The sequence below is a fragment of the Pseudomonas sp. NFACC02 genome (genome assembly GCF_900110765.1).
Lineage (GTDB): Bacteria > Pseudomonadota > Gammaproteobacteria > Pseudomonadales > Pseudomonadaceae > Aquipseudomonas.
Genome location: NZ_FOEO01000035.1, coordinates 1 through 57,422 on the forward strand (window position 1 = coordinate 1; position 57,422 = coordinate 57,422).

Genomic DNA, 57,422 nt, shown 5'->3' on the forward strand with positions numbered 1-57,422 from the left:
CAAGTGGGGCTGTTCGCCGACGGCGTGGCCGTGGCGCAGATCGGCCAGCACACCTTCGACATCTGCAAGGATTACGTCGATGAGGTGATCACGGTCAGCACCGACGAAATCTGCGCGGCGATCAAGGACATCTACGACGACACCCGCTCGATCACCGAGCCCGCAGGCGCGCTGGGCGTTGCCGGGATCAAGCGCTACACCGAGCAGTACGGTGTCAGCGGCCAGACCTTCGTCGCCATCGACTCCGGCGCCAACGTCAACTTCGACCGCCTGCGCCACGTCGCCGAGCGCGCTGAACTGGGCGAAGGACGCGAAGCGATCATTGCCGTGACCATCCCCGAGCAACCGGGCAGTTTCAAGGCGTTCTGCGAAGCCGTCGGCAAGCGCCAGATCACCGAATTCAACTACCGCTACCACACCGACCGCGAAGCACATATCTTCGTCGGTGTGCAGACGCACCCCGAGAACGACCCGCGCAAAGCCTTGATCGCCAGCCTGACCGCTCAAGGCTTCCCGGTGCTGGACCTGACCGACAACGAACTGGCCAAGCTGCACCTGCGGCACATGGTCGGCGGGCATTCGGAGCGGGTCAGCGATGAAGTGGTCTTGCGCTTCGAATTCCCCGAGCGGCCGGGGGCACTGTTCAACTTCCTCAACAAGCTGGGCGGCAAGTGGAACATCTCGATGTTCCACTACCGCAACCATGGGGCAGCGGACGGGCGTGTGGTCGCCGGGCTGGTGGTGCCGGAGGATGAAAGGCATCTGGTGCCGAAGGCGCTGGCGGAGATTGGTTACCCGTACTGGGACGAGACGAACAACCCGGCGTACAAGTTGTTTCTCGGCTGACACGAGTCCGCTTCCCGTGTAGGAGCGCGCTTGCCCGCGAATGCGGTGGGTCTGTGAACACATCCATGACTGACACACCGCATTCGCTGCCGTCGTAACCTCCGACGTCTCCCACAGGGACCGGGCAAGACCCAAGGCCCCTGGCAGTCGCAAGACTTGTGACTGCCGCAGAACTAGTGGTTGCCTCAAATGTATGGCTGGCGCAAAACCTGTGGGAGCTGCTGGAGGTTACGACAGTGGCGAATGCGGTGGGTCTGTGAATACATCCATGGCTGACACACCGCATTCGCGAGCAAGCTCACTCCTACAGGTTTAGCGTTCACACGCGACACGGGGTGAACTTACAGCACATTCGCGGGCAAGCGCGCTCCTACGCCTTCGGCAGAAGCGGATAACGCTGACGCAACTTCCCGGCCACGACTACGCTCAAAGCACGGCTTCTCGATAAGGATCAAACCGGCATGGAACACTTCGCTGCACTGAAAATTCTGCACACGGTCACCACCGCGTTGTTGTTCATTTGCGGGCTGGCGCTTACGGTCTGGATCGTTCGCGGGCGCAGGGCGGGGGATCTGACGGTGCAGAATCGCGCCATGCAGCGGCCGTGGGTGTTTGTCTGGCTGTTGATGGGGCTGTGTTTATTGACGTTACCCATCAGCGGATGGTGGCTGGTGCATTACGCGGGGTGGTCGTTGGGGCAGACCTGGCTGCTGGCCGCGAGCATTCTTTATACCTTCGGCGCCTTGAGCTGGGCCTGGCTTGCGGTGAGGGTCAATCGGCTGCGTCGGCCGGTGATCGTAGGCAATCCGAAGTTCACCCTCGCGCTGGCGATCTTCAGTGCGGTCTGCTTTATCGCCATTGCCGGCTTGATGGGGGCCAAGCCGGTCTAGGCGCTGCGAATCAATCTCGCAGAGAAATCACCGGCCAGTCGCGACGGGTGGCTTCTGCACGCAGTTTGTCGTCCGGATCGACCGCTACCGGGTGGGCGACTTGCTCCAGCAGGGGCAGGTCGTTCATCGAGTCGCTGTAAAAATAACTGTCTTCCAGGTCAAAGCCGTTTTCTTCGATCCAGCGATTCAGGCGAGTGACCTTGCCTTCGCGGAAGCAGGGCACGTCGGTGGTACGGCCGGTGTAGCGACCCTCGACGATCTCGCATTCGGTGGCCAGCAGCGTATCGATGCCCAGGCGGGCAACGACAGGGGCGGTCACGAAGCGGTTTGTCGCAGTGATCACCACCAGCTTGTCGCCTGCGGCGCGGTGTTTCTCGATCAGCGCCAGTGCTTTGGGCAGGATCAGAGGCTCGATGCAGTCGCGCATGAAGTCCCGGTGCCATTCTTCGAGCTGGGCCATCTCGGTGCGGCCGAGAATTTCCAGGCTGAAGTTCAAGTAATCGGTCAGGTTCAGGGTGCCGGCCAGGTAGTCCTGATAGAAAGCATCGTTACGCGCTTTATAGGCGGCACCGTCAAGGATGCCGCGTTCGCACAGGTAATCGCCCCAGGCGTGATCGCTGTCACCGCCGAGAAGGGTGTTGTCGAGGTCGAATAAAGCCAGGCGCATGCGGTTACTCGCTGAAATGGCTGAAAAAAGAGCACAAGAATACGAGGTTTCATCAAGAGATCGCATCTATTAATGCAGTTGTCACGATAAGCTGTCGACGCCTCGTTGCTGCCTTCACGATCTTTGTGGAACAATGCGGCGACATGCGTTTGCGAGGTTGTAGCCGTGATCGACCCCGATGGTTTCCGCCCTAATGTCGGGATAATTCTGACAAATGATGCTGGCCAGGTCTTATGGGCTCGCCGTATCAACCAAGATGCCTGGCAGTTTCCGCAAGGGGGAATCAACCCTCAGGAGACGCCGGAAGACGCGCTCTACCGTGAATTGAATGAAGAAGTCGGGCTGGAACGGCATGATGTTGAAATTCTTGCCTGCACCCGGGGTTGGTTGCGCTATCGTCTGCCGCAACGTTTGGTTCGTACGCACAGCCAGCCGCTGTGCATCGGCCAGAAGCAAAAATGGTTTCTCCTGCGCCTGATCTCCAACGAGCAGCGGGTGCGGATGGATTTGACCGGTAAACCGGAGTTCGATGGTTGGCGCTGGGTCAGCTATTGGTATCCGTTGGGCCAGGTGGTGACATTCAAGCGCGAGGTGTATCGACGCGCACTCAAAGAGCTTGCCCCGCGCCTGTTGGCGCGCGACTGACACGGAGTTCGACCCCGAGCCATGCTCAATACGCTGCGCAAGATCGTCCAGGAAGTTAACTCCGCCAAGGATCTCAAGGCGGCGTTGGGGATTATTGTGTTACGCGTCAAAGAGGCCATGAGCAGCCAGGTCTGCTCGGTCTATTTGCTCGACCCCGAAAGCAATCGTTTCGTGTTGATGGCCACAGAGGGCTTGAACAAGCGCTCTATCGGCAAGGTCAGCATGGCCCCCAACGAGGGGCTCGTCGGCCTGGTCGGTACGCGTGAAGAGCCGCTGAACCTGGAGAACGCCGCCGATCACCCGCGTTATCGCTACTTTGCCGAAACCGGCGAAGAGCGTTATGCCTCTTTCCTCGGTGCGCCGATCATTCACCATCGCCGCGTCGTCGGCGTTCTGGTCATTCAGCAAAAAGAGCGTCGTCAGTTCGACGAGGGCGAAGAAGCCTTCCTCGTGACCATGAGCGCCCAGCTCGCCGGCGTTATCGCCCACGCTGAAGCCACCGGCTCCATTCGCGGGTTAGGGCGCCAGGGCAAAGGCATTCAGGAAGCCAAGTTCGTCGGCGTGCCGGGGTCGCCCGGTGCGGCGGTCGGTACGGCGTTGGTCATGCTCCCGCCGGCCGATCTTGAAGTGGTGCCGGACAAGACCGTCACCGACATCGATGCCGAGCTTAAGCTCTTTCAGAACGCCCTTGAGGGCGTTCGTAGCGATATGCGTACCCTTTCGGCGAAGTTGGCTACACAGTTGCGTCCGGAAGAGCGCGCGTTGTTCGACGTCTACCTGATGATGCTCGACGATGCCTCGCTGGGCAGCGAAGTCACCAACGTCATCAAGACCGGGCAGTGGGCGCAGGGCGCGCTGCGTTCGGTGGTCAACGAGCACGTCAAACGTTTCGAGCTGATGGACGACGCCTACCTGCGCGAGCGTGCATCGGATGTCAAAGACTTGGGGCGTCGTCTGCTTGCCTACTTGCAAGAGGCGCGTCAGCAAGCGTTGGTCTACCCGGACAACACCATTCTGGTCAGTGAAGAGCTTTCGCCCGCGATGCTGGGCGAGGTGCCGGAAGGCAAGCTGGTCGGTCTGATTTCCGTGTTGGGTTCGGGTAACTCCCACGTCGCGATTCTGGCCCGGGCCATGGGCATTCCCACCGTCATGGGTGTGGTCGACCTGCCTTATTCGAAGGTCGATGGGATCGAGCTGATCGTCGACGGCTACCACGGCGAGGTCTACACCAACCCCAGTGAAGTGCTGCGCAAGCAGTACTCGGTGGTGGTCGAGGAAGAGCGTCAGCTGTCCCAGGGCCTCGACGCGTTGCGCGAGTTGCCGTGCGTCACGCTGGACGGTCACCGCATGCCATTGTGGGTCAACACCGGCCTGTTGGCCGACGTGGCGCGTGCCCAACAACGCGGCGCTGAAGGGGTCGGTCTGTACCGCACCGAAGTCCCGTTCATGATCAACCAGCGGTTCCCGAGCGAGAAGGAACAACTGGCGATTTACCGCGAACAACTGGCCGCATTTCATCCATTGCCCGTGACCATGCGTACGCTGGACATCGGCGGTGACAAGGCGCTGTCTTACTTCCCAATCAAGGAAGACAACCCGTTTCTGGGCTGGCGCGGCATTCGCGTCACCCTCGATCACCCGGAAATCTTCCTGGTACAAACCCGCGCCATGCTCAAGGCCAGCGAAGGCTTGAACAACCTGCGGATTCTGCTGCCGATGATTTCCGGCACGCACGAAACCGAAGAAGCGCTGCACCTGATTCACCGGGCCTGGGGCGAGGTGCGTGACGAAGGCACCGACGTGCCGATGCCGCCGGTGGGCGTGATGATCGAAGTCCCTGCCGCGGTCTATCAGACCCGCGAGCTGGCGCGTCAGGTGGATTTCCTGTCGGTTGGCTCCAACGACTTGACTCAATACCTGCTGGCGGTCGACCGGAATAACCCTCGTGTGGCCGATCTGTACGACTACTTGCACCCGGCGGTGCTGCAAGCGCTGCAAAATGTCGTGCGCGACGCGCATGCCGAGGGCAAGCCGGTCAGTATCTGCGGCGAAATGGCAGGTGATCCGGCGGCGGCCGTGCTGCTGATGGCGATGGGCTTCGACAGCCTGTCGATGAACGCCACCAACTTGCCGAAAGTGAAATGGATGCTGCGCCAGATTAACCTGAGCAAGGCCAGGGAGCTGTTGGCCCAGTTGATGAAAAACGACAATCCGCAAGTCATCAGCAGCTCGTTGCAACTGGCGCTGAGAAATCTCGGGCTGTCGCGGATGATCAATCCTTCGTCAGTAAAAGGGCATTGACCTCAAATCTCCAACTCAACCTCACCCAATCTCCCGCCATACGGCCCGAAACTGCGCTCGATCAACCGTCGGCTACCGTCCGCGTTGACGATCAAGACGGTGCTCGCCCGCGTTCCGTAGTTGGGGCTGGCGATGAACACGCTGGACAGCAGCCTTTCGGTCGCCGGGCCCACGCCGGTGCTGGGCAGTTCTGCCTCAGCGGCTGTTCGAGGATCGGCCAGAAACCGGAACAATGCTTCAGGCTGCGGGTCATCCAGATGTTCGGACAGCGCGGCTTTGGCTTTCGTCAGCTTCGGCCAAGGGGTGTCGAGTCCGGCATTGGAGACGCCATACACCCCGGCCTGCAGGCGACGTGGAGCGGGATCGGCGGCATTGAGAAAATGCAGCTCCTCACGATTACCCACCAGTAAATTGAAGCCTCCGTACTCGGCCGAACGCCCGGCGACCTCCCTCAGGTATTCGTCAATCGACAATGAGCCGCTCAAAAAGTGTGCAACCAGCTCGCCACGGGAGCGCCGTCCCAAGGGCTTTCCCGGATCGCGAATGTTGGTCAGCGCCGCGAAGCGTCCGTCCGAGCTGACGCCCAGCCAGGTGCCGCCGGCCTCCAGATCGCGTCCGGCGTAGACGTGTGGCGTCTCTTCCCATTGCGCAAGCGGCAGGGTCGGACGGGCGTAGAACTCATCGCGGTTGGCCGCCAGGATCAGCGGTTGTGAGTGGGCAGGGCGCCAGGCGAAGACAATCAGACACATAGGGGCCTCCTTTTTTCGCCACTCTACGCACAGATCCGGTGGACATCCATCGCGCGCTGCTAGAGCTCAATTGCCGCGTCCGGTAACATGCCGCACTGGTTTTCGGAGGCACCCATGGAATTTCTGCTCTATCTGGCCCTGGGCGCCTGCGCCGGCGTGCTGGCTGGTCTGTTCGGTGTGGGTGGTGGCATCATCATTGTCCCGGTGCTGGTGTTCAGCTTCACGCTGCAAGGTTTCGACGCGTCCATCCTGACGCATCTGGCCGTAGGCACCTCGCTGGCCACCATCGTCTTTACCTCGATCCAGTCGGTGCGCGCGCATCATCGCCTGGGGGCTGTGCAGTGGCGGGTGTTTGCCTGGATGACGGTGGGGATTCTTGTTGGTGCAGGGCTTGGCTCGCTGACCGCCAGCTACATTGCAGGGCCTAATTTGCAGAAAATCATCGGTGTATTCGCCATTCTGGTGGCGATCCAGATGGCGCTGGACTTCAAACCCAAGGCCAGTCGGGGCGTGCCCGGCAAACCGGGTCTGAGCGCAGCAGGCGTGGTGATCGGGTGGGCGTCGGCGATTTTCGGCATTGGCGGCGGTTCGCTCACGGTGCCCTTTCTCACCTGGCGCAGTCTGACCATGCAACAAGCCGTGGCGACGTCTTCGGCCTGTGGGTTTCCCATCGCGGTGGCCAGTGCCATAAGTTTCATGATTCTTGGGTGGCACGACCCGCTCTTGCCACCGCATAGTCTGGGTTTCGTGTACCTGCCCGCATTGATTGGCATTGCCGTGACCAGCATGTTCTTCGCCCGGTTCGGCGCGAGGCTGGCGCACAAGCTGTCACCCAGGGTGCTGAAACGACTGTTCGCGCTGTTGCTGGTAGTGGTCGGTACAAGTTTTCTGATTTGATCTGTCGCTCCCCGAGCGTCCCATTTTTAAGGAGTCGCAATGCTGCCTTACCCGCAGATTGACCCGGTAGCCGTGGCCATCGGTCCGCTGCAAATTCACTGGTACGGCCTGATGTATCTGGTCGGTATCGGCAGTGCCTGGTTTCTGGCGTCACGCCGTCTGAATCGGTTTGACCCGACGTGGACCAAGGAAAAACTCTCGGACATGATCTTCTGGGTCGCGATGGGCGTGATTGTCGGAGGACGGCTGGGCTACGTGCTGTTCTACGACCTACCGAACTACATCGCCAATCCGCTGCTGATCTTCGAGGTCTGGAAGGGCGGTATGGCGTTCCACGGTGGATTCATCGGTGTGATGATCGCGACCTATTGGTTCGGCAAGCGCAACGGCAAATCATTCTTCCAACTGATGGACTTCATTGCGCCGATGGTCCCGATCGGTCTGGGCGCCGGACGCATCGGTAACTTCATCAATGGCGAGTTGTGGGGCAAACCGACCGACCTGCCCTGGGCCATGGTCTTCCCGCCGTACAGCGATCCTGCACAACTGCCGCGTCATCCGTCGCAGCTTTATCAGTTCGCGCTGGAAGGTGTGGCATTGTTCGTCATTCTTTATTTCTTCTCGCGCAAGCCGCGCCCGACGATGGCCGTGTCCGGCATGTTCGCGCTGTTCTACGGGATCTTCCGTTTCGTCGTGGAATTCGTTCGTGTACCGGATGCCCAGTTGGGTTACCTGGCCTGGGGCTGGGTCACCATGGGGCAGATCCTCAGCTTGCCGATGATCATTGGCGGTCTGGTGCTGCTCTGGCTGGCATACCACCGCGCGCCAGCTGCCAACAAGGCAGCCGTTTGATTTGAATGGCCGGACCTGCAGGTCCGGCGGATTCACCGATACAGAGGGCCTTTGGGCATGAAGCAATACCTTGAACTGTTACAGGACGTCATCGACAACGGGACGCGTAAAGGCGACCGCACCGGCACTGGCACCACCGCTGTGTTCGGTCGTCAGATTCGCCACAACCTGGCCAATGGTTTCCCGCTGCTGACGACCAAGAAGCTGCACTTCAAGAGCATCGCCAACGAGCTCATCTGGATGCTCAGTGGCAACACCAACACCAAATGGCTCAATGAAAACGGCGTGACCATCTGGGACGAGTGGGCGACTGAAGAGGGCGATCTGGGCCCGGTCTACGGTGCGCAGTGGACTGGCTGGCCGACCAAGGACGGCGGCAAGATCAACCAGATCGACTACATGGTCGACTGCCTGAAAAACAACCCGAACAGCCGTCGTATCCTCTTCCATGGCTGGAACACCGAGTACCTGCCGGACGAAAAACTTTCGCCGCAGGAGAACGTCAAGGCCGGGCGTCAGGCGCTGGCGGTGTGTCACCTGCTGTACCAGGCGTTTGTCGCCGAAGGCAAGCTGTCCATGCAGTTGTACATCCGCAGCTCCGATGTATTCCTCGGCCTGCCGTACAACATTGCCGCACTGGCGCTGCTGACCCACATGCTGGCCCAGCAATGTGACCTGATCCCGCACGAGATCATTGTCAGCCTGGGGGACACCCATGCCTATTCGAACCACGAAGAGCAGATTGCGACCCAACTGACCCGCACGCCGAAAAAGCTGCCGCAGTTGAAAATCAACCGTCGCCCGGAAAGCATCTACGACTACCGTTTCGAAGATTTCGAAATCGTGGGCTACGACGCAGACCCCAGCATCAAGGCGCCTGTGGCTGTTTGAGCCGAATGCGCTCCGGCCCCTCGTAACCTCGGATTGCTCCTACAGGAATCACGTAATGCCGTTGGTGCTGCCCGGCACAAGCCTGTGGGAGCTACAAGAGGTTACGACGCTGGCGAATGCGGTCTATCACCCGCCAGAGGTGTGTTGACTGTACCGCCGTATTCGCGGCCCTCATAACCTCGGACTGCTCCCACAGGGATTGCGGCGTTTTGATGCTTTGCGGATAAAACCGCACAAACCTTCTATGTTCTAACCGGTACGAACTTTGATTTGTTGGATGTATATAGGGGCTTGGAAGTTGGTATTGTTGCAGTTATGTAATAACTGTTTTGCAAGGCGGTAAACAAAATTGACTTGATAGATATTTTCAATCTCTCAATCGAAACTTGTGAGTTTAAATCTCTTGAATGTTTGTTCTATAGTCGGGGTCTACCCATAAGTCTTTAGCCTGACACGCGTTTGGAAATAGCTATCCATGACCACGACGAACTTCAGCACTGACACCTTCTCCGACCACACCTCCGGTCTTTACCGGACCGCCGCACGAATACTTAACGAGGCCGGTATTCAGATTAATGGATCGGCACCGTGGGATATCCGCTTCAACGGACCAGGGGTAATCGAAAGGGCGTTTGCGCAAGGGAATCTTGGACTGGGCGAGGCCTATATGGACGGCCATTGGGACAGCGAGCATCTGGATGAGTTTTTCCATCGGTTGCTCAAGACCGGCATGACCGATGAAGTGAAACCCGTGCGCCTGGTGTTGTATGCACTGATGGCGAAGTTCATGAACCGTCAGAACATCAAACGCTCCAAAACGGTTGGCGAAGTGCATTATGACCTCGGCAACGAATTTTATTCGACCATGCTCGACTCGCGAATGACCTATACCTGTGGGTATTGGGAGAACGCGAGTAATCTGGAAGAAGCGCAGGCGGCCAAGCTGGACCTGATATGCCGCAAACTTCAGCTCAAGCCGGGCATGCGGGTATTGGACATCGGTTGTGGTTGGGGCAGCTTCATGAGTTATGCCGCCGAACACTACGGTGTTGAAGCGGTAGGTGTGAGCATTTCCAAAGAGCAGATTGCCTGGGCCAAGGAGCGCTACAAGGACCTGCCACTGGAGTTCCGCTTTCAGGACTATCGCGAACTGGACGAGCAGTTCGATGCCATTGCCAGCGTCGGCATGTTCGAGCACGTGGGCCGCAAGAACCACCGTGAATACATGGAACTGGCCCACCGCTGTTTGAAACCGGGTGGCTTGTTTCTGTTGCACACCATCGGCAAGAACCAGCGCAACTCTTATCCCGACCCATGGATCGACAAGTACATATTCCCCAACGGCGACCTGCCTTCAATAGGTCAGATGGGCGATGCCATGGACGGGTTGTTTGTCGTCGAGGATTTGCACAACTTTGGTGCCGATTACGACAAGACACTCATGGCCTGGCACGAGAACTTCATGAAAGCCTGGCCGCAGTTCGAGGCGCAATTGGGCGAGCGCTTCTTCCGCATGTGGCGCTATTACCTGCTGTCCTGCGCCGGCGCATTCCGTGCCCGGGACATCCAGCTCTGGCAGTGGGTCCTGTCCAAAGGCGGCGTGCCGCATGGATACCACCGCAACCAGATTTGAACCTCTCTGACTGTCGGAGCGCGCTTGCCCGCGATGAACGATGACGAGTTCTGCCTGAGGAACCGCGTTGTTCTTTTTCGCGGGCAAGCGCGCTCCTACATTGCGACGGCAGTGATCACTGCACGCTATCGATCAATAACTAACCGATTGAATTCCTCTATTTACCCAGTGCGGACTCACAATGAGCTAATGCGCCGGGTTTTCCTTATCGTTCTCTCCATCGAACAGACAAAGGTCGGCTTCAGCAGAGGTCGCCCGGACAGTGACCCCTGTGGAGACATGCGCATGAGCAACAAACTGACGACCGCATTCGGCGCCCCCGTCGTCGATAACCAGAACATTCAAACCGCAGGTCCCAATGGCCCCGCTTTGCTGCAGGATGTCTGGTTTCTGGAAAAGCTGGCTCACTTCGACCGCGAAGTGATCCCGGAGCGCCGCATGCACGCCAAAGGCTCGGGCGCGTTCGGCACGTTCACGGTGACCCACGACATCACCCGGTACACCCGTGCGAAACTCTTCTCCCAGGTCGGCAAGCAGACCGAAATGTTCGCCCGTTTCTCTACCGTTGCCGGTGAGCGTGGTGCGGCTGACGCCGAACGCGACATCCGCGGTTTCGCCCTGAAGTTCTACACCGAAGAAGGCAACTGGGACCTGGTCGGCAACAACACACCCGTGTTCTTCCTGCGCGATCCGCTGAAATTCCCGGACCTGAACCACGCCGTCAAACGCGATCCGCGTACCGGCATGCGCAGTGCCGAGAATAACTGGGACTTCTGGACTCAACTGCCTGAGTCGTTCCACCAGGTCACGGTGGTCATGAGCGAGCGCGGTATTCCACGCAGCTACCGTGAGATGCACGGCTTCGGCAGCCACACCTACAGTTTCCTGAACGCGCAGCATGAACGCTTCTGGGTGAAGTTCCACTTCGTTTCGCAGCAAGGCATCGCCAACCTCAGCGACGCCGAAGCGCAGGAACTCGTGGGTCGTGACCGCGAGTCACACCACCGGGACCTGTACGAGAACATTGAGAAGGGCAATTTCCCGCGCTGGAAACTGTTCGTGCAGATCATGCCGGAGAAGGAAGCAGGCGCGTACCACATCAACCCGTTTGACCTGACCAAGGTCTGGCCGAAGGCTGACTACCCGCTGATCGAAGTGGGTGTGTTCGAACTCAACCGCAACCCGGAAAACAACTTTGCCGATGTCGAACAGGCCGCGTTCGCGCCTTCCAGCGTGGTGCCCGGCATCAGCTTCTCGCCAGACAAGATGCTGCAAGGCCGGTTGTTCTCCTACGGTGATGCCCAGCGCTATCGCTTGACCGTCAACTTCCACCAGATCCCGGTGAACGCGCCACGGGCTGCGCTGCACGTGAACAGCTACCACCGCGACGGCGTGATGCGGATCGACGGCAACCGTGGCGGCATGACCTCCTACGAGCCCAATACCAAGGGCGCGTTCGTGGAACAACCTGATTTCAGGGAACCGCCGCTGTCCATCGAGGGCGCGGCCGGCCACTGGAACCACCGTGTGGATGACGACTACTTCTCGCAGGCGGGCAACCTGTTCCGCAACATGAGCCCGACGGAGAAACAGTCCTTGTTCGACAACACCGCACGTGCGCTGCGCGGTGTATCGGCTCCGATCATCCAGTTGCACATCAAACACTGCACCCTGGCGGATGCGGCGTACGGTGCGGGCGTGACCGAGGCGGTCGAGCGCATTCACCACGGTTGATCACCGTTAAAACAACGCCCCCGACCTGACACACAGGTTGGGGGCGTTTTTGTGTCCGCACGTTGACACGGTCAGTGTAGGAGCGCGCTTGCCCGCGATGGGGAGTATCAGTGACGAATATGTCGATTGTCAGACCCCTATCGCGGGCAAGCGCGCTCCTACAATGGATCGCATTGATCAATGCCCGTGACTGCGGCCCACATGGGAATGCTCAACCTCGGGTGTGACCACGCTGCCGCTCACTTCCAGCCGATCCAGAATCCCGCAATGATCCGGCGCACCTTCGCTGCAACGCTGGCGCAGATCCACCAATTGTTCCTGTAACGCCTGCAAACTGGCGATGCGTGCACTGACGTGCTGGATGTGTTCGTCGATCAGTGCGTTCACGTTCTCGCACTGATCTTGCGGGCTGTCGCGCAAGGTCAGCAGGCTGCGGATTTCATCGAGGGTCATGTCCAGGCTGCGACAGTTGCGAATGAACGTCAGACGTTCGACGTGTTCTTGTGTGTACAGCCGATAATTGCCCTCGCTGCGCGCAGGCTCTGCCAGCAGTCCCTCGCGCTCGTAATAGCGGATGGTTTCCACCGGGCAGTCGGTGAGTTTGGCCAACTCGCCGATCTTGAAGGACGCATTCATGGTCATCGGTCTCAAAGGATGTCTTGACCCTATAGTGGCTACAGGGTGTTCACTTGGCAACACGCACCTTTAGAGACTCAACCATGAGTGACTCTGTACACAAACATTCGCCTCAACGCCCGCTTGATCAAGCGCACGCAGGTCATGACCATACTGGCCATGATCACTCGGCCCATGGGCATGACGACCACGACCATGCTGGCCATGATCATTCGGCTCCGGTCACCTTCACTCCCGTGCGCCAGCACGAGCACCAGGCGCATTCCTGCTGCTCCCACGAAAGTGCTCCCGCCGTGGTGACGGTGGGCAGTGGCTCTACGGATAACGCGCAGCTGAGCAGTTTCCGCATCGAAGCGATGGACTGCCCGACCGAGCAGACGCTGATCCAGAACAAGCTGGGCAAGATGTCCGGGATCCAGAGGCTGGAATTCAACCTGATCAACCGCGTGCTCGGGGTCTGGCATGAGTTGCCGTCGACCGATCCGATCCGTGAGGCCATCGGCTCACTGGGCATGCAGGCCGATCTTATCGAGCAGGGCGCCGACACTGACACGGCCGCGTTGCCTGCGCCGAAAAAGCCCTGGTGGCCGCTGGCGCTTTCGGGTGTCCTGGCCGTGTCCGCCGAGGTCATTCACTTTACTGATGCCGCCCCAAACTGGGTGGTGGCAATCATTGCCTTGGTTGCCATTCTCAGCGGCGGATTGACCACCTACAAAAAGGGCTGGATTGCGCTCAAGAACTTCAACCTGAACATCAGTGCGCTGATGAGCATCGCCGTGACCGGTGCGGTGTTGATCGGGCAATGGCCGGAAGCGGCGATGGTGATGTTCCTGTTCACCGTGGCGGAGTTGATCGAGGCCAAATCCCTTGATCGCGCACGCAACGCCATTGGCGGCCTGATGCAGCTGACGCCGGAAACCGCGACCGTGCAACAGGAAGGTCAGTGGGTTGAGGTCGAGGTCAAACAGATTGCGCTGGGCAGCATCGTGCGGGTCAAGCCCGGTGAGCGTATCGGGCTGGACGGTGAGGTGGTTTCAGGTCAGTCGACTATTGACCAGGCGCCGATTACGGGTGAGAGCCTGCCGGTGGAAAAAACCATGGGCGACAAGGTGTTCGCCGGCACCATCAATCAGGCCGGATCGTTGGAATACAAGGTGACGGCAGCGGCGAACAACTCAACGCTGGCGCGGATCATTCATGCGGTCGAAGCGGCCCAAGGCGCTCGTGCCCCAACGCAGCGTTTCGTCGACAGCTTCTCGAAAATCTATACCCCTGCCGTGTTCTTGCTGGCCTTGGCGGTGGCCGTCATCCCGCCGCTATTCATGGGGGCAGCCTGGTTCGACTGGATCTACCGGTCGCTGGTGTTGCTGGTGGTGGCGTGTCCCTGTGCGCTGGTGATTTCCACGCCGGTGAGCATCGTCAGCGGCCTGGCGGCTGCGGCGCGCAAAGGGATTCTGGTGAAGGGCGGCGTCTACCTGGAAATGGGCCACAAGCTCGATTACCTGGCGCTGGACAAGACCGGCACGATTACCCACGGCAAGCCGGTGCAGACCGACTACGTTTTGCTCGACGAGTCGTTCGGCGAAAAGGCCGTGGCGATTTCGGCGAGTCTGGCGGGGCGTTCCGATCACCCGGTTTCGCAGGCGATAGCGACGTCGACCAAGCTGGACGTGCATCTGCAGGTTGAGGCGTTTGAAGCGTTGAGCGGACGCGGTGTGAAGGGTGAAGTCGAAGGGCGGTTGTACCACTTGGGCAACCACCGTCTGGTACACGAGGCAGGGCTGTGTTCGCCTGAGCTGGAGGCGCGTCTCGAGGCGCTGGAAAGCCAGGGTAAAACGGTGGTGTTGCTGTTTGACGGGACGGGGCCGCTGGCGCTCTTTGCGGTTGCCGATACGGTCAAGGAGAGCAGCCGCGAAGCCATTGCGCAACTGCATGCGCTGGGCGTGAAAACCGTGATGCTCACGGGCGACAACCCGCACACGGCCAAGGCGATTGCCGCCCAGGTGGGCATCGATCAGGCGCAGGGCAACCTGCTGCCAACCGACAAACTGCAAGCTATCGAGGATCTTTACGCGAAGAACCACCGTGTCGGCATGGTCGGCGACGGGATCAACGACGCACCGGCGCTGGCGCGTGCGGAGATCGGTTTCGCCATGGCGGCAGCCGGAACCGACACGGCGATCGAAACCGCTGACGTCGCCTTGATGGACGATGATTTACGCAAGATTCCGGCGTTCATCCGGCTCTCGCGAGATACCTCGGCGGTGCTCAAACAAAACATCGCCCTGGCGCTGGTGATCAAGGTGATCTTCCTGGCCGTGACCTTCGCGGGCGTGGCGACCATGTGGATGGCGGTGTTCGCCGACATGGGCGTGAGCCTGCTGGTGGTGTTCAACGGGTTGCGGTTGTTGAGGAAGTAAGTGGCTGCGGTGGGTCAGCACCATCCATAGTGACTGACACACCGCCTTCGCTGCCCTCGTAACCTCGGACGTCTCCCACAGGATCCGCGTTGACGCATGAACTTGTGTTCGCTCCTACAGAGCGGACTGCCCTCAAAATTGGAGTGATCGCACTTACTTCCCGTACGTCTCGCGTCCCCAGGCGATCATGCCTTCCAGCAATGCTTTCAATACCTCACGGGTGGGCTCTGCCAGGTCCGGGCGGTAGTGGAAGGGGACGAACTCTTCCATGTACGTGCTTTGCGTCAGCTCCAGTTGCACGGCGTGGATGTGTTCCGCCGGATTGCCGTAATGACGGGTGATGTGGCCGCCCTTGAAGCGGCCGTTCAGCACATGGCTGTAGCGCTTGGCGGCGGCGCAGGTGGCTTCCAGGCGGTGGGCCAGCGATGCGTCGCAACTGGCGCCGCTGAAAGTGCCCAGGTTGAAGTCCGGCAGCCGACCTTCGAACAGGTGCGGGATGTGCCCGCGAATCGAGTGCGCATCAAACAGCAGGGCATAGCCGAACTCGTCACGCAGACGCTCCAGCTCGTTGCGCAGCGTGTCGTGGTACGGCGTCCAGATTTGCTCCAGGTACGTCGCGCGCTCTTCCTGGCTCGGCGTTTTGCCTTCCTTGAATAACGGATCACCCTCGAACAGCGTCGACGGGTACAACCCGGTGGTGGCGCCGGCGTACAGCGGCTTGTCGTCGGATGGGCGATTGAGGTCGATAACGAAGCGCGAATATTCGGCAGACAACACGCTGGCGCCCAGGTCATGGGCGAAGTCGTAGAGCCGCGGGATATGCCAGTCAGTGTCCGGCAGGCTGACGGCCTCGTCCACCAGACCGTCACGCACGGTCGGCGTCAGGTTCAAGCCTGGGTGCGGCATGCTGATCAGCAGCGGTACACGACCGCGAGTGAAACTCAGAACCTTGTCCACAGTAGTCTCCCGATTAAAAGGTGCTCTCGACGCCGTGGCGCACGACGCGTTTTTCAAGATCGCCGCCGAGCCAGTACGCCAGATCGGCGGGGCGTTCGATGTTCCAGGCGACAAAGTCCGCGACCTTGCCGGCTTCCAGCGAGCCGTGGGTGTCGACCATGCCCAATGCCCTGGCGGCGTGGGTCGTGGCGCCCGCCAGTGCTTCCTCCGGCGTCATGCGAAAGAGCGTGCAGGCCATGTTCAGCATCAGTCGCAGTGACAGGCCTGGCGAGGTGCCGGGGTTGAGGTCGGTGGCGATGGCGATCTTCACGCCGTGCTTGCGCAAGGCGTCCATCGGCGGCAGTTGGGTTTCCCGCAGAAAATAGAAGGCCCCCGGCAACAGCACGGCTACCGTTCCAGCAGCGGCCATGGCGATGGCGTCTTCTTCGGTCATGAACTCCAGATGGTCAGCGGACAGCGCTTGATAACGCGCCGCCAGACTCGACCCGTGCAGCGATGACAATTGTTCGGCATGCAGTTTCACGGGCAGACCGAGTTGCCCCGCCGTGATGAACACCTGCTCGACCTGTTCGGTCGAGAAGGCCAGGTATTCGCAGAAGGCATCGACCGCATCCACCAGGTTTTCCGCTGCCAGCGCGGGCAGCATGTCACTGCAGATGTGGGCGATGTAATCGTCGGCGCGATCCTTGTATTCCGGCGGCAGCGCGTGAGCCGCAAGGCAGGTGTTGCGCACCGTCACGGGCAGTTGTTCGCCAAGCCTGCGCCCTACGCGAAGCATCTTGCGCTCGCTGGCGAGGTCCAGACCGTAGCCGGATTTGATTTCCACGGTGGTCACGCCGTCCTTGAGCAGTTGCAGCAAACGGCGCTGGGCGCTGGCGAAAAGCTCCTCTTCACTGGCGGCTCGTGTGGCGCGCACAGTGCTGGCGATGCCGCCGCCTGCCGCCGCGATGTCTGCGTAACTGACACCCTGCAGACGCTGCTCGAATTCACCGCTGCGATTGCCGCCGAAAACGGTGTGGGTGTGGCAGTCGATCAGGCCGGGTGTGACCCACGCGCCATTCAAATCCACGGTGTTGATGTCGCCCTGATCCGGCACTTCGGCGCGCGGACCGATCCAGACGATGTGCGCGCCGTCGGTCACGATGGCGGCGTCCTCGATGATCGAATAGGCGCCGTTCGCCATGCTTGCGACGTGACAGTGATGCCAGAGCGTTTTCATCAATACCTCCAGAGATTCACATTCTGTGGGAGTGAGCTTGCTCGCGAAGAGGCCAGTACATCCGCCATGATTTCTGGGGATGGAACCCGGCATTCGCGAGCAAGCTCACTCCCACAGGTTATTCATTGGCCGTTCGATCCCGCATTGATCATCTGCCTGGGCTTTACCCACACAGCGTAAGCAATCACCAGCAGCACGATCCACACGGCCCCGACGACCAATGCCGGCTGGGTGTCCGGGAAATACCCCAGCACCCCGAACACGAACACCATAAATGCCGTCGCGATAATCGGAGCCACCGGCCAGAACGGCACCGGGAACTTGAGCTGCGCGACGTCTTCGGCGCTCATCGAGCGGCGCATGGCGATTTGCGTGACCAGAATCATCAGCCACACCCAGACCGTGGCAAAGGTCGCGATGGACGCAATCAGCAGGAACACGTTTTCCGGGATCAGGTAGTTCAACACCACGCCGCAGAGCAGGGCTGCCCCCATCACTAGCACGGTCATCCACGGTACGCCATTGGCCGACAATTGCGCGAAGCCTGCGGGGGCCTGCCCCTGTTTCGCCAGGCCGTACATCATGCGTCCAGCACCGAAGATGTCGCTGTTGATCGCCGACACGGCCGCAGAGATCACTACGATGTTGAGGATGATCGCAGCGGAGGAAATCCCCAGATGGTCGAAAATCTGGACGAACGGGCTGCCCTGATCGCCAATCTGGTGCCACGGATACAGCGACATCAGCACGAACAGCGTCAACACGTAAAACAGCAGAATGCGCAGCGGCACAGCGTTGATCGCACGGGGAATCACGCGCTCCGGATTGCGCGCTTCACCGGCTGCGACGCCAATGATTTCGATGCCACCGAAGGCGAACATCACCACCGCCAGCGACGCCACCAGGCCGCCGATGCCATTGGGCATGAAGCCGCCCTGGGTCCACAGATTGCTGACGTGGCTGACGGATTCGCCAGATGCCGAACCGATGCCAAACAGCATGATGCCGAAGCCCGCCAGAATCATCGCAATGATGGCGCCGACCTTGAGCAGCGACAGCCAGAATTCAAGTTCGCCAAAGACTTTGACACTGCAAAGGTTGAGCGCGCCGATCAGGAACACGATGCCCAGTACCCAGATCCAGCGCGGGACGTCGGGAAACCAGAAGCCCATGTAAATGCCGAAGGCGGTGACATCGGCCAGGCAGACGATGATCATCTCGAAAGCATAGGTCCAGCCCAGGACGAAGCCTGCCAGCGGACCCAGATACGTCGTGGCGTACTGGCCAAAAGAGCCTGACACCGGATTGCGCACGGCCATTTCGCCGAGGGCGCGCATGACCATGTACACCATGGCGCCCGCGATGAGGTAAACGAGCAGGACGGCGGGTCCTGCGAGTTTGATCGCCGAGGCCGAGCCGTAGAACAGCCCGGTACCGATGGCCGACCCCAGCGCCATGAAGCGGATGTGACGAGCGCTGAGCCCGCGTTTCAGATCTGTTGCGTTTTGCGGTTTCATTTCACACTTTCCTAGTCTTTCTTTGCTGTGAAACGAAGGTGGGACACAGGTCCCTGTAGGAGCGCGCTTGCCCGCGATTGCAGCGTGTCAGCCAATGCATTCATGTCTGATCCACCGCAATCGCGGGCAAGCGCGCTCCTACAAAGGAACAGCGTCATGCCTTCACCCTCATTCCAACGACAGGCCCTCCTGGCCTGTCACCGATCAGAAACTCGGCAGCAGATCAGCAGAAACCAGCTCGCTCAGGCAGTTCGAAGCCAACAAATCAGTGGCGGCTTCGATGTCTGGCGCGAAGAAACGGTCTTTTTCGTAGAACGGTACTTTGCCGCGCAGGGTGGTGCGGGCAATTTCCAGTTTTTGAGAGGTTTTCAGGCCGTTGCGCAGGTCCAGGCCCTGACACGCAGCCAGCCATTCTACAGCCAGCACGCCTCGTGTGTTCTCTGCCATTTCCCAAAGGCGCTTGCCGGCAGCCGGGGCCATCGAGACATGGTCTTCCTGGTTGGCTGAAGTGGGCAGGCTGTCGACGCTGTGGGGATGAGCCAGCGCCTTGTTCTCGCTCGCCAGGGCCGCCGCGGTCACCTGAGCGATCATGAAGCCGGAGTTCACGCCGCCGTTGGCCACCAGGAACGGCGGCAGTTGCGACATGTGTTTGTCCATCATCAGCGAGATGCGGCGTTCGCTCAGCGAGCCGATTTCAGCAATGGCAAGCGCAATATTGTCAGCGGCCATGGCCACAGGCTCGGCGTGGAAGTTACCGCCCGAAATGACTTCGCCTTCCGCCGCGAACACCAACGGGTTATCCGACACGGCGTTGGATTCGATGGCCAGCACTTCAGCCGCCTGACGCAACTGAGTCAGGCAAGCGCCCATGACCTGTGGCTGGCAACGCAGGGAGTAAGGGTCCTGGACCTTGTCGCAGTCGCGATGGGATTCGGACACTTCGCTGCCGTCCCCCAGCAAATCACGGTAGGCCGCAGCGGCGTCGATCTGACCGCGTTGACCACGGGCGGCATGAATACGTGGGTCGAACGGTGCGCGTGAACCAAGAACCGCTTCAACCGTCAGCGCGCCGCAGCTCAAGGCGCCCGCGAACAGGTCTTCGGCTTCAAACAGGCCACGCAGCGCGTAGGCGGTCGAGACCTGAGTGCCGTTGAGCAGCGCCAGACCTTCCTTGGCCGCCAGCGTCAGCGGTGCGAGACCGGCGACGGCCAGTGCTTCCACCGCGTTCAGCCATTGGCCCTTGTAACGCGCCTTGCCTTCGCCCAGCAGCACCAGTGACATGTGTGCCAGCGGTGCCAGGTCACCGGACGCACCGACCGAGCCCTTGAGCGGAATGTGCGGATAGACCTCGGCGTTGATCAGGGCGATCAGCGCATCGATGACCTGACGACGAATGCCGGAAAACCCCCGGCTCAGGCTGTTGACCTTGAGCACCATGATCAGGCGCACCAGCTCATCGCTAATCGGTACCCCGACGCCAGCCGCATGCGAGAGCACCAGCGAACGCTGAAGGTTTTCCAGGTCGGCGCTGGCAATGCGGGTCGACGCCAGCAGGCCAAAGCCGGTGTTGATGCCGTAGGCGGTGCGGTTCTCGGCCAGGATCTGCTCCACGCACGCCACGCTGTTGTCGATCTGCTGATCGGCGCTGGCGTCCAGCGTGAGGGTCACGGGTTGCTGATAGATCGCGCGCAGTTGCGCCAGGGTCAACTGGCCGGGGATCAGGTTCAGCGGGGTCGCCTGTTGGGTATCGGTCACGATGCTGCTACTCCTTCGTTGATGTCGGTCGTGTGCCTTGAACTGGCTCCTGCCTGTTCTGCGTTTGTGGCGCTCGGGCTGCGACTGTTGTTGTGTGCCTGCGCGTGGTCGCGGCAGACCTGGAATACGGTTTCCAAAGACTCTTCGTTCTTGAGCAGCGTCACGCTGCTGGCGATGTCCGGGGCCAGCCAGCGATCTTCGTCATAGGCCGGCACGCGCTCGCGCAGCAAACGCCACGCTGCCTCGGTGCCGACGCCGAAGCGTGGGCCTTTGAAGAACTCGAACGCCTGAGCCGCCAGCAGGTACTCGATGGCGAGGATTTGCGTGACGTTCTCCAGCACCTTGTGCAGCTTCAGGGCGGCGCTGGTGCCCATGCTCAGATGATCTTCCTGCAAGCCGGACGTCACGTAGTTGTCAATGACAGCCGGTTGCGCCAGTTGGCGGTTTTCAGCGCACAGAGAGGCGGCGACGTACTGCACGATCATCATCCCGGAGTTGACGCCCGGCTGGCTCACCAGAAAAGCCGGCAGTCCGCTGACGGTCGGGTTGATCAGGCGATCCAGACGCCGTTCGGCAATCGAGCCCAGTTCAGCCATGGCGATGGCAAGCAGGTCGGCCGCCATCGCGACGGACTGGCCGTGGGGGTTCGCTTGAGACACCACCCGGTAAGCGTCCGGGGTGCCCAGCAGTAACGGGTTGTCGGTGGCCGAATTGAGCTCGGTTTCGATTTGCCGCGTGGCGTGGGTGAGTTGGTCGCGGGTTGCACCGTGGACCTGCGGAATTGACCGGATGCTCAAGGCGTCCTGCGTGCGGATGCCCTTGCTGTTGGCGAGCACTTCACTGCCTGCCAGCAGGCCGCGCAGGTTCTTGCCGACCTGCTGCATGCCCGGGTGCGGCTTGAGCGCGATGATGTCCTCGTCGAAGGCGTCGAGCTGGCCGCGCAGGCCCTCGAACGTCATGGCGCTGATCACATCCGCCCACTGCATCAGGCGGTTCACGTCGGCAATCGCCAGGCAACTGAGGCCAGTCATGCACGGCGTACCGTTGACCAGGCACAGCCCGTCCTTGGCGCCCAGCTCGACCGGGCTCAGGCCTTCTTCACTCAGGGCTTGCAGCGCGGAGATGACCTGACCGCGATAACTCACCTGGCCGACGCCCAGTAGCGCGATACCAATGTGCGCCATGTGCGTGAGGTAACCCACCGACCCCTGAGACGGCACCTGTGGCGTGATGCGGCGGTTGAGCAGGGCGATCAGCGCTTCGACCACCTGGCGGTGAATCCCCGATTTTCCCTGGCTGTAGTTGATGATCGCGGCGCAGATGATCGCGCGAGTCTGCTCATCGGGCAGTACAGCACCCACACCGCATGCGTGACTGAGCAGCGTGTTGCGCGACAGGCGACTCAATTGCTCGCCCTCCAGCGACACGTTGCACAGCGCGCCCAGGCCGGTGTTCACGCCGTAGGCGCGCTCGCCGTTGGTGACGATGCGCTGCACGATGGCCTGTGCATTGTCGATACGCGCCCAGGCGCTGTCCGACAGCGCCAGACGGGCGCCGTGACGGGCCACGGCAGTGACATCCTGCCAGGTGACCAGCCGATCGCCGATGATGATCTGTTCTGCTCGCGACATGACTGCAACCGTCCTTAAAGGGTCGCCACGCGCCGCTGGACGAAACGATCAACGTAGTCGTCGGCAGGCGAGTAGAGGATTTCTTTCGGGGTTCCGACCTGAATCAACCGGCCGTCCTTGAGGATGGCGATGCGGTTGCCGATCCGCACGGCTTCGTCGAGGTCGTGGGTGATGAACACGATGGTTTTCTTCAGTGTCGATTGCAGTTCCAGCAACTGGTCCTGCATCTCGGCGCGAATCAACGGATCGAGCGCGCTGAACGCTTCGTCCATGAGAATGATGTCGGTGTCCGCAGCCAGTGCCCGGGCCAGTCCGACCCTCTGACGCATGCCGCCAGACAGTTGATGCGGGTACTTCTTCTCATAGCCCTTCAGGCCCACCGTGGTCACCCAGTGTTGGGCGCGCTCGGCACACTGCGCCTTGCTCTCTCCGCGTACCGTCAGGCCGTAGGCCACGTTGTCCATCACGGTCTTGTGCGGCAGCAGGCCGAAACTCTGGAACACCATGCTGATCTTGTGCCGGCGAAAGTTGCGCAGCGCTTCCATGTCGTAGTTCAGGATGTTCTCGCCGTCGACCAGAATCTCTCCGCTGGTCGGGTCGATCAGGCGATTGAAGTGACGCACCAGCGTGGATTTGCCAGAACCGGACAGGCCCATGATGACGAAGATTTCGCCGCTGCCGATGGACAGCGACAAGTCGTTCACGCCGACGACGCAGCCGGTCTTCGCCAGCACCTGATCCTTGCTTTGATTCTGCCGGACCATCGCCAGCGCATCCTTGGCGCGGTTGCCGAAGATTTTGTAGACGTTTTTGACGACGATCTTGTTGGGTTCTGTGCTCATCATTTGCTCGCCTCATGCCGTGGACGGCCATAGGCCTGCGTGATGCGGTCAATCACGACCGCGAGAATGACAATGGCCAGACCCGCCTCCAGACCACGACCGACGTTGAGGGTCTGAATCCCCACCAGCACGTCTTCGCCCAGGCCGCGTGCGCCGATCATCGAGGCAATGACCACCATCGACAGGGCCATCATGGTGGTTTGGTTGACACCGGCCATGATGCTCGGCAAGGCAAGCGGCAGTTGCACGCCGAACAGTTGCTGCCAACGGTTGGCGCCGAATGCGTTGATCGCTTCCATGACTTCGCCGTCCACCTGGCGAATCCCCAGGTCAGTCAGACGAATCAGCGGCGGTGCGGCATAGATGACCGTGGCGAAAATCGCCGGAACCTTGCCCAGGCCGAACAGCATCAGCACCGGAATCAGGTACACGAAGCTGGGCATGGTTTGCATGATGTCGAGCAGCGGCATCAGGACCGCGCGCAGGCGGTTGCTGCGTGCAGAAAGAATCCCCAACGGCACGCCGATGAGCACCGATATGAAGGTGGCGACCAGCATCAGGGCCAAAGTCTGCATCAGCTTGTCCCACAGCCCGACCGCGCCGACCAGGAACAGCAGGCCGATGATGATGGCCGTGGTGGTTATCTTGCGTGTCGCGTGCCAGGCGATGAGGCCGACGATCGCCAGCAATAGCCACCAGGGCGCTACGCGCAGCAGTCCTTCGAGTTTGACGATGGCCCACAGCAGCGTGTCGGAGATGTGCCGGAACACATCGCCGTAGTTGGTGACCAGCTTGTCGACCCAGTCGTTGACCCAGTCGGCGATGGAGAACGTGAAGCTTTCGGGGAACATAAGCGTGTCTCGATCTATGAAGTGTTCGCTCAACGTCTGTAGGAGCGAGGCTTGTCCCGCGATCGGCGGGGTACCCGTCGTAAAACCTGCCAATGTGATCTGCCTGACAGGCCGCATTTACAGATTTACTGCCGCTTCGCGCCAGTTCGCGGGACAAGCCACGCTCCTACAGGCAACGCTGCCCGTCAGAGTGACGCATCAACCTTCCTGGCAGCGTCTTCGCTGACCCACTGGTGCCAGACTTCAGGATGTTCCTTGAGGAAGATCTTCGCCAGTTTTGGCGACTCGATGCGGTCCTTGGTCATGCGGGCCAGGTTCTGGTTCAGCAAGTCGATCGGGATGTTGACCTTTTCCATGACAGCGACCAGCTCGGGTGCCTGATCGTGAAAGACTTTGGACAGGCCTACCTTGATGTCGATGGTCTTGCTCACGCCGGGCTTCTCCTCCAGGCGCACCATGTCCACCTGTCCCATCAGCGGTGTCGGGGACCAGTAATACGCCAGAATCGGCTCGCCACGCTTGTAGCTGGACAGAATCGCCGCATCCAGCGCCGGGCCGGTGCCTGGGCGGAAGTTGGTGAACTTGTCTTCCAGACCGTAGCTTTTCAGCATCTCGCTGTTTTCCAGCTCGCACGTCCAGCCTGCCGGGCAGTTGTAAAAACGCCCTTTTTCAGGTTCTTCCGCATCCTTGAACAGCGCGGCGTATTTGCCCAGATCGGCGATGGACTTCAGGTCCGGCGCCTTGGCTTCCAGCTTGCGCTTGGCGTCGCCCTCGATCACGTAACGCGGCACGTACCAGCCTTCAACGGCGCCTTTGACCGGTGCGCCGACGCCGACCACTTTGCCCGCTGCTTCGGCCTTGTTCCAGACCTCGCTGCGCCCGACCCATTCTTCTGCAAAGATCTGGATGTCGTTGGTGCTCAGGGCGTTCTCCATGGTGATGGAGTTGCCGGGCAAGCTGTCCACTTCACAGCCGTAGCCCTTGTTCAGAACGACTTGCAGCACGTCCGTCAGCAGCATGGCGCTTTCCCAGTTCAAGCCGGCGAATTTCACCGGTTTGCCGGACTCGCACCATCCCGCCGCCTGACTGGCGCCGCTGGCAAGCACGCCCACTGTCAGCAGCGTGGATAGCAGGGCCTTGTTGGTTTTCATCGTGAGACGCTCCTGGTCTTGAGTTGGATTACGGCAGTAAGCAAGTGGCATCCTGCCGATGGGATGGACACTGGGTGGTCCCGTCCCGCTTCACTCCAGCTTAAACAGACGTGCATCAGCGGCCGTCAGTTCATCGCTGTTCCAGTGGGCACACCATTGACCCGTGCCTGGGGCGTCTCCTGCTCGGTGGGCAGGATCAAACGATCGGCGATCTTGCCGGGCCACGTCTTCGCGGCGACGTAATACAGCGCGGCCGGTACCACAAGGCCGATGATCCACGAGATATCCGTGTCATCCAGACGGGCGACCAGAGGTCCGGTGTAGAAATGCGTCGAGATGAACGGCATTTGAATCAACACGCCAATCACGTAGATGCCAATGCCGGTCCCGTTCCAGCGGCCGTACCGCCCATCCGGGTTGGAGAGTGCCGGGATGTCGTAGCGCTCTTTGGTGATGCAGTAGAAGTCGACGAGGTTGATCGCGCTCCACGGCGTGAAGAACGCCAGCAGGAACAGGATGAACGCCGAGAAATCCTTGAGGAACGAGTCCTTGCCCAACAATGCCAGCGCAGTGGCGATGCCGACCATCGCAAAGATGTAGGTCAGGCGCAGTGCGCTGGAAATGTGGCGGTTGCCCCGAAAGCCGCTGACGATGGTGGCGATCGACATGAAGCTGCCGTAAGCGTTGAGCGTGGTGATAGTGACCTTGCCGAAAGCGATGCTGAAATACAGCGCCGCCGCGACAGCGCCTGTGCCGCCCAGGCCGACGATGTACGAGACTTCATGGTGAGCGAAGTTCTTGCCGGCCAGCGCCGCTGCAAACACCCCGAACACCATGGACGCCTGCGCACCGATCACTGAACCCAATCCCACGGCCCAGAACGTCTTGCTTGCCGACGTGCTGCGCGGCAGGTAGCGCGAATAGTCAGCGACATAGGGGCCGAACGCGATCTGCCAGGAGGCCGAGAGGGAAATCGCCAGCAGGAAACTGCTCAGCGAAAAGTGTTTGTTGCCCAGCAGAGCGCCGACGTCGTTACCGGCCAGCAGGGCGCCGAACAGGTAGATGAACGCGATCACGCCGATGACACTGGCAACCCGGCCGATCATATGAATGACCCGGTAGCCGAAGATGGTCAGGATGACGATGGCGGCGGCGAACATCACGATGCCTTGCCAGTCCGGGACGTGTATCAACTGAGCGACGGCTTGCCCGGCCAGCAACGAGCCGCTGGCGGAAAAGCCGATGTACATCAGGCACACCAGCACCAGCGGGATTACTGCCCCGTAGACGCCGAATTGCACTCGACTGGAAATCATTTGTGGCAGGCCCAGTTTCGGGCCTTGTGCCGCGTGCAGCGCCATGACGCCACCGCCCAGCAACTGACCGACGAACAGACCGATCAGCGACCAGAACACATCGCCGCCCAGCACCACGGCCAGCGCCCCGGTCACAATGGCAGTGATTTGCAGGTTCGCACCCAGCCAGAGGGTGAATTGACTGAACAGACGGCCATGTCTTTCCGCGTCAGGGATGTAGTCGATCGAACGCCTTTCGATCACGGAAGAGGGTGCAGCACGATCATCTGGAACAGCCATCTCAAACATTCCCCTGAAGCGAGTGTTGGTATGCATACGGGTGACCGAGAAATCCTGTAGGAGCGCGCTTGCCCGCGATCAATCTCACTGCCGCCCCAATGGGCCAGGCGAAAAATCGCGTGGAAGTCCTTCGGCCCTTGTCGCGGGCAAGCGCGTTCCTACACCCTTTGCCTGTCAATCAATCATCGGCAGGTTCAGGCCCTGCTCTTTGGCGCAGTCGATCGCGATCTGGTAACCCGCATCGGCGTGGCGCATGACGCCGGTCGCCGGGTCGTTGTGCAGCACGCGGGCGATGCGCTCGGCCGCCTCGTCGGTCCCGTCACAGACGATGACCATGCCCGAGTGCTGCGAGAACCCCATGCCGACGCCGCCGCCGTGGTGCAACGACACCCAGGTCGCGCCACTCGCGGTGTTGAGCAAGGCGTTAAGCAGGGGCCAGTCAGACACGGCATCGGAGCCATCGCGCATGGATTCAGTCTCGCGATTCGGACTTGCCACCGAGCCGGAGTCCAGGTGGTCACGACCGATCACGACCGGTGCCGACAGCTCACCACGACGGACCATTTCGTTGAACGCCAGGCCCAGCTTGGCGCGTTGGCCCAGGCCGACCCAGCAAATTCGGGCCGGCAGACCCTGGAAACTGATGCGTTCGCGCGCCATGTCCAGCCAGTTGTGCAGGTGATCGTCGTCCGGGATCAGCTCCTTGACCTTGGCGTCGGTCTTGTAAATGTCTTCCGGGTTGCCCGACAACGCGGCCCAGCGGAACGGACCGATGCCACGGCAGAACAGTGGGCGGATATAAGCAGGCACGAAGCCCGGGAAGTCGAATGCGTTGCTCACGCCTTCTTCTTTGGCCATTTGACGGATGTTGTTGCCGTAGTCGAAGGTCGGGATGCCTTGTTTCTGGAACGCCAGCATCGCCTCAACGTGTTTGGCCATCGACTGCTTGGCGGCTTTGACCACAGCAGCCGGTTCGGTGGCGGCACGCTCACGGTACTGCTCCCAGGTCCAGCCTGCCGGCAGGTAGCCGTTGAGCGGGTCGTGGGCGCTGGTCTGGTCGGTCACCATGTCCGGGCGCACGCCACGCTTGACCAGTTCGGGAAGGATTTCAGCCGCATTGCCCAGCAGCGCGATGGAGATCGCCTTGCCTTCGGCGGTGTACTTCTCGATGCGGGCCAGCGCGTCGTCGAGGTCGCTGGCTTGTTCGTCGACGTAGCGGCTTTTCAGGCGGAAGTCGATGCGGCTTTGCTGGCATTCGATGTTCAGCGAGCATGCGCCAGCCAGGGTGGCGGCCAATGGTTGTGCGCCACCCATGCCACCCAGACCTGCGGTCAGGACCCACTTGCCTTTGAGGCTGCCGTTGTAATGCTGGCGACCGGCCTCGACGAAGGTTTCGTAGGTGCCCTGAACGATGCCCTGGCTGCCGATGTAGATCCAGCTGCCGGCGGTCATCTGGCCGTACATGGCCAGGCCCTTGGCATCCAGCTCATTGAAGTGTTCCCAACTGGCCCAATGCGGGACAAGGTTGGAGTTGGCGATCAGCACGCGGGGAGCATTGCTGTGGGTCTTGAAGACGCCGACCGGCTTGCCGGACTGCACCAGCAGGGTCTCGTCGTCGTTCAGGTGGGTCAGGCTCTCGACGATCTTGTCGTAGCACTCCCAGTTCCGCGCTGCGCGGCCAATGCCGCCATAGACCACCAGTTCGTTCGGGTTCTCGGCGACATCCGGGTCGAGGTTGTTCATCAACATCCGCAGCGGCGCTTCGGTCAGCCAGCTTTTGGCGGTCAGTTGGGTGCCACGGGCAGCGCGGATTTCTACGTCGCGGCGCTTGGTCCAATGCTGAACTGGGGGGGTGTTGTCAGTCGTCACGTCACAATCCTCGATGATCAATCCGGCCCAGGCACTGGGCTGAGGGTGCCTGTGTCGAACAGGCGGAATATGGGTTTAGCAGATCGGGTGCCGCTGTCGGTGTCTCCAGGCGGGGGCTACCAGCGCTTCTGCACACTCATGTTTACTTGTACATACAAGCATATGCAACCATAGGGCCAACTCGTCGGTTACCCCTGTGAAAAGGCTGGAAAGCTACGTCTGGTCTGCCTTGAGCTAGATTGATGGACTGGCGGGGTTACAGGCTGCACCGTGAATTGCCGGACAGAATTGTTACTTTAGGGGGCGCGCGCCCTACGAAGGTGCAATCGGTAACAGAAAGTTGAATTGTTTGTGGCGGCCATATGGCATCTACTGCGCCGGCATTCATAAAAATATTTCACCGCAGGTGTAACCAGGGCGAGCGATGGACCGAATTACTGATCACGCTGCGCACAATGCGGCTTTGCGCAACCGGGAGATGCACCTGAAATCGTTGTTCGTCGCAGGGCAGGACGGGGACGGGCGTGCGTACCGAACATTCCTCTCGGAGTTGAGTACCCATTTACGCGGGTATTTAAGAGGGCGGCTGCAGCGCCAGCCAGGCGAAATCGAGGATCTGCTTCAGGAAGTGTTACTGGCCATTCACAATGGCCGCCACACGTACCGTATGGATCAGCCTCTGACGGCTTGGGTTTTTGCGATTGCCCGCTATAAACTCACCGACTTTTTTCGAGCCCGTTCGCGGGGCGATGTGTTCAACGATTCGCTGGACGACACCGCCGAGCTGTTCGCCGAACCCGAGCTTGAGCCTGCCCAGGCCAGTCGCGATCTGAGCAAGCTGCTCGGTGAGCTGCCGGACCGTCAGCGTTTGCCGATCATGCACGTGAAGCTGGAAGGGCTGTCGGTGACTGAAACAGCGAAGATGACGGGGCTTTCCGAATCCGCCGTCAAGATTGGCGTGCATCGCGGCCTCAAGGCGCTGGCGGCGCGCATACGAGGTACACAATGAAAACAGATGACCTGATTTCGATGCTCGCCGGCGGCGTCACGCCGGTAGATCGCGGGCAGCTTGCCAAGCGTTTCAGTCTGGCCGTGGTCGTGGCTGCGCTGGGTTCGCTGCTGATGATGCTGGCCGTTTTTGGCGCCCGTCCCGATCTGGCCGTCGTGGCCCGAACCCCGCTGTTCTGGGGCAAGGTCGCATTGCCGTTTTGCCTGGCCATCGGTTCGCTGTGGATGGTCACGCGTCTGGCCAGGCCAGGGATGAGCGCAGGCTCGGGACGCTGGGTAGTCAGTGCCGGTGTATCGGTTGTCTGGGTGGCGGGCCTGTACGCCTTGTTTCAGGCTGAGCCGGACACGCGGGTGGCGATGATTTTCGGCAAGACCTGGCGCACCTGTGCGTTCAACATCACGCTGCTGGCGATTCCCGGTTTTATCTCGATCTTCTGGGCCTTGCGCAGCATGGCGCCGACCCGGCTTCGCCTGGCGGGCGCGTGCGGTGGGTTGCTTGCCGGTTCGCTGGCGACGATCGCCTATTGCCTGCATTGTCCGGAAATGGAAATTCCGTTCTGGGGCGTGTGGTACCTGTTGGGGTTGTTGCTCTCCACCGTGATCGGCGCGCTGATCGGGCCCCGTGCGTTGAGGTGGTAATGCGGGAGCCAATTCAACGGTTTTCGTTGCCCGGATCGTCTTAGCCCGCTTTGACCGCTCGTCCTGCGAACTGGATCGGGCCGCTCGGCTTGTTGGTCGGCGAGCCTCCGGCTTTTTCGAGCGACAGTTCGAACAGTTGGTTGGGTTGCAGCGGCGGCAACCGGTCAGTCGGCACTTTCAGCGTTTGCCCGGGAGCGACGAGCCCCAGAGAGATCGGGCCTTCCCAATCGTCGGCCTGAGTCCAGAACTGCAGCACCTTGCCGGGCGGTGGCACGTCGGACTTGTCCACAGGCACCAGCTCGATCCCGCGCAAGTTGCTGGCCTGAACCACCCAGCCGGCGTGGTTGCTGTCGGGCGTGGACAGCACCGACAGATACGCCGGTGCCGGTGGGTTCGGCACCTGGCCAAGCAGTTGTGTGGTCGAAATCACCGAAACCGCCAGACCGAGGCCGGCCAGCATGCGCCAGAGGCCGGCATTGTCCCACGTGCTGGTCCGACGTTTTCTGCGCTGGGATTTGCCCGCCGTCGGAATAAACGACACGCCACCCAGATGACGCTCGACACGCTGCCACAAGCGGGGAGGGGGCGTGGCGGGCTCGGCCATTTCGGTCAGGGTCAGCAGCCGCGACCGCCAGCCGTCTATGGCCTTGCGAAGCGCCGCATCGTGCAGCAAGCGCTGCTGCACCTCGGCCCGTTGTTGCGCGTTCAGGGTTCCCAGGACGTACTCGCCAGCGAGGGTCTGTACGTCCATTTCAGGAATCTTGTCTTGTTTTTCACTCATCCAAGCCACTCCCGCAGCGCAGCAGGCCTGCGCTCGATGCAGGCGTTCACCGTGCCCGACGGCGCACCCGAAGACGTGTGCGATTGCTGATGAGAATAACCGCCGATGCAATCCTGAAACACACTGTTACGACGCACGGGGGCGATTTTTCGACATCGGTGCGCACATGCCAGCGGTTTAAGGGAGCACCTTCAGATGACCTTGACCGCGCGCCCGATGAACTGAATCGGCCCCGTTGGCTTGTTGATCGGCGAACCCGTGGATCTTTCGAGGGTCAGCTCGAACAATTGGTTTGGCTGCAGAGGTGGCAGGGAGTCCAGCGGTACGCTCAGTACCTGGCCGGGTTTCACCAGCCCTAGAGATACAGGGCCCTTCCAGTCGTCGGCTTTGGTCCAGAACTGCAGCGCCTTGTCATCGGGTATGGATGTTTCACTCAACGGGATCAGCTGAATGTCACGGCTATTGTTGGCCTGAATGACCCAGCCAGGCGCCTTGTCTTGAGGGGCGACGAGCACCACCAGATAAGACGGCAGTGGTTTGGTGGGCTGCTGGGTCACCAGCACCGCCGCCAGCACGACCGACGCGGCGATGCCGAATCCTGCAACGCTGCGCCACAGATTGAGGCTGTCCCACCAGCGTGTGATTCGATCGTGTGTTGATGAAGCCTGCGTTCCGGGTGCTGCGGACATCGAGTCGAGGGATTGTTCGATCCGGTTCCAGAGCGACGCACTCGGAACAATGGGTTTCGCCAGGTCTGTGAGTGCCAGCAAGCGGATCTCCCAATCGTCCACCGCCTTGCGCAAATCGGCCTCCTGTTCAAGGCGCCTTTGAACCTCTGCGCGTTGCTCAGCATCCAGTGTGCCCAGCACATACTCACCGGCCAGAGCGTGGACATCGTCATCTGGCGGGGTGCCAGGTTTTTCGTTCATCCGATGCACTCCCGCAACGAGGCCAGGCTGCGTTTGATCCAGGCTTTCACCGTGCCCAACGGTGCCCCCAGTTTCCGTGCAATCTGCTGATGTGAGTAGCCGTCGACGTAGGCATGAAAAATACAGTTGCGGCGCACCGGCTCCAATTGTTCAAGGCAGGTATAGACCCGCCCCGGGTTCACGCGCCAATCGAATGCGTCGCCCATCTCCTGCCAACCTTCAAGCGGTGTCTGAACGTGACTGTCGCTATCGCTGTCGTCGTCCATCGACACTTCCCGCGCGCTGTTGCGCACACTGTTGAGCGCCAGGTGCCGCGCCACGGTGAACATCCAGCCTCGAGCGCTGCCACGTGTGGCGTCGAAGCCCGCAGCGCCGCTCCAGATCTTGATGAAAGCGTCGTGCACGATGTCTTCCGCGCGTGCACGATCGCTCACGATACGTTGCACAACGCCGAGTAAACGAGGGCTTTCCTGCTCGTAAAGCCGTTGCAGCGCCGACCGCTCACCGCGGGCGCAGGCATGCAACGCTGCTTCGTAGTCAAAGGGTGTCTGAGGTGCGGACAAATTAATCAGCCATGAAAAAAATACGCCGTCCACGAACCTGATTCGGGGCTCCTGCGCAGCAGCATAGACCACTTCCTGCGCAGGATACGGAATCGCCAGCGATCAGTTACTGGCCCAGAAAATGTAGTCAGCCTGGTACTTCACCACTTCCTTGGCGCCTTGGTTGGCTTGGGTGCAGCTGCTGGAAGGTGCAACGCCACCTTTGAGCGCAACGCGCTGGATGTAGGTGACGCCGGTCATGGCGCCTTTGCCTTCTGCAGGGTTGGCTTTGACCAACTGGTAGGGGAGGTTGCCCGCGCCGGAGGGGGCAACGGCCAATTGGGTGCCCGTTACCTTCGACCCGTCTTTGGCTTCCCAGGTCGCTGGCGGACCGAAGTAGGTGCCGACTTGCTTGCCGCTGCGGTCATTGAGAACCGCTTTGGGGCCGACGAATACCCATTCCGTTTCCGTGGCACTGTTGGCTTTGGCTTTGCACTCGTAGGTGATTTCGCCGACGCCCGTCGTTTGCATGCTGACTTTATGGCCGTCAGGGACTTTGATGCTGTCGGGCAGTTCGGCTTGGGCAAATACAGAGGTGACACAGGCCAGGGTGAGGGTGCTGGTGGCCAGTCGCAGGCAGTTTTTAGCATTCATCGCAGTTTCTCCTGGGGGGGTATTCAGTACGGCAGCACGTGCTGCTGTCTGTACTACCCGCCAGAAGAACGACTGGATGCAGCGGGTTGAAAATAATTTTGCGCTAACTGAATTTCCGGCTCCTCAAGGCCGACACAACCGGCTGCGCAGCAACAGCACGCCCACCACTGCGGACAGAATCGAGCCCATCAGAACGCCTACTTTCACCTCATCGATCAGATGCGGTAAGCCGGGGAACGCCAGGTTGCCAATGAACAGGCTCATGGTGAAGCCGATGCCGCACAGCAACGCCACGCCGTACATCTGTGTCCAATTGCTGCCCTCGGGCAACGTGGCCAGGCCTGATCGAATCGCCAGCATGGCGGCGATGAATACACCGACTTGCTTACCGACGAACAGACCCAGAGCGACGCCGAGCGGCACCGGATCAACCAGATTGCCCAGTGTGATGCCGGACAACGACACGCCCGCATTGGCGAACCCGAAGACGGGCACCACGGCGAACGCGACCCAGTAGTGCATCTTCTCTTCGAGGAACAGTAACGGAGAGCGTGCTTCTTCCCGGCGTGTCCCCAACGGAATGCAAAGTGCCAGCGCAACCCCCGCCAGCGTGGCATGTACGCCTGACTGCAAAACGAAGAACCATAGCAGCAGGCCCAGCAGCAGATACGGCAGCAGGCGCTGTACGCCCATGCGGTTCATGATGATCAGGACTGCCAGTGTGGCGAAGGAGGCGCCCAGCATCGGCAGGTTCAGGCCGGTGCTGTAGAACAGCGCGATGATGGTGACCGCGCCAAGGTCGTCAAGAATGGCCAGTGCGGCCAGAAAGACTTTCAGCGACGTAGGAACCCGCTTCCCCAACAGCGACAGTACGCCCAGGGCGAACGCAATGTCAGTGGCCGCCGGAATGGCCCAACCGCTCAGTGTTTCGGCGTTGCCCCGATTGATGCCAACGTAGATCAACGCGGGTATCAGCATGCCGCCTGCCGCCGCGAAACCGGGCAGTGCGCGCTGCCCCCAGCTGGCCAGGCCTCCGGCCAGAACCTCACGTTTGATTTCCAGCCCGACCATCAGGAAGAAGATCGCCATCAAGCCATCGTTGATCCACAGCTCGATCGACAACCCGCCCCACACGCTGTGCAGCGCGGCGAAGTAGAAGGACGCCATAGGTGAGTTTGCAACGATGATCGCGGCGAGCGCAGCCCCCATTAGTACGATGCCGCCAGCGGATTCCGACGCGAGGAAACTGGCAAGAATGGCGAGGGCTCGCGGGCTTTCTTTCTGGTTGTTGTGCGTCGTCATCGGCGTCCCTGTGCAGGTGAAAAAGAACGCAAATTAACACAGGTGGTATGACGCGGTGCGGACTCGCTTCTGCCGAAGGCGTGGGAGCTGCCGGGGTGGCGCTCCACCTTGTCCCGCGATCTGCCGGGCACCGGCAGTAAAATCAGGCGCCTTGGTCGTATCTGACGGATCGCATCGGCAGTTTTTACTGCCGCTTCGCGACAGATCGCGGGACAAGCCACGCTCCTACAGGGCGTTGCCTTGATCACGGGCGAGCCACGTGTTGCTCAGATCGCGGTCAGTTCGATCACGCAGCAGCGGCTTGCGCGGGGCGCGTAGAGCACGACTTCCAGCAGCGCACCCTCCGTGTTATCCAGTTGCAGGCAATCATGGCGTTCGAGCAGTTGCGGCGGGTGTTCGCCGACGTTGGCAGCCATTTGTTCGGCTGCGCTGAACACCAGGAACACGTTGGCTGAACTGAAGAAGCGTTGTGGCTGTAGCACGTCGATCCATTGCAGGCGAGCGCGGTAGCGGGTGGGCGAGTAGATCAGGTTGAAGTCGCGAATCGGGCCGTCCACCAAGGTGCAGGACACCTGACTGTCGCCGCTGAAGGCGAACGGATCCGACACGAGCAAAGGCTCGCTGTCCTGGCCATCGATGTTCAGCGTCATGCCGGCACCTTGCAGCACCGTAATGATGCGCAAGTATCCGGCAAACACCGAAAACCCACCGGACTCACCGATGTCGGCAATCGACAGTCGCCACCCGAAACCGTCCAGCCCGTCGCCCGAATCGCGAGTGATTTCTTCGGTGCTGCCGCCGCCGTTTTTCCAGGGCATGCGTACATAGTCGACGGCGCGCAGAACAGTCAGTTGGGTCATTTGCTGAAACGTCCTTCCAGGCGATGGCGCGAGCCAGGGTGAATCAGGCGCGCGGCGGTCACCGGCTGACGCCCTGACCAGGTGCGACGACGCACCAGCAGGCACGGTTCGCCTCTCTCGATTTGCAGCAGCTTGCACTCGTCAGGCTCGGCCAGAATGGCCTCCACCACGTGCTCGCCTTCTGTCAGCGGAGCGACCTGATTGAGGTACGCGTACGGCGTCTGCAGGGTGAAATCCTGCTGCAAATAATCCGGCGCGACCAGGGCATTGACGAAACGGTCCTCGATTTGCACGGGAATGTCATTTTCGAAATGCACGATCAATGAATGAAACACGCGCTGACCCTCACGCATGTCCAGCGCCAGCGCGCGCTCCGAGCCCGCCGCTTCTTCGCAGAGGATGATCACCTGGCACGTGTGCGTATGGCCGCGCGCGGCGATTTCATCGGCGATATTGTGGACTTCGAACAGCGCGGACTGGGTCTTGGGTTCGGCGACGAACGTGCCCACGCCTTGCATGCGCACAAGCATGCCCTCGGCGGTCATCTCGCGCAGAGCACGGTTGATGGTCATGCGGCTGAAGCCCAACTGAGTCACCAGTTCGCTTTCGGACGGCACGCGATGATGCGGCGGCCAGGTTCCGTTCTGAATCTGCTGAGTGATCATCTGCTTCACGCGGGCGTAAAGCGGCGCCGGACTGTCACCCATCTGGGCGGCCAGCGGAGAATTGGCAGGCGGAGTCGGCACAGAAAAATCCTTGTTATAGCGTAAAAGACGAAGGCTAACGGCGTCGTGTGGCGCTCACGCTAACCATTTAAACGTTCTACGACAAGCTTGTCGCAGTTTACCGGGCAGACAAACGTCTGTATATGTATAGACAATTTCACGCGAAGGGTGCGAAGTAATGTCCGTTTTCTTTGCCGAACGAGCGTTATTGCCTGCTGGTTGGGCCAATAACGTGCGTTTCGAGGTTGGCGCCGATGGCTTGTTGGCCCACGTCCAGACCGATGCTGAGCGTCATGGCGCTGAACTGATCAACGGTCCAGTGGTGCCGGGCATGCCAAACCTGCACTCCCACGCCTTCCAGCGCGCGATGGCCGGCCTTGCGGAAGTGGCGGGCAACCCGAACGACAGTTTCTGGACCTGGCGTGACCTGATGTATCGCCTTGTCGGGCAGATCAGCCCGGAGCAACTGGGCGTTATCGCGCGCCAGTTGTACATCGAAATGCTCAAAGGCGGCTTTACCTCGGTGGCGGAATTTCACTACGTCCACCAGAACACGACCGGCCAGCCGTATGCAAACCCGGCGGAACTGGCGTTGCAGGTCAGTCAGGCGGCCGCCTCGGTCGGGATTGGCATGACGCTGTTGCCTGTGCTGTACACGCACTCCGGGTTTGGCGGGCTTGCCCCGAATGAAGGTCAGCGTCGCTTCATCAACAGCACCGATGGCTATCTCGATCTGCAATCACGCTTGAAACCCCTTATCGATGCACAGCCGGCCCAAGCGCTGGGCCTGTGCTTTCACTCGCTGCGTGCGGTCACGCCGCAACAGATCAGCGATGTGATGGCGGCCAGCGACACGCAGTGCCCGGTTCATATCCATATCGCCGAGCAGCAGAAAGAAGTCGACGACTGCCTGGCCTGGAGCGGGCGTCGGCCCTTGCAATGGCTGTACGACAATGTGGCGGTCGATGAGCGCTGGTGTCTGGTGCATGCGACCCACGCCGAGACCGATGAAGTCGCTTCGATGGCTAAAAGCGGTGCAGTGGCCGGGCTGTGCCTGACGACTGAAGCCAACCTGGGCGACGGTATCTTTCCGGCGGTCGATTACATCACGCAAGGCGGCCGCTGGGGCATTGGATCCGACAGCCATGTTTCGTTGAGCGTCGTCGAGGAACTGCGCTGGCTGGAGTATGGCCAGCGTTTACGCGACCAACGCCGGAATCGTCTGTATCGGCCGGACCAGCCGATGGTAGGCCGCACCCTGTACGACGCTGCGCTGCTTGGCGGGGCTCAGGCGATGGGGCAGCCGACAGGTGCGCTGGAAGTCGGCAAGCGCGCGGATTGGTTGGTCCTGGATGGCAACGATCCGTACCTGGCCACGGCGTCAGGCGACGCGATCCTCAATCGTTGGCTGTTCGGTGGCAGCGATCGGCAGGTACGTGACGTGATGGTCAACGGTCGTTGGGTGATCCGCGACGGTCGACACGCCGATGAGGCCGAGAGCAGCAGGGCGTTTGCGCAGGTATTGCGGGACTTGTTGGGTTGAGTCGCCGGATTGACGGGGATGAATAACCTGTAGGCGCGCGCTTGCTCGAAATTGCGGTCTGCCGGTCGACATCACATTGCCTGATGCATCGCAGTCGCTTGTGTAGGAGCGCGCTTGCCCGCGAATCGCGGACCGTCTGTGACGAATGTATCGCCTGACGCACCGCAATCGTCTGGATGCGGCCCATACCAAGCGCGCTCCTACAGGGACGTGGCGCTATTGAACGGGCTTGGCGATCTTCGAGTCCTCCACCCGCCAGATCAACCGGGTGGTGTCATACCCCTGTTGCTGCGCCTTCATCAGCAGCTCGTTGCGGGTCTTGTCATCGACATGCGCCGTGCGCGACAGCAGCCACAGGTATTTACGGTTCGGGTTGCCGACGATCGCGAGCTTGTAGTCGTCGCTGACGTCGAGCACCCAGTAATTGCCTTTCGCAACCCCGGGCAGCAGCCGTGAGAACCAGTTATCGAACACAACCCACAGCTTGTCGGTCTTGCCTTCGACCTGAGGCGACGCAGTACCCGTGGCTTCCTCCCACTTGCCTTCCATCGTCCGGCAGCGGTTGGTTACGGCAATGTTCCCGTCGGGTTTGAGCGTGTAGTGCGCCTCGGATTGTGCGCAGTTGCGCTGGAAAAACATCGGCAGTCGCGCCAGTTCGTACCATGTGCCCTGATAACGCTTCAGGTCCACATGGTCCTCGGTTCTCGGCGCCATCGATTCTCCTGGCGTCGAAGAACACGCTGTCAGCCACAACGCTGCCATCGCCAGGGCACCTGCGCGGATCATGCGTGAGATTGTCATTTGAGCCCCTGACCCGAATACAGAACCACTTTGTCGGCGGCGTATTGAACGCTGATGAACGTCTTTTGATCGCCCCACGTGCAGCTCGACATCCCCAGTGCTCCCGAGCACTCGGTCGGGCTGCCGAGCAGTTGCTCGATCTCGGCCTTGGACATGCCCGCCGAGATTTTCGAATAGTTTTCCTGATTGATTTTGCTGCATGCGGCCAGCAGCACGCAAAACGACAGCAACATAAGAGAGCGCAAAGACATGGGTGAAGCTCCTGAATCGAGAGGGGGCGACGTCACAGTGACACACCGTGGGCGCATACACTGGCGTGATGCCGAAAGCTTAGAAGAGAAAAGGGCGGATCTGGTTCCGTAACGACGTGGATCGCGCATGCCGACATCGGCATCGCCCGCAGCGTGCTTTTGATTCTGGCCGTAGGCCGGAGCAAGCTTGCTCGTCCTCCAGGCAAAAGCGGTGCTGCCGACACAGGTCCGCTTCTGCTGAAGGATATGTGATGTCCTACGCAGATCTGCTTCTGCCACAGGCGTAGGAGCGCGCTTGCCCGCGATCTGCCGCGAAGCGGCAGCAAACCCAGACGATTCGGTTATGCCTGACACTCCGCATGCCCAGGTCTTGCTGCCGGTTCCCGGTAGTAAACTCAGGCGACTTGGCCGTTTCAGGCACATCGAGTGCACAGGATTTGCTGCCGGTTCCCGGCAGATCGCGGGACAAGCCACGCTCCTACACTCTTCGGTCAGCAGCGGACTGCGAAAGCGCGTTTGATTCTGAGCAGAGGCCTTCGGCAAGAAGCTGAACGTCCGTGGGCCTAGAACCGCGATCCACGCTCCTTCAGGAACTCCATTTCCTCAGCTGTGGACTCACGCCCCAACACCTCGTTGCGATGCGGAAAGCGGCCGAAACGTTCGATCACCGCGCGGTGTTTCTTCGCGTAATCCAGCGTCTGGCAAAAGTATTCGCGGTCGGTCGAAGGCAGCAGCGGCAGAAGGTCGGTGAAGCGGCGGATGGCTTCGTCCTGGGCGTCCAGCTGTTCGGTGTGCTCGAGCACCAGATAGATAAAGGTGCGTTGTATCGGCGTCAGCGCCAGATCGCGCTCAAGCTTGAGGCCGTGTTTGACCAGCGCCTGAGCCCGACTGTCGCCTGCATAAGCCTTGGGTGAGTCGCGAAAAATCATGCGCGGCAGTTGATCGAGCAGCAACACTAGCGCCAGCCAGCCTTGGGGCGTTTCGGTCCACTCGGACAGCCCACCCTGGAGGGCCTGTTCGACCAGTCCACCGAAGCGGTGCAACGCATCGGTGTCCTGGGATTTTTTCTTGCCGAACCAGAGTTTGTTTTTTGCCTTGGCTGTCTCGGCGGGTGATTCGGCAGAACCGAACCACCAGTCCAACAGCGGCAGCCAGGGCGCGCTCATGATGGCTTACGCTTTGTGATACGAAGTCGCGCGTTCAACTTCTTCTTTAGAACCCAGGAACACCGCTACACGCTGGTGCAGGCCTTCGGGCTGAATGTCGAGAATGCGCTGATGGCCGTCGGTGGACGCGCCGCCCGCTTGCTCCACCAGGAACGACATCGGGTTGGCTTCGTACATCAGACGCAGCTTGCCCGGCTTGGAAGGCTCGCGAGCATCGCGTGGGTACATGAACAGGCCGCCACGGGTCAGGATGCGGTGTACGTCGGCAACCATCGCCGCGACCCAGCGCATGTTGTAGTTCTTTTTCAGCGGGCCTTCTTCACCGGCCAGCAGTTCTTCGACGTAGCGCTTGACCGGGGCTTCCCAGTGACGCTGGTTGGACATGTTGACGGCGAATTCCTGTGTGGTTTCAGGAATGCGGATGTCTTCGTGGCTCAGGACGAAACTGCCCATCTCACGGTCCAGGGTGAAACCTTTGACGCCGTGGCCCAGCGTCAGGACCAGCATGGTCTGCGGGCCATAGATCGCGTAGCCGGCGGCCACCTGTTGCGTGCCTGGCTGCAGAAAGGCTTTTTCGTTCAGTGCTTCGTTCTGGCTCAGGTATTCGTTCGGGCAGCGCAATACCGAGAAGATGGTGCCGACCGGGGCGTTGATGTCGATGTTCGAAGAACCGTCCAGTGGGTCAAACACCAGGAGGTACGCACCCTTCGGGTATTTGCCAGGAATCTGGTAGGCGTTGTCCATCTCTTCCGACGCCATGCCAGCCAGGTGACCGCCCCACTCGTTGGCTTCGAGCAGGATTTCGTTGGACATCACGTCCAGTTTCTTCTGCACTTCGCCTTGGACGTTTTCAGTACCCATGCTGCCCAGCACGCCACCCAGGGCGCCTTTGGAGACTGCATGGCTGATTTCCTTGCACGCACGCGCCACCACTTCGATAAGGAAGCGCAGATCGGCAGGAGTGTTGTTGCTGCGGGTCTGCTCAATCAGATAGCGACTCAGGGTAACGCGGGACATGGAGAGCTCCGAAGAAGGGGGATAAAAAACGGGCACAGTTTAACGCGTGTAGCGACTTAATACTGCCTGTCAGACCGACTGGGTAGTGATTGAGTTCACGGGCTACAGAATCGTAAACGCTCCACAATGACAAGACGGTGTACATTCTCTGCGTTTTTCGGGTCCGGGATCGCTTCAGCCAGCGCAACAGCACCCGCTTAACAAAACCCGCTTAACAACACCGAACGTTATTTAAGACGGGATGCGCGGAGTGTGCCAATCGCCATCCAGCCCAGGAAAATCACCCCGAGCACCAGCACGCCCCACAGCCCCATGCGTTTCCAGTCGGGCCCCGCAGCCACGGGCGCCGCAGGTGCGGGAACCGCGACAGGCGTTACCGCCAGCTTTGCGCTGCCCAGTGCGGCAAGTTTCTCCGGCGTCACGCCCGGCACCAAGGTTGACAGGGGCAGGTTGGCGCCCTTTATCGTTGCGTTGCCGATGGCGAGGCTATAAGGCGGTGCACCACGGCCGAGGAACACCAACTGCGTGGCACGGACCGCGAAGCTCAACTTCGGTGCGTCGTTGCCCAGACCGCCGCCGCGATCATCGACCTCCAGCTTCAATTGCTGCACCACATTGCCCGGCAACTCCATCTCGTCCTGCACCACGTCCCGACCATTCTGGGTCAGCCGATAGAGCAGGCCGCTGTCGATCAGTTGCCACGGCGCGGTGTTGTCGCGGCGTGCATACAAGGTCGCAGGTGCAAGGCTGTTGGGCTGCGCGATGGCGATTTTCACGCGTTCGAGCGGCAGGGCAACCGGCAGTTGCCAGACATACACGCCTGGCTTCTCGACGCTGCCGTTGATGCTCGGCGACCAACTCAGGGGCATGACACCGGGGCGCGTGCTGATCAGTTCCGCGGACGCGAGCGTCGGGGCGGTTTGCGGCGAGGTCCATAACAGACGCAGGTAGCGGGCTTGACGTCCCGGCAAGGTCACAACGCGCTGCTCGACCAGCTCATCAGCAAACGACAGCCGGGCCACCTGGCCTTCGCCCCAGCGCTCCCAGCGCTGAAGGTCGTCGCTGGCCTCAATACTGAATCGCTGAAAGCCTTCGCGTTCGGTGCTCCAGTCGAGCACGAGTTGATCTAGCGGCGCGTTAATGGCGCTGGTGTCGAGCAGCCAGCCTCGCAGGATTTCTTCACCGGCCTCGATTTCGCCCTGAGGCTGCACCTCTACCAGCGTGCCCGTCGTCGTGCGCTCGACACGGATCTTCGGTTCGGCGTCCCTGGCGTCATCGCTGTTGTAGAGCGGAAACCACTTCACCGCGACCGGCGTCTGGTCTTCCTGAGCCGGGGGCTGGCTGAACGTCAGCGCGTAGGGTTGGGCCTGGCCGTCAGCATTGAAAACGCGCACATCGTTGAGTGTGCTTTGTCGTGCGTTCAACTGGAGCGCCAGAGGCAATTCAAGCCGGTACCACGGGCCTTCGCCGCTGAGCGTGAGCGGCACATGATGGCTGAAGTCGTCGGGTAGATCCTCAGTCTGAACCTGGGCGTTTGCCAGTTGCGCTACGGACAGCAAGACGCTGAACACAGCGGTCGTGATGAGAGACTGACGAATCAACTGCGGGCTCCTGAGCGTTAGGGCGGCGAATCCGGGGGCGCAGCGTCGTTTGGAAGCGGACTGCGTGTAGGGTTCTTCGGTGGTAATGGTGCGAAATATCCCACTACGAGCAGCAGAATGCCAACGCCGATAAACGAAACGATGCGCTCCAGCCCGCCCCGATTGCTCAGCTCGACGAAGAATAATTTAGCGACCACGATGCCGATCAGCGCCGCGCCCGCGATCCAGATCTCCCGGCGCGCACGCAGGTGACCGCCGATCATCAGCGTCAGCGCCATCAAGGTCCAGACGATGGAGAGGCCCGCCTGCACGCGCATGGATTCAAGCAGTGCGTCAGTCTGCCACGCGACGTCCGCCCAGTGATGGGCGCCGCGCATGACCATGGCAGTGACCAGCGCGAAGATCGAGGCACCCGCCGTGACGAGTGCGACCTTGCGCGCATGCCCGGCACTGACGCCCAAGTGCGGAAGTTGCGTACGGGTCCAGTTGAAAATGCCCGCCAGGGCGATCAGCAACCCTATCTCAAGCGGGTTGATCAACGGGATGTACGGCAGCGGGTCGGCGTTGCCTTCGCTGAACCCGTTAGCCAGCCAGAACCATGCCAGCATCAGCGCTGCGAGCGGTGCGGCGGCCCAGACGCGGTATTCGCGGGGGTACGCGCTGATCGGCCAAGGCCAACGGCGTGGCGCGGTGATCGCCAGCAGATACAGGCTTGGCAGTAGCGCCCAGCCGAGCCAGCGCCAGGCGTTGTACGACTCGGACAGCACCAGCAATCCATAACGCAGCGCCAGGGAAAGCACGGCGATCATCAGCCAGCAGCCCATGACATGTGCGGCGCTGCGCAGGCGCGGAAGCAACACAGGGTCGAGACGTTTCAACGACAGGAAATGGGCGATGAATACCGCGAGCCAGCCCAGCCAGCCGCCATCGCCCGCCGGATTGAAATACGGATTGAACAGCATCAGGCCCAGAAGCAGCGCACTGGCCGGTGTCAACAGCACGCACAACTGAGCCAGCCCGGCCCATTTCAGACGCAGCGCGGCGACCGTCCACACGCCCACGCTGACAGCGCCAAGCAGTAACAGCGTCGGTATCTCCCGTTCGCCCGGAACGTAATGGGTGCTGACACACAGCGCGATCGCCCACCACAGCGCTCCCCAGATCAGCAATGACGGCTGCAGCAGCCGCTCGCTGAACGGCAGGCGCAAGGTGCCAATCCGCTCGACCGTAAAGGCGCTGATCAACGCCGCCAGCGAAATGATCAGGGGCGTCCAGAAGTCTCCTTGGTTGAAGCTCGGTGAGTACCCGCGCCCGACCATTCCCAAGAAGGTGAACCCCGCCCCGAGCTGCAGCAGCACGCCGAAGAATCGCGCCAACAGCCGGTTCTGTCGCATGCCCAGCCAGAACACCGCGGCACCTTCGACGGCCCAGGCCACCGTGGTCCATTGCGCGCTCAAGCCCAGAGGAATCGCCAAAGTGGCAAACACCACGCCCAGCGCCAGGCAGGTTTCCACCAACAGCAGTGCGCGGCCTGGCGCACGGCCCGCGAGTACTCTTGCGATGCTCATATAAAGCAGACCCATCACCAGCGCACTGAAGGCCGCGCCGAATTCAAGGTGCTGAATGACTGCGTATTGCAGACCAAATCCCGCGATGGGTGTGCCGAACAGCAGGCTGCCATCGACGTAATGGCTCTGCTTCGCTGACCAGCGCAGCATCGCTTCCCGGCTGTCGTCTTCAGGGCCCGTGCTGTGCGCTTGCAACGTGCGCCGAGCGAACAACAGCCCGATCGCGAGGTACATCAGGAAGAACAGGATCAGGAACGGTTCGGTGCTCCAGAAAAGCGCTGGCGTGTAGGCCTTCAAACCCCAGGCGAAACCGATACCGAAGGTGCCGACGAAGCCGATCAGATTCAGCGGGCGCCAGGCCTTGAACCACGCGATGGCGAAGATGCCCGCGTTGAGCAGCGCGAAGTAGCTGAACAGCGCAACATGGCTGCCCTCGCCGGTGGACGTCAGCAGCGGCGCCGCGAAACCTCCGAGTGCCGCCACGCAGGCCAGAGCAAGGGCGTTCTGCGTCAGCGCGAGGATCGCCGAGAACACCGTTACCGCGACCAGCAGTCCAAAGGCCATGCCAGGTGCCAGCAGCGTATGGACTTTCATGGCGGCGAACACCGTCAGGTACAACACGGCCACGCCTGTGCCTTGCAGCATCAGCGCAAAAGACGCGTTGCGCTGTCGCAGCCACCAGCCCAGACCCAGCAATACCAGCGCGGCAAACGCGACGCTGGCGTAACGCGCTTCGATCGGCACCACCAGGCCTTCGGTGGCGTAGCGCAACAGGAATGCCAGTCCGAGAAACAGCAGCACCACGCCAACACGCAACACGGTGTTGCCGCCCAACAGCCAGTCTTTGGCGCGCAGCAGTGCTTTGTCGAACACGTTGGGTTCGGCGGGGGCGGCAGGTTTCGCGGTCGGGCGAACGGGGTGCGCGACGTCAGGAGGCCGGCGCCATTCGGAGTCGCCGGGGAATTCGGGCGTTGCGACTTCCAGGTCTGGCAAGTCCCAGAGCAGCTCAGGGCCAGCGTTGGCGATGGGCTGAACGTCGAGCGGGGCGGGTGCATCCGGCATCTGCACGGCGGCGGAATCGAGTTGATCCAGCCGTTGTTGAATCGCTTGCAAGTGCGTGCGGGTTTTTACCAGTTCGGCTTTCTGTTCGGCCGCTTCGCGGGATACCGAGGACAGGCGCAAGCTCAAGCCCAGTGCCAACCCGATCGCCGCACCCACGGCGCCGCCCAACAGCGACTCATCGAGCACCGCGCCAATAAACAGACCGGCCAGCAAAAGAATCCATTGCACGCGACGACATCCCTTTTCGGCCGATGACCGGCGATGCCGAGCAGTATATCGGGCGTAGGGCGGGAGGAAACAATTTGTATCGGGTACTGGGGGCTTGATCACTGCAGGAGCAGCGCGGTGTGTCAGTCAACGTTGCAGTGTCTGGGGCAACGCATTCGCGAGCAAGCTCACTCCCACAGGTGATCTGCGTCTGAATGATCGACACCGATCCTGTAGGAGCGAGGCTTGTCTCTGGGCCGCATCCGGACGATCGGCCGCGAAGCGGTCGCAAAATCGGCGAGCGCGATATGGCAGGCATACCGCGTTCGCCGAATGTGCTGTTGCTGCGCAACAGATCGCGGGACAAGCCACGCTCCTACACCTGATCTTCGGCGTTCACGAATCTCGTGATCGACACCAATCACTGTAGGAGCGCGCTTGCCCGCGAACGCGGTGTGTCAGTCAACGTTGCAGTGTCTGACACAACGCATCATCGGAGCGCTCCTACAGACGTTTGCAGTCTATTAGTCCAGCGCTTTCCAGATGTCGTGGGCGTACTCCCGAATGGTCCGGTCCGAGGAGAACCAGCCCATGCGTGCCGTGTTGAGCACGGCCGAACGCCACCATTCCTTCGAGTCGTGCCAGCGGGCTTCCACTCTCGCCTGGGCTGCCCAGTACGACTCGAAGTCAGCGCAAACGAAGAAGCGGTCGTAGTTGATCAATTGCTCGATCAAACCGACATAGCGATACGGATCATCCGGCGAGAACACGCCGCCCCGAATCGCCTGCAGCACGTCGTTCAAACGCCCGGACGAGGCAATGTCGTTATGGGCGTTGAATTCGCCGGCATGTTTGCGCGCTTCGACTTCTTGCGCGGTCATGCCGAAGATGAACATATGCTCCAGCCCGACCTGCTCACTCATCTCCACGTTGGCGCCGTCCAGCGTGCCGATGGTCAGCGCGCCGTTGAGGCCGAACTTCATGTTACTGGTGCCCGAAGCCTCGAGGCCCGCGGTGGAAATCTGCTCCGACAGGTCGGCTGCGGGAATGATGCTTTCCGCCAGGCTCACGTTGTAGTTAGGCATGAACACCACTTTCAACCGACCGCGCAGGGTCGGGTCGTTGTTGACCGTCCGCGCGATGTCGTTGGCCAATTTGATGATCAGTTTGGCCGAGTGATAACTGGCCGCCGCCTTGCCCGCGAAGATCTTCACGCGTGGCACCCAGTCGGTGCTCGGGTCGGCGCGCATGGCCTGATACAGCGCCACCGTATGGAACAGATTGAGCAACTGGCGTTTGTATTCGTGAATCCGTTTGACCTGCACGTCGAACATCGCTTCAGGGTTGATGGTGATCCCCATGCGCTCCTGAATGATCGTCGCCAACGCCCGCTTGCTGTGTAACCGCTGCGCCGCAAACTCCTTCTGGAATGAAGGGTCGTCTGCCATCGGCTCCAGTTTCAGCAGCGCTGTTTCATGATTGTCGAGCACCTGTTCGCCCAGTTCCTTCACCAGCATCGCCGTCAGCTGTGGGTTGGACTGGAACAACCAGCGGCGGAAGGTGATGCCGTTGGTCTTGTTGTTGATGCGCTCGGGATAAAGCTTGTGCAATTGCGCGAACACGGTCTTGCGCATCAACTGAGTGTGCAGCGCCGATACGCCGTTGATGCTGTGCGAGCCGATGAACGCCAGGTTACCCATGCGCACGCGGCGGCCATTGTCCTCTTCGATCAGCGAAACGGCGCGCAGCAGACCGAACAGGTCAGGGTCGTACTTGTGCTCCAGGCGCACATCGTCGATGTGCTGAGCGTTGATCATGTAAATGATCTGCATGTGGCGTGGCAGCATCCGCTCCATCAGACCGACAGACCAGGTTTCCAGCGCTTCGGGCAACAAGGTGTGGTTGGTGTAGGCGAGGGTGCCGACCGTGATACGCCAGGCTTCGTCCCACTCCACGTCGTAGAGGTCGATAAGGATACGCATCAGCTCCGCCACGGCGATCGACGGGTGCGTGTCGTTCATCTGGATGGCGGCATGTTCCGGCAGGCTGTTGATGGTGTAGCCCATGTTCTTGTGGCGGCGCAGCAGGTCTTGCAGCGAAGCCGACACGAAGAAGTATTCCTGGCGCAGGCGCAGTTCCTGGCCGGCTTCAGTGCTGTCGTTGGGGTACAGAACGCGCGAGATACTTTCGGCGCGCACCACTTCGGCCACGGCGCCGACGTGGTCACCGGCGTTGAAGCGCTCAAGGTGCAGGTCTTCCACGGCGCGTGCGCGCCACAGGCGCAGGGTGTTCACGGCTTTGCCGCGCCAGCCAACGACCGGCGTGTCATAGGCAATCGCCCGCACGGTTTCGCCGGGAGTCCAGATCTGGCGGGTTTCACCCGAGGCGTCGAGCACGTCCGCGCCGGTGACATCACGCACAGGCTCAACACTGCCGCCAAAGCCGATCTGGTAAATCACTTCCGGGCGTTCGAACTCCCATGGGTTACCGAAATCCAGCCAGTTCTCGGTCTGTTCCTGCTGCCAGCCGTCGACGATCGCCTGACGGAACAGGCCGTGCTCGTAACGAATGCCGTAGCCGTGACCGGCAATGCCCAAGGTCGACATGCTCTCCATGAAGCAGGCCGCCAGACGACCCAGACCGCCGTTGCCCAATGCGGCATCAGGTTCCAGGGTGCGAATATTGTCCAGATCGACATTCAAGCCCTTGAGGGCTTCGCGGGCGACTTCCATGATGCCGAGGTTGCTCAGGCTGTCGAACATCAGACGCCCGATCAGGAACTCGAGCGAGAGGTAATACACACGTTTTCTTTCCTGCTTGTAGATGTAGCGCGTGTGATTCATCCAGCGCTCGGCCATCTTGTCGCGGGTTGCCAGGGCGATGGCCATGAACCAGTCATGGTCGAACGCATGGGCGGCATCCTTGCCGACGGCATACTCGAGTTTGTTCAGTACAGCTTCACGGAAGGCTGCCACTTCAGCGTCACGAACGTTGGGTTCCGGAGACATCGGGTACGACCTCAAGTTGGTTGGACGATTGAATGGGGTTGTTTGACTGTAGGGTGTGTCATCGGTTATTTCCTGCCGACTGGATGAAAATCCCCTTTCACGACCCTCGCTTCGACTCAGACATCCCGCTCTGGTTCGCGAGCATTTTTATCGCCTGAATCGCTTGCATTGATCGTTCCAGTTCCTTTCAACAGAGGGTTGGCGTTCGCAGGCGCGTGCTGGCCCGCGATACCGGGGTTTCATTCTTCAGCAGATCACGTTGGGTCTGATCCCGGGCCTTCGGGGATCCCTGCTCACTGTTTTTCAGGTTGGAGCAGACAAAATCAGAGGTGACAGCCGTGCAGAAACAGGCAAGCATGATCATTCCTCGATTCGGGTTTATGATGCCCAACGGCAGATAGATAGAAGCCCCTGAATTGGACTTATGGAGCACCTATGCAGACTTTGTACCCGCAGATCAAACCCTATGCCCGGCACGATCTGGCAGTGGAGGAGCCTCATGTGCTGTATGTCGATGAAAGCGGCTCGCCGGAAGGCTTGCCGGTGGTGTTCATCCACGGTGGGCCGGGTGCGGGATGCGACGCACAGAGCCGTCGCTACTTTGATCCGAACCTGTACCGCATCATCACCTTCGACCAGCGCGGCTGTGGCCGTTCCACGCCTCACGCGAGCCTGGAAAACAACACCACCTGGCATCTGGTCGAAGACCTTGAGCGCATTCGTAAACACCTGGGCATCGACAAATGGGTGTTATTCGGCGGCTCGTGGGGTTCGACGCTGTCGCTGGCCTACGCTCAAACTCACCCCGATCGGGTGCATGCACTGATTTTGCGGGGCGTTTTTCTGTGCCGGCCGCAGGAGATCAAGTGGTTCTATCAGGAAGGGGCAAGCCGCCTGTTCCCGGATTACTGGCAGGACTATCTGGCCCCCATTCCGCTGGATGAGCGTGGCGACCTGCTCACCGCCTTCCACAAGCGTCTGGTCGGCAGCGATCAGATCGCCCAGATGCACGCCGCCAAGGCCTGGTCCACATGGGAGGGCCGCACCGCGACGCTGCGTCCCAACCCGCTGGTGGTCGATCGCTTCTCCGAACCGCAGCGCGCCTTGTCCATCGCCCGGATCGAATGCCACTACTTCACCCACAACGCGTTCCTTGAAGAGAACCAGCTGATCCGCGACATGCCCAAGATCGCGCATCTGCCAGGGATCATCGTGCACGGGCGTTATGACGTGATCTGTCCGCTGGACAACGCCTGGGAGCTGCATCAGGCCTGGCCGAACAGCGAACTGCAGGTGATTCGCGATGCGGGTCATGCCGCGTCCGAACCGGGTATCACCGATGCGCTGGTGCGCGCAGCGTCACAAGTGGCTCGGCGTTTGCTGGATTTACCGCCGGAAGAGGCGTAAGCCGCATTAAGTCTGTCGGAGCGTGCCCGCGATTGCGCCCATTCAGGCACATCGCTGGCGCCTGACTTTCCGCGATCGCGGGCAAGCGCTCCTACACGTGATGGCCGTAGAGAACGGGGTTGTAAATGAAAGGTTTGCTTCAGCGTGTGCGCGGCGCACGCGTCGACGTCGAGGGCGCGACAGTGGGCGCCATCGATCAAGGTCTGCTGGTGCTGGTCGGCATTGAACCTCAAGACTCCCGCGCCAGCGCCGACAAGTTGTTGCACAAGTTGCTGAACTATCGAGTGTTCAGCGACGCCGACGGCAAGATGAATCTTTCGTTGAGTGATGTCGGCGGCGGATTGCTGCTGGTTTCCCAGTTCACCCTGGCCGCCGACACGCGCAGCGGCATGCGACCGAGCTTCTCTAAAGCGGCGCCACCGGCGTTAGGCGCCGAATTGTTTGACTATTTGCTGGAAAAGGCTAAAACCTCGCACAGGACAGTCGCTTCGGGCCAATTTGGTGCGGATATGCAGGTTCATCTGGTCAATGATGGCCCTGTGACATTTTTGCTTGAGACCTGAACCGCCGCTTTTGCCTGTAGTACCTGAATTTATTAGGCAAAAAGCCATAAATACTTTGTTTCCCCTGATGCGTTGTGACGCGAGCTACTAGATAATCGCGCGCTACAAAGACGGGCGATTGCCCGTCCAATCGGTAAAAACGCAGACTGGTCCGAAATCGTTTGGGGAATCATTGGCCCCTTTCGGAGTCGGAACAATGCTCGCCAACCCGGCATTTGATAGCTGGCCGTTGGTTTCTTCATCTGTTTTCGGCGAGGGTTGCTCGTGATTGTTAGTCCATGTAATGCACCAAAGACCCCTGGCAAGCGCTTGCGTAGCGCTCTGCTGGCCGGGTCGGCTTTGTTTTGTCTTTTCGGCGCCGGTCAGCTGTGGGCGTTCGATCTCGACGACGTGGCGACAAAGGCCAAAGAACTGGCCGGACAGAAATTCGTAGCCCCCAAGAGCAACCTTCCAGCGGAATTCCGTGACATGAAGTTTGCGGATTACCAGAAGATTCGCTTCCTGCAGGACAAGGCTGAATGGGCCAATGACAAAACCCCGTTCAAGATCTCGTTCTACCACCAGGGCATGCACTTCGACACGCCGGTCAAGATCAACGAAGTGACGGCGACCACCGTTAGCGAGATCAAATACGACCCGAGCCGTTTTGACTTCGGTGACGTGAAGTTCGATCCCAAATCGACCGAGAATCTCGGCTATGCCGGTTTCCGCGTCATGTACCCGATCAACAAGGACGACAAACAGGACGAGATCATGACCATGCTGGGCGCGAGCTACTTCCGCGTCATTGGCAAGGGTCAGGTTTATGGCTTGTCGGCGCGCGGCATGGCCATCGACACCGCGATGCCGTCCGGCGAAGAATTCCCGCGTTTCACCGAGTTCTGGATCGAGAAGCCAAACCCGGACGAGAACCATCTGGTGATCTTCGCGCTGCTGGACTCCCCACGCGCCACCGGGGCCTACAAGCTGACCCTGCGTCCGGGCACCAACACCCTGGTCGACGTCCAATCGCGCATGTTCCTGCGTGAAAAGGTCGGCAAACTGGGCGTTGCGCCGCTGACCAGCATGTTCCTGTTCGGTGCCAACCAGCCTTCCAAGGTCCTGAACTACCGCCGTGAGCTGCACGATTCCAGCGGTCTGTCGATTCAGGCGGCCAATGGCGAGTGGATCTGGCGTCCTTTGAACAACCCGAAACACCTGTCTGTCAGCAGCTTCTCGGTTGAAAACCCGCGCGGCTTCGGTCTGCTGCAGCGTGGCCGTGGCTTCAGTCACTACGAAGACCTGGACGACCGCTACGACAAGCGCCCAAGCGCCTGGATCGAGCCTAAGGGCGACTGGGGCAAGGGCACCGTCGATCTGGTGGAAATCCCGACAGCCGATGAAACCAACGACAACATCGTTGCCTTCTGGAAACCGGAAACCCAGCCAGAGCCAGGCCAGCCGATCGACTTCAACTATCGGATCCACTGGACCATGGACGAAGACTCCATTCACTCGCCTGATCTGGGCTGGGTCAAGCAGACCCTGCGTTCGACCGGTGACGTGAAGCAGTCCAACCTGATCCGCCAGCCAGACGGCAGCGTTGCCTACCTCGTCGACTTCGTCGGCCCCACCCTGGCCAAAATGGGTGAAGACTCGGCCATCCGTAGCCAGGTCACCACCGACGACAACACCGATCTGGTCGAGAACAACCTGCGTTATAACCCGGTGACCAAAGGCTGGCGCCTGACGCTGCGCCTCAAGGTCAAGGACACCAACAAGCCTGTCGAGATGCGCGCTTACCTGCTGCGCGAGACGCCGGTTGAGCCAGGCAAGGAACCTGCGCTCATCACCGCGGACAAATCAGACAAGAAGCCTGAGAAAAAAGCGGACGCCAAGGCAGTTGCGGTAGTAACGCCACCGAAAGATGAGAAAGCCGAAATCGTCAAAACCGATGCTGTGAAAGCCGGTGATGCGAAAGACGCCAAGGTGGCCAAGGCCGATGCGAAAGCCGATGGCAAAGACGCCTCCAAAGACGCAGGCAAAGGTGACAAGGCCGATGCGGCGAAATCGGCGGAAGCGGCGAAGGTTGCAGAAGCTAAGTCCGACGAGGCTTCGCGTCCTGAAGCTGCTCTGGGCGACGCTGCCAAAGCCAACAAAGGCGCCAAAGACACTCCGCAGCCAGCTGTAGAGGCCGCATCCACCCAACAGGGCCCGGCCATGAATCAACAGATTCTGACCGAAACCTGGAGCTACCAGTTGCCAGCCGATGAGTAATTCACACGCCGTGCCAGAGTCTCTCAGCGAGTACCTGGCGCACCTGCCGATGAGCGACGAGCAGCGGGCCGAATTGGCCAGTTGCACTTCGTTCGCTGAGCTGCATGAACGCCTTTCGGCCCAGACCGTCACCGACCCTGCCGAGGCCGCCCAGGCCTCGGTCGGGCGTCGTCTGACGCTGACCACTGCTGACGAGTTGCAGGAAGCTGAAATGCTGAGCGTGGACGCCAGCGGCCGGGTCTGCCTCAAGGCTACGCCACCGATTCGCCGTACCAAGGTGGTTCCCGAGCCATGGCGCACCAACATCCTGCACCGTGCCTGGCGCCGGATGACCGGCAAGACAAACCCGCCCAAGCCAAGTCAGGAAGATTTGCCGCGTGACCTGCCCAAGTCTCGGTGGCGCACGGTCGGTTCGATTCGTCGTTATATCCTGCTGATTCTCATGCTGGGCCAGACCATCGTCGCCGGCTTTTACATGAAAGGCATCCTGCCTTATCAGGGGTGGTCGCTGGTTTCGTTTGATGAAATCAGTCACCAGACCCTCTGGCAGACCGCTGTTCAGGTGATGCCGTACGCATTGCAGACCAGCATTCTGCTGCTGTTCGGGATTCTGTTCTGCTGGGTGTCGGCCGGTTTCTGGACCGCGCTGATGGGCTTCCTCGAGTTACTGACCGGTCGCGACAAATACCGTATTTCCGGTGCAAGCGCTGGCAACGAGCCGATCGAAGCCGGTGCCCGTACGGCCTTGGTGATGCCGATCTGTAACGAAGACGTGCCTCGGGTGTTTGCCGGTTTGCGGGCTACGTTCGAGTCGGTTGCCGCCACGGGCGATCTGGATCGCTTCGATTTCTTCGTGCTGAGCGACACTAACGAAACCGACATCGCCGTGGCCGAGCAACAGGCCTGGCTGGACGTTTGTCGCGAAACCGGTGGATTCGGCAAGATTTTCTACCGCCGCCGTCGCCGTCGTGTGAAGCGCAAAAGCGGTAACCTCGACGACTTCTGCCGCCGCTGGGGTGGTGATTATCGGTACATGGTGGTGCTCGACGCCGACTCGGTGATGAGTGGGGAGTGCCTGACCAGTCTGGTGCGCCTGATGGAAGCCACACCGGACGCCGGCATTATCCAGACCGCGCCACGCGCCTCGGGCATGGACACGCTGTATGCGCGCATGCAGCAGTTCGCAACCCGCGTGTACGGTCCGTTGTTCACTGCTGGTCTTCACTTCTGGCAGTTGGGTGAATCCCATTACTGGGGGCACAACGCGATCATCCGCATGAAGCCGTTTATCGAGCACTGCGCCCTGGCGCCGCTGCCGGGTAAAGGTGCTTTCGCGGGGGCGATCCTGTCTCACGACTTCGTCGAAGCCGCGTTGATGCGCCGTGCTGGCTGGGGCGTCTGGATTGCCTACGACTTGCCAGGCAGCTACGAAGAATTGCCGCCAAACCTGCTGGATGAACTCAAGCGTGACCGTCGCTGGTGCCACGGTAACCTGATGAACTTCCGCCTGTTCCTGGTCAAGGGCATGCACCCGGTTCACCGTGCGGTGTTCCTGACGGGGGTGATGTCTTACCTGTCGGCACCGCTCTGGTTTTTCTTCCTGGTGTTGTCCACGGCGTTGTTGGCAGTGAACACGCTGATGGAGCCGACATACTTCATGGAGCCACGCCAGCTCTATCCGCTGTGGCCACAATGGCACCCGGAAAAAGCCGTCGCGCTGTTCTCCACGACCATCGTGCTGCTGTTCCTTCCGAAGTTGCTGAGTATCGTGCTGATCTGGGCCAAGGGCGCTGTCGGTTATGGCGGCCGCATCAAGGTGACGCTGTCGATGCTGCTGGAGATGCTGTTCTCCATGCTGCTGGCGCCCGTGCGCATGATCTTCCACACCCGTTTCGTGCTCGCCGCTTTCATGGGCTGGGCCGCGACCTGGAACTCGCCGCAGCGTGACGACGACTCGACACCCTGGAGTGAAGCCGTCAAGCGTCACGGTCCGCAGACCTTGCTGGGCTTTGGCTGGGCATTGCTGGTGGCGTGGCTGAACCCGAGCTTCCTGTGGTGGCTGGTGCCTATCGTCGGTTCGTTGATTCTGTCGATCCCGGTTTCGGTGATCTCCAGCCGGACCAATCTCGGCCTGAAGGCACGTGACGAAAGTCTGTTCCTGATCCCTGAAGAGCACACGCCGCCTCAGGAGCTGATCTCCACCGATCAGTACACCCATGAGAATCGCTGGCATGCGCTGAACGACGGCTTCGTGCGTGCCGTGGTCGACCCACAGCAGAACGCTCTGGCGTGTGCCCTGGCGACTTCTCGTCACCGTCATGCCGAGCCGATCGAATGGATGCGCGTCGAGCGCGTGCGTCACGCGATCAAAGCCGGCCCGGAGCAGTTGAACAACAACGAGCGGCTGCAGTTGCTCAGCGACCCTGTCGCGTTAGCTCGCCTGCATGAGCTGGTCTGGGCCGAAGGCAATGAAGCCTGGCTGGAAGCATGGAGAGCCTCGGTGAAAGCCGATCCTCATGCGCCGCTGCTGCCGTTGCAGCCTGCCACGCACGTGAATGAGCACACGCTCGCTAACGCGTGATACCTGACTGAAGGTATCGAATACAAAAAACCGCGAAGGCCTCGGTCTTCGCGGTTTTTTGTGTCTCACTGGTTCAGAAACGTGGCTCCTGTGGCCGGCGCGCTGCATCACACTCTGAACGCGCCCACCATCTCCTGCAATTGCGCACCCAGCCGGGCAAGCTCGACGCTTGAGGCAGCGGTTTCCTCGCTGGCAGCAGCGGTCTGCTCTGAGACGTCCCTTACATTCAGAACGCTGCGGTTGATCTGCTCGGCCACGACCGTTTGCTCTTCGCCCGCCGTCGCGATCTGCTGATTCATGCTCTGGATCGTCGAGACGGTCTGGGTGATGTGCTCAAGCGCAGTGCCTGCACGGCGGCTCAATTCCACGCTGCTGTCGGACAGGATACGGCTGGCATCCAGCGTACTGACGACCTGCTGTGTACCGTTTTGCAGGGCTGCGATCAGCACTTCGATTTCCTCGGTCGATTCCTGAGTCCGCTGTGCAAGGCTGCGCACTTCATCGGCCACCACGGCAAAGCCGCGTCCGGCTTCGCCTGCCCGGGCGGCTTCAATGGCGGCGTTCAGTGCCAGCAGGTTGGTTTGCTGCGAGACCGACTTGATCACATCCAGCACGCCGCCAATCTTGTCGCTTTCCAGCTTGAGTTGTCCCATGGCCATGATTGAGTTGTCGACCTCGGTGGCCAGGCGCTCGATCTGACTGATGGCATCGGCGACCACCGTGTCCCCTTCCCGTGCTTGCTCGTCTGCCTGTTGCGCCGCGTCGCTGGCTTGTTCCGCGTTACGGGCGACCTCCATCACGGTTGATGTCATCTCGTTCATCGCCGTGGCGACCTGATCGGTCTCGTCTTTCTGGTTGCTAACGCCCGCGCTGGTTTGCTCGGTCACGGCGGACAACTGTGTTGCGGCGCTGGCGATTTGTGAAACGCCATCGCTGATTCCGCTGATCAGCTTGCGCAGGCTCTGAGTCATGTCCTGCATGCTGTGCTGCAAATCACCCATTTCATCGCGCCGCTGAACGTCGAGGTCCGTGCTCAGGTCACCTTTGGCGATGCGCTTGGCCGCAGCGAGCGTCTCGCGCAACGGCGAGATGATCTGCTGAGTGATCAGCCAGGCCGCCAGCAGGCCCAGCAACATCGCCAACGCCGCAACGCTGATCAACGCTTTACGCGACTGGGCGGCCTCATCGTCGCGACGCAGGCTTTGAAGCGCGCTGAGCTCGCCTGTGGAAGACAGCAGGGAATCGCCCATGGCTTCCATGGACTCGTGCGCCGCCTCGGCCTGGGTTTGCAAGTCCTTGAACAGGATCAGTTGAGCCCGGTATTGCTGCAAAGATTGCCTGGCCGTCGCCAGGCTGCCGATGTCCCCGTCGGATTGATCTCCAGTGATCTGCTCGACTTCCTTCAATGCTTCATCAATGGCTGCCAATGCCCCTTCTTCATACAGGGTCTGGCCGCTGAACACATACGCCTGAACCTCGTAGCGCGCGTTCTGGATCTGTCGGCGCAACTGCATCAGGTTGGTGAACTCGTCCAGTCGTTCGCTGCTGTCCTGTTCCTGGCTGACGGCTTTCAATACTTCGCCTTCAACGACGCCAACCGCCTTGATCGCAGCGTCAGACAGGGCATTGAGTTGCAAGCGGGCGGTTTCGCGGGCCTGTAGCGACTGCCCCAACTCGGCGAACGTTTTTTCCAGCGAGCGCACGGTATTGCTTTGAGTGTCGATCAATTTGAGGATGTCGGCGGGAGGACTGTCCTGTCGGAGTGACGACAGGTGCGCTTTGATCTCGTCGATGCGCGTCGTCACTCGTTTCCTGCCCTCGGCGGTGTTTTCCACACGAAATATGATGCGCTCGGCGCGCAGGTCCTTGGTCAACTCGTTGAGCCTGGCGATCGCGCTCAATGATTCAGAGCGTTCGATCATGGTGTCCAAGCTGTGCCATCCCGTGAGGGCGATTGCCATGGTCAGTATCAGCACCAGGCCGAACCCCATCGACAACTTGAGTTTGACACTGGTATTGGCCAGCGCCTGGTTGATGCCTTGCAACATGGTACGTCTCCTGCGAATGGGCGATAAACGCGCATCGGCAGGGCAGGCTGACGCATGACCTGAAGAACGTGTAGGAGATTTCTGAGCGGAAAAACAAAGCGATGCCGTTCACAGAAATTGGCACGGTGACTTCACCCCTTCGTCTGAATGCGGCCCATACCCCCTAACCTCGGACGTCTCCCACAGAGTCCGGGTTGAAGCACGAACCAGCGGCCAGACCGCAGGCCTGTGGGAGCCGGCTTGCTGGCGAAGGCGGTGGGTCATCAACCTCGATGGTGACTGACCCAACGCATTCGCGGCCCTCGTAACCTCGGACGGCTCCTACAGGGCACCGGGTTGAAACACAGGTCTGTGT

Annotated in this window: 45 protein-coding genes and 1 pseudogene; 17 read left to right on the forward strand and 29 right to left on the reverse strand. The window is 60.6% G+C overall.

What is annotated here, in order from left to right:
• The coding region (gene ilvA / locus BMY73_RS21660; protein ID WP_092409642.1) for a threonine ammonia-lyase, biosynthetic at positions 1 to 846 on the forward strand (846 nt) is incomplete at its 5' end.
• Positions 847 to 1,307: 461 nt separating this feature from the next.
• Positions 1,308 to 1,736, forward strand: coding sequence for a DUF2269 family protein (locus tag BMY73_RS21665; RefSeq protein ID WP_062379344.1), 429 nt, complete (start codon positions 1,308 to 1,310; stop codon positions 1,734 to 1,736).
• A 10-nt stretch (positions 1,737 to 1,746) separates the two neighbouring features.
• Here the strand turns inward: BMY73_RS21665 and BMY73_RS21670 are convergent, their stop codons facing one another.
• Entirely contained in the window at positions 1,747 to 2,403 is a 657-nt protein-coding gene (locus tag BMY73_RS21670; RefSeq protein ID WP_092409644.1) for a histidinol-phosphatase, read from the reverse strand.
• A gap of 165 nt (positions 2,404 to 2,568) precedes the next feature.
• Between BMY73_RS21670 and BMY73_RS21675 the strand changes: the two genes are divergently transcribed.
• Positions 2,569 to 3,048, forward strand: a complete 480-nt coding sequence (locus tag BMY73_RS21675; RefSeq protein ID WP_062379340.1) for an RNA pyrophosphohydrolase — start codon at positions 2,569 to 2,571, stop codon at positions 3,046 to 3,048.
• A 21-nt stretch (positions 3,049 to 3,069) separates the two neighbouring features.
• Positions 3,070 to 5,349 (forward strand): phosphoenolpyruvate--protein phosphotransferase, encoded by a 2,280-nt coding sequence (gene ptsP, locus BMY73_RS21680; protein WP_062379338.1) that lies wholly within the window; start codon positions 3,070 to 3,072, stop codon positions 5,347 to 5,349.
• Between the two features lie 2 nt (positions 5,350 to 5,351).
• On the opposite strand, the gene BMY73_RS21685 is transcribed toward ptsP, so the two are convergent.
• On the reverse strand, positions 5,352 to 6,098 hold the full coding sequence (locus tag BMY73_RS21685) for an NRDE family protein (protein ID WP_092409646.1): 747 nt from the start codon (positions 6,096 to 6,098) through the stop codon (positions 5,352 to 5,354).
• A 114-nt stretch (positions 6,099 to 6,212) separates the two neighbouring features.
• Between BMY73_RS21685 and BMY73_RS21690 the strand changes: the two genes are divergently transcribed.
• The 5 genes from BMY73_RS21690 (at position 6,213) to BMY73_RS21710 (ending at position 12,105) form a co-directional block, all read left to right on the forward strand.
• The gene (locus BMY73_RS21690; protein WP_062379335.1) at positions 6,213 to 6,995 is read left to right on the forward strand and encodes a sulfite exporter TauE/SafE family protein; all 783 of its coding nucleotides are present in this window, start codon (positions 6,213 to 6,215) and stop codon (positions 6,993 to 6,995) included.
• A gap of 39 nt (positions 6,996 to 7,034) precedes the next feature.
• On the forward strand, positions 7,035 to 7,847 hold the full coding sequence (lgt, locus tag BMY73_RS21695) for a prolipoprotein diacylglyceryl transferase (RefSeq protein ID WP_062379333.1): 813 nt from the start codon (positions 7,035 to 7,037) through the stop codon (positions 7,845 to 7,847).
• Between the two features lie 57 nt (positions 7,848 to 7,904).
• Positions 7,905 to 8,738 carry a thymidylate synthase gene (locus BMY73_RS21700; protein ID WP_092409648.1) on the forward strand — a complete coding sequence of 278 codons (834 nt, stop codon included), beginning with the start codon at positions 7,905 to 7,907 and terminating at the stop codon, positions 8,736 to 8,738.
• Positions 8,739 to 9,213: 475 nt separating this feature from the next.
• Complete coding sequence (cfa, locus tag BMY73_RS21705; protein ID WP_092409651.1) at positions 9,214 to 10,371, forward strand: cyclopropane fatty acyl phospholipid synthase; 1,158 nt, start codon at positions 9,214 to 9,216, stop codon at positions 10,369 to 10,371.
• 279 nt (positions 10,372 to 10,650) lie between these two features.
• On the forward strand, positions 10,651 to 12,105 hold the full coding sequence (locus tag BMY73_RS21710; protein ID WP_062379329.1) for a catalase: 1,455 nt from the start codon (positions 10,651 to 10,653) through the stop codon (positions 12,103 to 12,105).
• A 177-nt stretch (positions 12,106 to 12,282) separates the two neighbouring features.
• Here the strand turns inward: BMY73_RS21710 and cadR are convergent, their stop codons facing one another.
• Complete coding sequence (gene cadR, locus BMY73_RS21715; RefSeq protein ID WP_062379327.1) at positions 12,283 to 12,741, reverse strand: Cd(II)/Pb(II)-responsive transcriptional regulator; 459 nt, start codon at positions 12,739 to 12,741, stop codon at positions 12,283 to 12,285.
• Positions 12,742 to 12,824: 83 nt separating this feature from the next.
• Between cadR and BMY73_RS21720 the strand changes: the two genes are divergently transcribed.
• Entirely contained in the window at positions 12,825 to 15,161 is a 2,337-nt protein-coding gene (locus tag BMY73_RS21720; RefSeq protein WP_092409653.1) for a heavy metal translocating P-type ATPase, read from the forward strand.
• A 153-nt stretch (positions 15,162 to 15,314) separates the two neighbouring features.
• Here the strand turns inward: BMY73_RS21720 and hutG are convergent, their stop codons facing one another.
• From hutG to hutU, 10 genes are all read right to left on the reverse strand, one after another.
• On the reverse strand, positions 15,315 to 16,118 hold the full coding sequence (gene hutG, locus BMY73_RS21725) for an N-formylglutamate deformylase (RefSeq protein ID WP_092409655.1): 804 nt from the start codon (positions 16,116 to 16,118) through the stop codon (positions 15,315 to 15,317).
• Positions 16,119 to 16,131: 13 nt separating this feature from the next.
• Positions 16,132 to 17,337 carry an imidazolonepropionase gene (hutI, locus tag BMY73_RS21730; RefSeq protein WP_092409657.1) on the reverse strand — a complete coding sequence of 402 codons (1,206 nt, stop codon included), beginning with the start codon at positions 17,335 to 17,337 and terminating at the stop codon, positions 16,132 to 16,134.
• A 122-nt stretch (positions 17,338 to 17,459) separates the two neighbouring features.
• On the reverse strand, positions 17,460 to 18,854 hold the full coding sequence (locus BMY73_RS21735; protein WP_092409659.1) for an amino acid permease: 1,395 nt from the start codon (positions 18,852 to 18,854) through the stop codon (positions 17,460 to 17,462).
• Between the two features lie 204 nt (positions 18,855 to 19,058).
• Positions 19,059 to 20,609 carry a histidine ammonia-lyase gene (gene hutH, locus BMY73_RS21740; protein ID WP_062379319.1) on the reverse strand — a complete coding sequence of 517 codons (1,551 nt, stop codon included), beginning with the start codon at positions 20,607 to 20,609 and terminating at the stop codon, positions 19,059 to 19,061.
• Positions 20,606 to 22,240 (reverse strand): histidine ammonia-lyase, encoded by a 1,635-nt coding sequence (gene hutH / locus BMY73_RS21745; protein WP_092409661.1) that lies wholly within the window; start codon positions 22,238 to 22,240, stop codon positions 20,606 to 20,608. The genes hutH (BMY73_RS21740) and hutH (BMY73_RS21745) overlap by 4 nt, the downstream gene beginning before the upstream one ends.
• A 14-nt stretch (positions 22,241 to 22,254) precedes the next feature.
• Positions 22,255 to 23,085: a quaternary amine ABC transporter ATP-binding protein gene (locus BMY73_RS21750; protein ID WP_092409663.1), complete on the reverse strand. Its 831-nt coding sequence runs from the start codon at positions 23,083 to 23,085 to the stop codon at positions 22,255 to 22,257.
• The gene (locus BMY73_RS21755) at positions 23,082 to 23,933 is read right to left on the reverse strand and encodes an ABC transporter permease (protein ID WP_092409665.1); all 852 of its coding nucleotides are present in this window, start codon (positions 23,931 to 23,933) and stop codon (positions 23,082 to 23,084) included. The genes BMY73_RS21750 and BMY73_RS21755 overlap by 4 nt, the downstream gene beginning before the upstream one ends.
• Before the next feature lie 185 nt (positions 23,934 to 24,118).
• Positions 24,119 to 25,084, reverse strand: a complete 966-nt coding sequence (locus tag BMY73_RS21760; protein WP_092409667.1) for an ABC transporter substrate-binding protein — start codon at positions 25,082 to 25,084, stop codon at positions 24,119 to 24,121.
• Positions 25,085 to 25,209: 125 nt separating this feature from the next.
• On the reverse strand, positions 25,210 to 26,679 hold the full coding sequence (locus tag BMY73_RS21765; RefSeq protein WP_092409669.1) for a purine-cytosine permease family protein: 1,470 nt from the start codon (positions 26,677 to 26,679) through the stop codon (positions 25,210 to 25,212).
• A 174-nt stretch (positions 26,680 to 26,853) separates the two neighbouring features.
• Positions 26,854 to 28,548, reverse strand: coding sequence for a urocanate hydratase (gene hutU / locus BMY73_RS21770; protein ID WP_092409671.1), 1,695 nt, complete (start codon positions 28,546 to 28,548; stop codon positions 26,854 to 26,856).
• A 424-nt stretch (positions 28,549 to 28,972) separates the two neighbouring features.
• Between hutU and BMY73_RS21775 the strand changes: the two genes are divergently transcribed.
• Positions 28,973 to 29,557 carry a sigma-70 family RNA polymerase sigma factor gene (locus BMY73_RS21775; RefSeq protein WP_092409673.1) on the forward strand — a complete coding sequence of 195 codons (585 nt, stop codon included), beginning with the start codon at positions 28,973 to 28,975 and terminating at the stop codon, positions 29,555 to 29,557.
• Positions 29,554 to 30,195: a DUF1109 domain-containing protein gene (locus BMY73_RS21780; protein ID WP_092409675.1), complete on the forward strand. Its 642-nt coding sequence runs from the start codon at positions 29,554 to 29,556 to the stop codon at positions 30,193 to 30,195. Before BMY73_RS21775 ends, BMY73_RS21780 begins: the two co-directional genes overlap by 4 nt.
• Positions 30,196 to 30,235: 40 nt before the next feature.
• On the opposite strand, the gene BMY73_RS21785 is transcribed toward BMY73_RS21780, so the two are convergent.
• From BMY73_RS21785 to hutC, 7 genes are all read right to left on the reverse strand, one after another.
• Entirely contained in the window at positions 30,236 to 30,976 is a 741-nt protein-coding gene (locus BMY73_RS21785) for an anti-sigma factor (protein ID WP_092409677.1), read from the reverse strand.
• A gap of 191 nt (positions 30,977 to 31,167) precedes the next feature.
• A complete protein-coding gene (locus BMY73_RS21790; protein WP_092409679.1) occupies positions 31,168 to 31,905 on the reverse strand; it encodes an anti-sigma factor in 738 nt (245 codons plus the stop codon).
• Positions 31,902 to 32,468 (reverse strand): sigma-70 family RNA polymerase sigma factor, encoded by a 567-nt coding sequence (locus BMY73_RS21795; RefSeq protein ID WP_092409707.1) that lies wholly within the window; start codon positions 32,466 to 32,468, stop codon positions 31,902 to 31,904. Before BMY73_RS21795 ends, BMY73_RS21790 begins: the two co-directional genes overlap by 4 nt.
• Positions 32,469 to 32,570: 102 nt before the next feature.
• Complete coding sequence (locus tag BMY73_RS21800) at positions 32,571 to 33,101, reverse strand: DUF3455 domain-containing protein (protein ID WP_092409681.1); 531 nt, start codon at positions 33,099 to 33,101, stop codon at positions 32,571 to 32,573.
• 123 nt (positions 33,102 to 33,224) lie between these two features.
• On the reverse strand, positions 33,225 to 34,403 hold the full coding sequence (nhaA, locus tag BMY73_RS21805; protein WP_092409683.1) for a Na+/H+ antiporter NhaA: 1,179 nt from the start codon (positions 34,401 to 34,403) through the stop codon (positions 33,225 to 33,227).
• Positions 34,404 to 34,669: 266 nt separating this feature from the next.
• Complete coding sequence (locus BMY73_RS21810; protein WP_092409685.1) at positions 34,670 to 35,263, reverse strand: HutD/Ves family protein; 594 nt, start codon at positions 35,261 to 35,263, stop codon at positions 34,670 to 34,672.
• On the reverse strand, positions 35,260 to 35,970 hold the full coding sequence (hutC, locus tag BMY73_RS21815; protein ID WP_175500229.1) for a histidine utilization repressor: 711 nt from the start codon (positions 35,968 to 35,970) through the stop codon (positions 35,260 to 35,262). The genes BMY73_RS21810 and hutC overlap by 4 nt, the downstream gene beginning before the upstream one ends.
• Positions 35,971 to 36,166: 196 nt before the next feature.
• Between hutC and BMY73_RS21820 the strand changes: the two genes are divergently transcribed.
• Positions 36,167 to 37,531, forward strand: coding sequence for a formimidoylglutamate deiminase (locus BMY73_RS21820; protein WP_092409687.1), 1,365 nt, complete (start codon positions 36,167 to 36,169; stop codon positions 37,529 to 37,531).
• 216 nt (positions 37,532 to 37,747) lie between these two features.
• Here the strand turns inward: BMY73_RS21820 and BMY73_RS21825 are convergent, their stop codons facing one another.
• From BMY73_RS21825 to BMY73_RS21855, 7 genes are all read right to left on the reverse strand, one after another.
• Positions 37,748 to 38,293 (reverse strand): lipocalin family protein, encoded by a 546-nt coding sequence (locus tag BMY73_RS21825; RefSeq protein WP_371914992.1) that lies wholly within the window; start codon positions 38,291 to 38,293, stop codon positions 37,748 to 37,750.
• Positions 38,294 to 38,328: 35 nt separating this feature from the next.
• Positions 38,329 to 38,583 (reverse strand): outer membrane protein assembly factor BamE domain-containing protein, encoded by a 255-nt coding sequence (gene bamE, locus BMY73_RS21830; RefSeq protein WP_062379292.1) that lies wholly within the window; start codon positions 38,581 to 38,583, stop codon positions 38,329 to 38,331.
• A gap of 563 nt (positions 38,584 to 39,146) precedes the next feature.
• Positions 39,147 to 39,749 carry a DUF924 family protein gene (locus BMY73_RS21835; RefSeq protein ID WP_092409691.1) on the reverse strand — a complete coding sequence of 201 codons (603 nt, stop codon included), beginning with the start codon at positions 39,747 to 39,749 and terminating at the stop codon, positions 39,147 to 39,149.
• A gap of 6 nt (positions 39,750 to 39,755) precedes the next feature.
• Complete coding sequence (locus BMY73_RS21840) at positions 39,756 to 40,766, reverse strand: class 1 fructose-bisphosphatase (RefSeq protein WP_062379289.1); 1,011 nt, start codon at positions 40,764 to 40,766, stop codon at positions 39,756 to 39,758.
• 227 nt (positions 40,767 to 40,993) lie between these two features.
• A complete protein-coding gene (locus BMY73_RS21845; protein ID WP_371914993.1) occupies positions 40,994 to 42,364 on the reverse strand; it encodes a DUF3999 domain-containing protein in 1,371 nt (456 codons plus the stop codon).
• 20 nt (positions 42,365 to 42,384) lie between these two features.
• Positions 42,385 to 45,225, reverse strand: a complete 2,841-nt coding sequence (locus tag BMY73_RS21850) for a DUF2339 domain-containing protein (RefSeq protein ID WP_092409693.1) — start codon at positions 45,223 to 45,225, stop codon at positions 42,385 to 42,387.
• Positions 45,226 to 45,728: 503 nt separating this feature from the next.
• Positions 45,729 to 48,212, reverse strand: coding sequence for a glycogen/starch/alpha-glucan phosphorylase (locus BMY73_RS21855; protein WP_092409695.1), 2,484 nt, complete (start codon positions 48,210 to 48,212; stop codon positions 45,729 to 45,731).
• 435 nt (positions 48,213 to 48,647) lie between these two features.
• Here BMY73_RS21855 and pip point away from each other — a divergent pair, with 435 nt between their 5' ends.
• From pip to mdoH, 4 genes are all read left to right on the forward strand, one after another.
• The gene (gene pip / locus BMY73_RS21860; RefSeq protein WP_092409697.1) at positions 48,648 to 49,619 is read left to right on the forward strand and encodes a prolyl aminopeptidase; all 972 of its coding nucleotides are present in this window, start codon (positions 48,648 to 48,650) and stop codon (positions 49,617 to 49,619) included.
• Positions 49,620 to 49,744: 125 nt separating this feature from the next.
• Positions 49,745 to 50,182 carry a D-aminoacyl-tRNA deacylase gene (gene dtd / locus BMY73_RS21865; RefSeq protein WP_092409699.1) on the forward strand — a complete coding sequence of 146 codons (438 nt, stop codon included), beginning with the start codon at positions 49,745 to 49,747 and terminating at the stop codon, positions 50,180 to 50,182.
• Positions 50,183 to 50,440: 258 nt separating this feature from the next.
• Positions 50,441 to 52,438: a glucan biosynthesis protein G gene (locus BMY73_RS21870; protein ID WP_175500228.1), complete on the forward strand. Its 1,998-nt coding sequence runs from the start codon at positions 50,441 to 50,443 to the stop codon at positions 52,436 to 52,438.
• Entirely contained in the window at positions 52,431 to 55,019 is a 2,589-nt protein-coding gene (gene mdoH / locus BMY73_RS21875) for a glucans biosynthesis glucosyltransferase MdoH (RefSeq protein WP_062379276.1), read from the forward strand. Before BMY73_RS21870 ends, mdoH begins: the two co-directional genes overlap by 8 nt.
• A gap of 107 nt (positions 55,020 to 55,126) precedes the next feature.
• On the opposite strand, the gene BMY73_RS28955 is transcribed toward mdoH, so the two are convergent.
• Together BMY73_RS28955 and BMY73_RS28960 are read right to left on the reverse strand one after the other, a co-directional pair.
• On the reverse strand, positions 55,127 to 55,999 hold the full coding sequence (locus BMY73_RS28955; RefSeq protein ID WP_371914994.1) for a methyl-accepting chemotaxis protein: 873 nt from the start codon (positions 55,997 to 55,999) through the stop codon (positions 55,127 to 55,129).
• Positions 55,985 to 57,067: pseudogene (locus BMY73_RS28960) on the reverse strand (methyl-accepting chemotaxis protein); the annotation flags it as partial. The pseudogene BMY73_RS28960 and the gene BMY73_RS28955, both read right to left, overlap by 15 nt.
• Positions 57,068 to 57,422 lie beyond the last annotated feature (355 nt).

Excerpts from the sequence above, each read along its gene's own strand:
- BMY73_RS21780 (WP_092409675.1), top strand. The coding sequence starts at position 29,554 with ATGAAAACAGATGACCTGATTTCGATGCTCGCCGGCGGCGTCACGCCG.
- hutC (WP_175500229.1), bottom strand. The coding sequence starts at position 35,970 with ATGGGTGACAGTCCGGCGCCGCTTTACGCCCGCGTGAAGCAGATGATC.
- BMY73_RS21670 (WP_092409644.1), bottom strand. The coding sequence starts at position 2,403 with ATGCGCCTGGCTTTATTCGACCTCGACAACACCCTTCTCGGCGGTGAC.
- pip (WP_092409697.1), top strand. The coding sequence starts at position 48,648 with ATGCAGACTTTGTACCCGCAGATCAAACCCTATGCCCGGCACGATCTG.
- BMY73_RS21855 (WP_092409695.1), bottom strand. The coding sequence starts at position 48,212 with ATGTCTCCGGAACCCAACGTTCGTGACGCTGAAGTGGCAGCCTTCCGT.
- bamE (WP_062379292.1), bottom strand. The coding sequence starts at position 38,583 with ATGTCTTTGCGCTCTCTTATGTTGCTGTCGTTTTGCGTGCTGCTGGCC.
- BMY73_RS21800 (WP_092409681.1), bottom strand. The coding sequence starts at position 33,101 with ATGAATGCTAAAAACTGCCTGCGACTGGCCACCAGCACCCTCACCCTG.
- lgt (WP_062379333.1), top strand. The coding sequence starts at position 7,035 with ATGCTGCCTTACCCGCAGATTGACCCGGTAGCCGTGGCCATCGGTCCG.
- nhaA (WP_092409683.1), bottom strand. The coding sequence starts at position 34,403 with ATGACGACGCACAACAACCAGAAAGAAAGCCCGCGAGCCCTCGCCATT.
- BMY73_RS21765 (WP_092409669.1), bottom strand. The coding sequence starts at position 26,679 with ATGGCTGTTCCAGATGATCGTGCTGCACCCTCTTCCGTGATCGAAAGG.
- BMY73_RS21790 (WP_092409679.1), bottom strand. The coding sequence starts at position 31,905 with ATGAACGAAAAACCTGGCACCCCGCCAGATGACGATGTCCACGCTCTG.
- BMY73_RS21665 (WP_062379344.1), top strand. The coding sequence starts at position 1,308 with ATGGAACACTTCGCTGCACTGAAAATTCTGCACACGGTCACCACCGCG.
- BMY73_RS21750 (WP_092409663.1), bottom strand. The coding sequence starts at position 23,085 with ATGATGAGCACAGAACCCAACAAGATCGTCGTCAAAAACGTCTACAAA.
- BMY73_RS21785 (WP_092409677.1), bottom strand. The coding sequence starts at position 30,976 with ATGAGTGAAAAACAAGACAAGATTCCTGAAATGGACGTACAGACCCTC.
- ptsP (WP_062379338.1), top strand. The coding sequence starts at position 3,070 with ATGCTCAATACGCTGCGCAAGATCGTCCAGGAAGTTAACTCCGCCAAG.
- BMY73_RS21720 (WP_092409653.1), top strand. The coding sequence starts at position 12,825 with ATGAGTGACTCTGTACACAAACATTCGCCTCAACGCCCGCTTGATCAA.
- BMY73_RS21685 (WP_092409646.1), bottom strand. The coding sequence starts at position 6,098 with ATGTGTCTGATTGTCTTCGCCTGGCGCCCTGCCCACTCACAACCGCTG.
- BMY73_RS28955 (WP_371914994.1), bottom strand. The coding sequence starts at position 55,999 with ATGCAGGACATGACTCAGAGCCTGCGCAAGCTGATCAGCGGAATCAGC.
- dtd (WP_092409699.1), top strand. The coding sequence starts at position 49,745 with ATGAAAGGTTTGCTTCAGCGTGTGCGCGGCGCACGCGTCGACGTCGAG.
- BMY73_RS21820 (WP_092409687.1), top strand. The coding sequence starts at position 36,167 with ATGTCCGTTTTCTTTGCCGAACGAGCGTTATTGCCTGCTGGTTGGGCC.
- cfa (WP_092409651.1), top strand. The coding sequence starts at position 9,214 with ATGACCACGACGAACTTCAGCACTGACACCTTCTCCGACCACACCTCC.
- cadR (WP_062379327.1), bottom strand. The coding sequence starts at position 12,741 with ATGAATGCGTCCTTCAAGATCGGCGAGTTGGCCAAACTCACCGACTGC.
- mdoH (WP_062379276.1), top strand. The coding sequence starts at position 52,431 with ATGAGTAATTCACACGCCGTGCCAGAGTCTCTCAGCGAGTACCTGGCG.
- BMY73_RS21775 (WP_092409673.1), top strand. The coding sequence starts at position 28,973 with ATGGACCGAATTACTGATCACGCTGCGCACAATGCGGCTTTGCGCAAC.
- BMY73_RS21690 (WP_062379335.1), top strand. The coding sequence starts at position 6,213 with ATGGAATTTCTGCTCTATCTGGCCCTGGGCGCCTGCGCCGGCGTGCTG.
- BMY73_RS21760 (WP_092409667.1), bottom strand. The coding sequence starts at position 25,084 with ATGAAAACCAACAAGGCCCTGCTATCCACGCTGCTGACAGTGGGCGTG.
- BMY73_RS21710 (WP_062379329.1), top strand. The coding sequence starts at position 10,651 with ATGCGCATGAGCAACAAACTGACGACCGCATTCGGCGCCCCCGTCGTC.
- BMY73_RS21825 (WP_371914992.1), bottom strand. The coding sequence starts at position 38,293 with ATGGCAGCGTTGTGGCTGACAGCGTGTTCTTCGACGCCAGGAGAATCG.
- BMY73_RS21700 (WP_092409648.1), top strand. The coding sequence starts at position 7,905 with ATGAAGCAATACCTTGAACTGTTACAGGACGTCATCGACAACGGGACG.
- hutI (WP_092409657.1), bottom strand. The coding sequence starts at position 17,337 with ATGAAAACGCTCTGGCATCACTGTCACGTCGCAAGCATGGCGAACGGC.
- BMY73_RS21835 (WP_092409691.1), bottom strand. The coding sequence starts at position 39,749 with ATGAGCGCGCCCTGGCTGCCGCTGTTGGACTGGTGGTTCGGTTCTGCC.
- BMY73_RS21840 (WP_062379289.1), bottom strand. The coding sequence starts at position 40,766 with ATGTCCCGCGTTACCCTGAGTCGCTATCTGATTGAGCAGACCCGCAGC.
- BMY73_RS21735 (WP_092409659.1), bottom strand. The coding sequence starts at position 18,854 with ATGAAACCGCAAAACGCAACAGATCTGAAACGCGGGCTCAGCGCTCGT.
- BMY73_RS21810 (WP_092409685.1), bottom strand. The coding sequence starts at position 35,263 with ATGACCCAACTGACTGTTCTGCGCGCCGTCGACTATGTACGCATGCCC.
- hutH (WP_092409661.1), bottom strand. The coding sequence starts at position 22,240 with ATGTCGCGAGCAGAACAGATCATCATCGGCGATCGGCTGGTCACCTGG.
- BMY73_RS21755 (WP_092409665.1), bottom strand. The coding sequence starts at position 23,933 with ATGTTCCCCGAAAGCTTCACGTTCTCCATCGCCGACTGGGTCAACGAC.